This window comes from Hydrogenophaga sp. ZJX-1, assembly GCF_048590325.1.
Lineage (GTDB): Bacteria > Pseudomonadota > Gammaproteobacteria > Burkholderiales > Burkholderiaceae_C > Hydrogenophaga.
Genome location: NZ_JBMBRA010000003.1, coordinates 622,732 through 668,817 on the forward strand (window position 1 = coordinate 622,732; position 46,086 = coordinate 668,817).

Annotated in this window: 43 protein-coding genes and 2 rRNA genes (2 of these 45 cut by a window edge); 8 read left to right on the plus strand and 37 right to left on the minus strand. The window is 65.9% G+C overall.

Features of this window, described 5'->3' with window-relative positions; genetic code table 11:
- The 6 genes in view from ACN5W5_RS11785 to ACN5W5_RS11810 are tightly spaced (at most 27 nt apart) and all read right to left on the minus strand, a layout consistent with a single transcriptional unit that may run on beyond the window.
- Positions 1–768 carry the 5' portion of a biotin carboxylase N-terminal domain-containing protein gene (locus ACN5W5_RS11785; RefSeq protein ID WP_420048689.1) on the minus strand. Its footprint begins 1,239 nt before the window's first position, so only the first 768 of its 2,007 coding nucleotides appear in the window; its start codon is at positions 766–768; the stop codon falls past the left edge of the window.
- 8 nt (positions 769–776) lie between these two features.
- Entirely contained in the window at positions 777–1,502 is a 726-nt protein-coding gene (locus tag ACN5W5_RS11790) for a DUF4126 domain-containing protein (RefSeq protein ID WP_420048690.1), read from the minus strand.
- Between the two features lie 27 nt (positions 1,503–1,529).
- On the minus strand, positions 1,530–2,315 hold the full coding sequence (locus tag ACN5W5_RS11795) for an enoyl-CoA hydratase/isomerase family protein (RefSeq protein ID WP_420048691.1): 786 nt from the start codon (positions 2,313–2,315) through the stop codon (positions 1,530–1,532).
- Complete coding sequence (locus ACN5W5_RS11800) at positions 2,312–2,824, minus strand: DinB family protein (RefSeq protein ID WP_420048692.1); 513 nt, start codon at positions 2,822–2,824, stop codon at positions 2,312–2,314. The genes ACN5W5_RS11795 and ACN5W5_RS11800 overlap by 4 nt, the downstream gene beginning before the upstream one ends.
- Before the next feature lie 8 nt (positions 2,825–2,832).
- Positions 2,833–4,455 carry a carboxyl transferase domain-containing protein gene (locus ACN5W5_RS11805; RefSeq protein WP_420048693.1) on the minus strand — a complete coding sequence of 541 codons (1,623 nt, stop codon included), beginning with the start codon at positions 4,453–4,455 and terminating at the stop codon, positions 2,833–2,835.
- A 25-nt stretch (positions 4,456–4,480) separates the two neighbouring features.
- Positions 4,481–6,208, minus strand: coding sequence for an AMP-binding protein (locus ACN5W5_RS11810; RefSeq protein ID WP_420048694.1), 1,728 nt, complete (start codon positions 6,206–6,208; stop codon positions 4,481–4,483).
- A 127-nt stretch (positions 6,209–6,335) separates the two neighbouring features.
- On the opposite strand from ACN5W5_RS11810, the gene ACN5W5_RS11815 reads away from it, so the two are divergent.
- Positions 6,336–7,406 (plus strand): AraC family transcriptional regulator, encoded by a 1,071-nt coding sequence (locus ACN5W5_RS11815; RefSeq protein ID WP_420048695.1) that lies wholly within the window; start codon positions 6,336–6,338, stop codon positions 7,404–7,406.
- A gap of 48 nt (positions 7,407–7,454) precedes the next feature.
- A complete protein-coding gene (locus tag ACN5W5_RS11820; RefSeq protein ID WP_420048696.1) occupies positions 7,455–8,735 on the plus strand; it encodes a DUF2254 domain-containing protein in 1,281 nt (426 codons plus the stop codon).
- 151 nt (positions 8,736–8,886) lie between these two features.
- Here the strand turns inward: ACN5W5_RS11820 and ACN5W5_RS11825 are convergent, their stop codons facing one another.
- The 6 genes from ACN5W5_RS11825 to ACN5W5_RS11850 all read right to left on the minus strand — a co-directional run bounded on the left by ACN5W5_RS11825 (position 8,887) and on the right by ACN5W5_RS11850 (position 12,152).
- The gene (locus ACN5W5_RS11825; RefSeq protein WP_420048697.1) at positions 8,887–9,771 is read right to left on the minus strand and encodes a hypothetical protein; all 885 of its coding nucleotides are present in this window, start codon (positions 9,769–9,771) and stop codon (positions 8,887–8,889) included.
- A gap of 9 nt (positions 9,772–9,780) precedes the next feature.
- On the minus strand, positions 9,781–10,452 hold the full coding sequence (locus tag ACN5W5_RS11830) for an HAD family hydrolase (protein ID WP_420048698.1): 672 nt from the start codon (positions 10,450–10,452) through the stop codon (positions 9,781–9,783).
- Positions 10,453–10,461: 9 nt separating this feature from the next.
- Complete coding sequence (locus ACN5W5_RS11835) at positions 10,462–10,908, minus strand: type II toxin-antitoxin system VapC family toxin (protein ID WP_420048699.1); 447 nt, start codon at positions 10,906–10,908, stop codon at positions 10,462–10,464.
- Positions 10,905–11,219, minus strand: a complete 315-nt coding sequence (locus ACN5W5_RS11840; protein ID WP_420048700.1) for a FitA-like ribbon-helix-helix domain-containing protein — start codon at positions 11,217–11,219, stop codon at positions 10,905–10,907. Before ACN5W5_RS11840 ends, ACN5W5_RS11835 begins: the two co-directional genes overlap by 4 nt.
- A gap of 94 nt (positions 11,220–11,313) precedes the next feature.
- The gene (locus tag ACN5W5_RS11845; protein WP_420048701.1) at positions 11,314–11,709 is read right to left on the minus strand and encodes a YchJ family protein; all 396 of its coding nucleotides are present in this window, start codon (positions 11,707–11,709) and stop codon (positions 11,314–11,316) included.
- 5 nt (positions 11,710–11,714) lie between these two features.
- Positions 11,715–12,152: a rhodanese-like domain-containing protein gene (locus ACN5W5_RS11850; RefSeq protein ID WP_420048702.1), complete on the minus strand. Its 438-nt coding sequence runs from the start codon at positions 12,150–12,152 to the stop codon at positions 11,715–11,717.
- Positions 12,153–12,291: 139 nt separating this feature from the next.
- Here ACN5W5_RS11850 and ACN5W5_RS11855 point away from each other — a divergent pair, with 139 nt between their 5' ends.
- Complete coding sequence (locus tag ACN5W5_RS11855; protein ID WP_420048703.1) at positions 12,292–12,999, plus strand: glutathione S-transferase N-terminal domain-containing protein; 708 nt, start codon at positions 12,292–12,294, stop codon at positions 12,997–12,999.
- 130 nt (positions 13,000–13,129) lie between these two features.
- On the opposite strand, the gene ACN5W5_RS11860 is transcribed toward ACN5W5_RS11855, so the two are convergent.
- The 13 genes from ACN5W5_RS11860 to ACN5W5_RS11920 all read right to left on the minus strand — a co-directional run bounded on the left by ACN5W5_RS11860 (position 13,130) and on the right by ACN5W5_RS11920 (position 26,542).
- Positions 13,130–14,590 carry a TrkH family potassium uptake protein gene (locus tag ACN5W5_RS11860; RefSeq protein ID WP_420048704.1) on the minus strand — a complete coding sequence of 487 codons (1,461 nt, stop codon included), beginning with the start codon at positions 14,588–14,590 and terminating at the stop codon, positions 13,130–13,132.
- A gap of 9 nt (positions 14,591–14,599) precedes the next feature.
- Positions 14,600–16,072, minus strand: coding sequence for a TrkH family potassium uptake protein (locus ACN5W5_RS11865; RefSeq protein ID WP_420048705.1), 1,473 nt, complete (start codon positions 16,070–16,072; stop codon positions 14,600–14,602).
- 16 nt (positions 16,073–16,088) lie between these two features.
- Complete coding sequence (gene trkA / locus ACN5W5_RS11870; protein WP_420048706.1) at positions 16,089–17,480, minus strand: Trk system potassium transporter TrkA; 1,392 nt, start codon at positions 17,478–17,480, stop codon at positions 16,089–16,091.
- Between the two features lie 229 nt (positions 17,481–17,709).
- Positions 17,710–18,837 (minus strand): acyl-CoA dehydrogenase family protein, encoded by a 1,128-nt coding sequence (locus ACN5W5_RS11875; RefSeq protein WP_420048707.1) that lies wholly within the window; start codon positions 18,835–18,837, stop codon positions 17,710–17,712.
- A gap of 30 nt (positions 18,838–18,867) precedes the next feature.
- Entirely contained in the window at positions 18,868–19,536 is a 669-nt protein-coding gene (locus ACN5W5_RS11880; RefSeq protein ID WP_420048708.1) for an SDR family oxidoreductase, read from the minus strand.
- Complete coding sequence (locus ACN5W5_RS11885) at positions 19,533–19,925, minus strand: VOC family protein (protein ID WP_420048709.1); 393 nt, start codon at positions 19,923–19,925, stop codon at positions 19,533–19,535. The genes ACN5W5_RS11880 and ACN5W5_RS11885 overlap by 4 nt, the downstream gene beginning before the upstream one ends.
- Positions 19,926–19,947: 22 nt before the next feature.
- On the minus strand, positions 19,948–21,135 hold the full coding sequence (locus tag ACN5W5_RS11890) for an acetyl-CoA C-acyltransferase (protein WP_420048710.1): 1,188 nt from the start codon (positions 21,133–21,135) through the stop codon (positions 19,948–19,950).
- A 19-nt stretch (positions 21,136–21,154) separates the two neighbouring features.
- On the minus strand, positions 21,155–22,990 hold the full coding sequence (aceK, locus tag ACN5W5_RS11895) for a bifunctional isocitrate dehydrogenase kinase/phosphatase (protein WP_420048711.1): 1,836 nt from the start codon (positions 22,988–22,990) through the stop codon (positions 21,155–21,157).
- Between the two features lie 31 nt (positions 22,991–23,021).
- A complete protein-coding gene (can, locus tag ACN5W5_RS11900; RefSeq protein ID WP_420048712.1) occupies positions 23,022–23,690 on the minus strand; it encodes a carbonate dehydratase in 669 nt (222 codons plus the stop codon).
- Positions 23,691–23,764: 74 nt separating this feature from the next.
- Positions 23,765–24,946, minus strand: a complete 1,182-nt coding sequence (locus ACN5W5_RS11905) for an isovaleryl-CoA dehydrogenase (protein ID WP_420048713.1) — start codon at positions 24,944–24,946, stop codon at positions 23,765–23,767.
- Positions 24,947–25,024: 78 nt separating this feature from the next.
- A complete protein-coding gene (locus ACN5W5_RS11910) occupies positions 25,025–25,471 on the minus strand; it encodes a PaaI family thioesterase (protein WP_420048714.1) in 447 nt (148 codons plus the stop codon).
- A gap of 104 nt (positions 25,472–25,575) precedes the next feature.
- On the minus strand, positions 25,576–25,782 hold the full coding sequence (locus ACN5W5_RS11915; RefSeq protein WP_420048715.1) for a hypothetical protein: 207 nt from the start codon (positions 25,780–25,782) through the stop codon (positions 25,576–25,578).
- Positions 25,783–26,125: 343 nt separating this feature from the next.
- A complete protein-coding gene (locus ACN5W5_RS11920) occupies positions 26,126–26,542 on the minus strand; it encodes a MerR family transcriptional regulator (RefSeq protein WP_420048716.1) in 417 nt (138 codons plus the stop codon).
- 124 nt (positions 26,543–26,666) lie between these two features.
- On the opposite strand from ACN5W5_RS11920, the gene ACN5W5_RS11925 reads away from it, so the two are divergent.
- A complete protein-coding gene (locus ACN5W5_RS11925) occupies positions 26,667–27,737 on the plus strand; it encodes an MBL fold metallo-hydrolase (RefSeq protein WP_420048717.1) in 1,071 nt (356 codons plus the stop codon).
- Positions 27,738–27,740: 3 nt separating this feature from the next.
- Here ACN5W5_RS11925 and ACN5W5_RS11930 read toward each other — a convergent pair whose 3' ends face one another.
- The 9 genes from ACN5W5_RS11930 to ACN5W5_RS11970 form a co-directional block, all read right to left on the minus strand.
- The gene (locus ACN5W5_RS11930; protein ID WP_420048718.1) at positions 27,741–28,640 is read right to left on the minus strand and encodes a M48 family metallopeptidase; all 900 of its coding nucleotides are present in this window, start codon (positions 28,638–28,640) and stop codon (positions 27,741–27,743) included.
- 120 nt (positions 28,641–28,760) lie between these two features.
- Positions 28,761–29,504, minus strand: coding sequence for a lysophospholipid acyltransferase family protein (locus ACN5W5_RS11935; RefSeq protein WP_420048719.1), 744 nt, complete (start codon positions 29,502–29,504; stop codon positions 28,761–28,763).
- A 12-nt stretch (positions 29,505–29,516) separates the two neighbouring features.
- Entirely contained in the window at positions 29,517–30,107 is a 591-nt protein-coding gene (gmhB, locus tag ACN5W5_RS11940) for a D-glycero-beta-D-manno-heptose 1,7-bisphosphate 7-phosphatase (RefSeq protein ID WP_420048720.1), read from the minus strand.
- A 28-nt stretch (positions 30,108–30,135) separates the two neighbouring features.
- Complete coding sequence (glyS, locus tag ACN5W5_RS11945; protein WP_420048721.1) at positions 30,136–32,256, minus strand: glycine--tRNA ligase subunit beta; 2,121 nt, start codon at positions 32,254–32,256, stop codon at positions 30,136–30,138.
- 16 nt (positions 32,257–32,272) lie between these two features.
- Positions 32,273–33,217, minus strand: a complete 945-nt coding sequence (glyQ, locus tag ACN5W5_RS11950; RefSeq protein ID WP_420048722.1) for a glycine--tRNA ligase subunit alpha — start codon at positions 33,215–33,217, stop codon at positions 32,273–32,275.
- A gap of 124 nt (positions 33,218–33,341) precedes the next feature.
- Complete coding sequence (lnt, locus tag ACN5W5_RS11955; protein ID WP_420048723.1) at positions 33,342–35,135, minus strand: apolipoprotein N-acyltransferase; 1,794 nt, start codon at positions 35,133–35,135, stop codon at positions 33,342–33,344.
- 39 nt (positions 35,136–35,174) lie between these two features.
- The gene (locus ACN5W5_RS11960; RefSeq protein WP_226464832.1) at positions 35,175–36,041 is read right to left on the minus strand and encodes an HlyC/CorC family transporter; all 867 of its coding nucleotides are present in this window, start codon (positions 36,039–36,041) and stop codon (positions 35,175–35,177) included.
- Between the two features lie 122 nt (positions 36,042–36,163).
- Positions 36,164–36,901 (minus strand): GNAT family N-acetyltransferase, encoded by a 738-nt coding sequence (locus ACN5W5_RS11965; protein ID WP_420048724.1) that lies wholly within the window; start codon positions 36,899–36,901, stop codon positions 36,164–36,166.
- Positions 36,902–37,042: 141 nt separating this feature from the next.
- The gene (locus ACN5W5_RS11970; RefSeq protein WP_177132400.1) at positions 37,043–37,516 is read right to left on the minus strand and encodes an Lrp/AsnC family transcriptional regulator; all 474 of its coding nucleotides are present in this window, start codon (positions 37,514–37,516) and stop codon (positions 37,043–37,045) included.
- A gap of 121 nt (positions 37,517–37,637) precedes the next feature.
- On the opposite strand from ACN5W5_RS11970, the gene hppD reads away from it, so the two are divergent.
- Positions 37,638–38,774 (plus strand): 4-hydroxyphenylpyruvate dioxygenase, encoded by a 1,137-nt coding sequence (gene hppD / locus ACN5W5_RS11975; protein ID WP_420048725.1) that lies wholly within the window; start codon positions 37,638–37,640, stop codon positions 38,772–38,774.
- A 78-nt stretch (positions 38,775–38,852) separates the two neighbouring features.
- Here the strand turns inward: hppD and ACN5W5_RS11980 are convergent, their stop codons facing one another.
- The gene (locus ACN5W5_RS11980; RefSeq protein ID WP_420048726.1) at positions 38,853–39,821 is read right to left on the minus strand and encodes an esterase/lipase family protein; all 969 of its coding nucleotides are present in this window, start codon (positions 39,819–39,821) and stop codon (positions 38,853–38,855) included.
- A 97-nt stretch (positions 39,822–39,918) separates the two neighbouring features.
- Here ACN5W5_RS11980 and ACN5W5_RS11985 point away from each other — a divergent pair, with 97 nt between their 5' ends.
- The 3 genes from ACN5W5_RS11985 to ACN5W5_RS11995 all read left to right on the plus strand — a co-directional run bounded on the left by ACN5W5_RS11985 (position 39,919) and on the right by ACN5W5_RS11995 (position 43,418).
- Complete coding sequence (locus ACN5W5_RS11985; RefSeq protein WP_420048727.1) at positions 39,919–40,653, plus strand: FFLEELY motif protein; 735 nt, start codon at positions 39,919–39,921, stop codon at positions 40,651–40,653.
- 109 nt (positions 40,654–40,762) lie between these two features.
- Positions 40,763–42,457, plus strand: coding sequence for an AMP-binding protein (locus ACN5W5_RS11990; RefSeq protein WP_420048744.1), 1,695 nt, complete (start codon positions 40,763–40,765; stop codon positions 42,455–42,457).
- 28 nt (positions 42,458–42,485) lie between these two features.
- A complete protein-coding gene (locus tag ACN5W5_RS11995; protein WP_420048745.1) occupies positions 42,486–43,418 on the plus strand; it encodes an MBL fold metallo-hydrolase in 933 nt (310 codons plus the stop codon).
- Positions 43,419–43,503: 85 nt separating this feature from the next.
- Here the strand turns inward: ACN5W5_RS11995 and rrf are convergent.
- Positions 43,504–43,616: ribosomal RNA gene (gene rrf / locus ACN5W5_RS12000) — 5S ribosomal RNA — on the minus strand.
- Between the two features lie 159 nt (positions 43,617–43,775).
- Positions 43,776–46,086: ribosomal RNA gene (locus tag ACN5W5_RS12005) — 23S ribosomal RNA — on the minus strand; it runs 568 nt beyond the window's last position.

Consider the following 46,086-nt stretch of genomic DNA (forward strand, 5'->3'; position numbering starts at 1 on the left):
GCCCATCTGCTGGCGCAGCTCGGGCGTCATGCCCGGTGCGGGCGCCTCTTCCAGCACCTTCTGGTGGCGGCGCTGCACCGAACAGTCGCGCTCGAACAGATACACGCAGTTGCCGTGCGTGTCGCCAAACACCTGGATCTCGATGTGGCGCGGACGCTGGGCGTATTTCTCGACCAGCACCGCGTCGCTGCCGAAACTGTTGATGGCCTCACGTTTGCACGAAGCGAGCGCTGCCGCGAAGTCTTCGGCCTTCTCCACCGCACGCATGCCCTTGCCACCGCCGCCGGCGCTGGCCTTGATCAGCACCGGATAACCGATGCGGTCGGCCTCGTGCTTGAGCATGGCCGGGTCCTGGTCGGCACCGTGGTAGCCCGGCACCAGCGGCACGCCAGCGCTCTCCATCAGGCGCTTGGATTCGGCCTTCAGGCCCATGGCCTGGATGGCGCTCGCGGGCGGGCCGATGAACACCAGACCGGCTTCGGCGCAGGCGTTGGCGAAGGCTTCGTTTTCGCTCAGGAAACCGTAGCCGGGGTGGATGGCCTGGGCACCGGTGGCCTTGGCGGCATCGAGGATGCGCTGCCACTGCAGATAACTGTCTTTCGGCGCGCTGCCACCGATGTGCACCGCCTCGTCACAGGCGGCCACGTGCTTGGCACTGGCGTCGGCGTCGGAATACACGGCCACGGTACGCACGCCCATGCGGCGGGCGGTGGCGGCGACGCGGCAGGCGATCTCGCCTCTATTCGCAATCAAGATCTTGGTGAACATTCGAGGCCTCAGGCGGTAGCAGAAGAAAACAGGGACTGCGCGCGGCGGAACACCGCGCGCAGGAACTTGAACAGCATCCAGGTGACGATCCACATCAGCACCACGGCGATGACCAGCAGCACGCCGAACACCAGCGGATGGTTCGTGGCCAGCCAGACCGCGCCGACCACCAGGCCGTCTTCGACCAGGCTCATGGCGATGTTGGAAAACGGCTCGGGCGAGCTGTTGATGGCCGCTCGCGTGGTGGTCTTGGCGGCCTGGCTGCTGGCCGCGAGCGTGCCGCCGAGCAGCGCGCCCACCAGGGCCATGGTGCTGCCATCGGCACCCAGCGCCCCCGCCGCCAGCGCCGCACCGGCGGGGATGCGGATCACGCTGTTGACCATGTCCCACAACGAGTCGAGCCCCGGGATCTTGTCGGCAAAAAATTCCACGAACAACAGTGCGCCGCTGGTGATGAGCATGGCCGGGTGTTGCAGCACCTGCAGGTCTTCGGGCAACGGCATCCAGCCCAGAGCGCCCGACGCACCCACCAGGAACACCACCGCGTAAAGCCGGAAGCCGCTGACCCAGCCGAGCGCCGCGGCCAGCGCCAGCAGGCTGGGCATGTCGAGCTGGCTGGCGGCGGCGCTCACGCCCTCGACCACCTGGCCACCGACTTCATTGACCGCGCCCGTGCCCGCACCCAGACCCAGGCCGTGCAGCCAGTTGGCGAGGGTGGTCCAGAGTGCGTCCATGGTGTTCTCCTTCCGGGAAGAAACCGTCTAGCCCGCCAGCCACGCGGGCTTGCGCTTCTGCAGAAAGGACTGCACGCCCTCGCGTCCTTGTTCGCTCGCGCGGATGTCGGCAATGCCCTGCACCGTGGCGGCGATCAAGCCGGCGTCGATTTCGCGCTCGGCCACGTCCTGTACCAGCCGTTTGCAGGCGCGCACGGCAGCCGGGCTGGCGCTCACCAGCGCCTGGGCCAGTTCATTCACCTTCGCGTCCAGCGCCTCGGCGCCCACCAGCTCGTGCACGAAGCCGACGCGGTGCGCCTCCTGCGCGCTGAAGCGCTCGGCCGTGAGAAAGTAGCGGTGAGAGGCGCGCGCGCCCATGGCGCGGATCACGTAAGGGCTGATGGTGGCCGGGATCAGGCCCAGCTTCACCTCGCTCAGGCAGTAGGTCGCCGTGTCCACACTCACCGCCATGTCGCACGCGGCCACCAGCCCCATGCCGCCGGCGAACACATCGCCCTGCACGGCCGCGATGGTGGGTTTGGGGCACTCGTAGATCGCCTTCAACATGGCCGCGAGCTGGCCCGCATCGGCCACGTTCTCGTCGCGCGTGTAGTCGGCCATGCGGCGCATCCAGTTGAGGTCGGCCCCGGCGCAGAAGGCCGGTCCCACGGCCGCCAGCACGACGGCGCGCACGTCGTCGCGCGCGCCCATGGCTTCGAACGCGGCCTTGAGTTCCTGGATCACATCGTCGTTGAAGGCGTTGCGCACCTCGGGGCGGCTGAGCGTGATGCGCGCGATGCGGTCTTGGACCGCAATGGTCAGTGCTGTACTCATGGCGTCTGGGCTTCCAGTTGCAGGTGGTACACCCAGTCCAGCTCGGGGCCGGGCTGGCCCAGGGCGGTGAGCGCGGCGGTGATCTGGCCGCGGTGGTGGGTGGCGTGGTTGAACACGTGCGCCAGCGTGGCCGCGAACGGCAGCGACTGCGGAACGCCCTTCATGGTCTGGTAGTCCAGCTGGCCGTCAAAACGCTCGGCGGGCCAGCTGGCGATCAGGTGCTCCCAGTTGGCGGCACCGCCTTTGAGCGCCTGCCCGAGGCGTTCGCGGTCGGGTTCGATTTCGGCATCCAGCGCCAGCAGCGGTGAAGCCCCCTTAGAGAAACGCGCGTACCAGAGCAGGTGCTCACCCACCAGCAGGTGGTTCAGCGTGCCGTGGATGCTCTTGAAGAACAGACCCACGTCGCGCTTGTATTCGTCATCGTTCAGACGGGAAACCGCGTCGAGCAGTCGGTGCGTGGCCCAGACGTGGTAACGCGCCTGTCGGGTGAAGTGGGCGATCGGGTCCATACCGGCGCTCACATGCGGAACAGGCCGAATTTGGTCTCGGGGATCGGCGCGTTGAGCGACGCGCTCAGCCCCAGCGCCAGCACACGGCGCGTGTCGGCCGGGTCGATCACGCCGTCGTCCCACAGGCGGGCGGTGGCGTAGTAGGGGTGGCCCTGCACCTCGTACTGTTCCTTGATGGGGGCCTTGAACGCGGCTTCCTCTTCTGCGCTCCAGCTGCCACCCTTGGACTCGATGCCGTCGCGCCGGACGGTCGCCAGAACGCTCGCCGCCTGCTCGCCGCCCATCACGCTGATGCGCGCGTTCGGCCACATCCAGAGAAAGCGCGGGCTGTAGGCGCGGCCACACATGCCGTAGTTGCCGGCGCCGAAGCTGCCGCCGATGATCACGGTGAACTTCGGCACCGCGGCGGTGGCGACGGCCGTCACCATCTTGGCACCGTTGCGGGCGATGCCTTCGTTCTCGTACTTGCGGCCGACCATGAAGCCGGTGATGTTCTGCAGGAAGACCAGCGGCGTCTTGCGCTGGCAGCACAGCTCAATGAAGTGAGCGCCCTTGAGCGCCGATTCGCTGAACAGGATGCCGTTGTTGGCGATGATGCCGACCGGCATGCCTTCGATGCGCGCGAAGCCGCAGACCAGCGTGGTGCCGAAGCGCGACTTGAACTCGTCGAAGTCCGAGCCGTCGACGATGCGGGCGATGATCTCGCGCACGTCAAACGGCTTGCGCGTGTCGGTCGGGATCACGCCGTACAGCTCTTCGGCCGAGTACAGCGGCGCCACCGGGTCGATGGTGGTGATGGGCGGCAGCTTGCGCGCGTTGAGGTTCTTCACCGCCTGGCGCGCCAGGGCCAGCGCGTGCAGGTCGTTCTGCGCCAGGTGGTCGGCCACGCCCGAGAGACGGGTGTGCACATCGCCACCGCCCAGGTCTTCGGCGGTGACCACCTCGCCGGTGGCGGCCTTCACCAGCGGCGGGCCGCCCAGGAAGATGGTGCCCTGGTTCTTGACGATGATGGTCTCGTCGCTCATGGCCGGCACGTAGGCCCCGCCCGCCGTGCACGAGCCCATGACGACCGCGATCTGCGCGATGCCCTGCGCGCTCATGTTGGCCTGGTTGAAGAAGATGCGGCCGAAGTGGTCGCGGTCAGGGAACACCTCGTCCTGGTTCGGCAGGTTGGCGCCGCCCGAGTCCACCAGGTAGATGCAGGGCAGGTTGTTCTGCTGCGCCACTTCCTGCGCGCGCAGGTGCTTCTTGACGGTGAGCGGGTAGTAGGTGCCGCCCTTCACCGTCGCGTCGTTGCAGACGATCATGCAGTCCACACCGCTCACGCGGCCGATGCCGGCGATGACGCCAGCGCAGGGCGCGCTGTCGCTGCCGTCGCGGTCCGGGTACATGCCCATTGCCGCCAGCGGGCTCAGTTCCAGGAAGGGCGTGCCCGGATCCAGCAGCATCTGCACGCGGTCGCGCGGCAGCAGCTTGCCGCGCGCGGTGTGTTTGGCGCGGGCCGCATCGCCGCCGCCGAGCGTGGCTCTTTCCACCTGCGCCTTGAGGTCGTCCACCACCACCTTCATGGCGGCGGCATTGGCCTGGAAGTCGGCGGAGCGGGCGTTGAGTTTCGTGTCGAGTGCGGGCATGGGGTTCTCTCGGTCAGGCTGTGGTTCAAGCTGTCTTTTGTTCGGCCAGCCCCAGCTGGTCCTTCATGGCATCGCGTATCTTGAACTTCTGGATCTTGCCGGTCACGGTCATGGGGAAGGCGTCCACAAAGCGGATGTAGCGCGGCACCTTGTAGTGGGCGATCTGGCCTTTGCAGAAGGCGCGCACCGTGTCTTCGTCCAGCGTCTGGCCGGGCTTGACGATGACCCAGGCGCACAGCTCCTCGCCGTATTTCGCGTCGGGCACGCCGACCACCTGCACGTCCTGCACCTGCGGCATGCGGTAGAGGAATTCTTCGATCTCGCGCGGGTAGATGTTTTCGCCACCGCGGATCACCATGTCCTTGATGCGGCCGACGATGTTGACGTAGCCCTCGGCGTCCATGGTGGCGAGGTCGCCGGTGTGCATCCAGCCCTCGGCGTCAATGGCCTCGGCCGTCTTGGCCGGGTCGTCCCAGTAGCCGTGCATGACCGAATAGCCGCGCGTGCACAGTTCGCCCGACTGGCCGGTCGGCATCACCTCGCCGCTGTCCGGGTTCACGATCTTCACTTCCAGGTGCGGCTGCACCGTGCCCACGGTGGACACGCGCTTGTCCAGCGGCGTGTCGGTGCTGCTCTGGCAGCTCACCGGGCTGGTTTCGGTCATGCCGTAGGCGATGGTGATTTCAGACAGGTGCATGTCGTCCACCACGCGCTGCATCACGGCGGTGGGGCACGGCGAGCCGGCCATGATGCCGGTGCGCAGCGTGGACAGGTCGAATTCCTTGAAGCGCGGGTGGTCCAGCTCGGCGATGAACATGGTGGGCACGCCGTGCAGGCCGGTGCAGCGTTCGTCCTGCACCGTCTGCAGCACGGTCAGCGGGTCGAAGCCGTCGTTGGGGTAGACGATGGTGGCGCCGTGCGTGAAGCAGGCCAGGTTGCCCAGCACCATGCCGAAGCAGTGGTACAGCGGCACGGGGATGCACAGGCGGTCGGCCGGGGTCAACTTCATGCACTCGCCGATGAAGAAGCCGTTGTTCAGGATGTTGCGGTGCGTCAGCGTGGCGCCCTTGGGGAAGCCGGTGGTGCCGCTGGTGAACTGGATGTTGATCGGGTCGCTCGCCTTGAGCGTGGCCGCCACCTGCGCCACGCGCGGGTCGGCCGCGTCGCCCTGGGCGAGCAGCGACGAGAAGCGCATCAGGCCGGCCTCTTCGGTGCCCTGCCCCGGCTCGTCAATCCAGACCACGGTTTTCAGGTGCGGCAACTGCTGGGCTTCCAGCGCACCCGGCTGGCCATGCGCCCACTCGGGCGCCAGCTCGCGCAGCATGCCCAGGTAGTCGCTGGTCTTGAAGCGCGCCATGGTGACCAGCAGCTTGCAGCCGACCTTGTTGAGCGCGTACTCCACCTCCGACGTGCGGTAGGCCGGGTTGATGTTCACCAGCACCAGGCCCACCTGTGCCGTGGCCAGCTGCATCAGCACCCACTCGGCGTTGTTGTGCGACCAGATGCCCACCCGGTCGCCCGGATTCAGGCCCTGCGCCAGCAGCGCGCTGGCCAGGCGGTGCGCGTCGGCCTGCAGCGCGCGGTAGGTGTAGCGCCGCCCCTGGTGCACGCTCACCAGCGCTTCGCGCTCGGGCTGGCGCGCCACCATGGCGTCAAAAAACGCGCCGATGGTCTGCTCGATCAACGGCACGTCGGTCGCGCCACGCGCCAGGCTCAGCGTCAGGGGTTCGGCCGTGTTTCGGGGGTCGCTCATGGGCTTGTCTCCTCGGGTTCCGGGGTCCGGATCGGACCGGACTGCAGGGCCTAGCTTAGGAGCCTTGCGCCGCCCACGCTTGCCAGAATGGTTGCAAATCACGCCACCCCTCAGGCACACTGGCGTCATGCCCAGTCCCCGCACCACCCTTGCCGGCCCATCCGACCGCGCCGCCACGCCCATGGCGTTCGTGCAGGCCATCGTGATCGCCTACCAGCAGCGCGGGCTGGACCCGGCGCAGGTTCTGGCGCAGGCACAGATTCCGCCAGCACGTGTGGCCGATCCCGCGGCACGCATCACCGCCGCCCAGATGGAAACGCTCTCGGGCGCCGCCATGCAGGAACTGGACGACGAAGCCCTGGGCTGGTTTCGCCGCGCCCTGCCGTGGGGCAGCTACGGCATGCTCGCGCGCGCCTCGCTTTCGGCGCCCACGCTGGGCGTGGCACTCAAACGCTGGTGCCGCCACCACGGCCTGCTCACACCCGACATCACGCTCGCCGTGACCACCAGCGGCGACGTGGCCAGCATCGCGCTCACCGAACACCACCCGCCGGGCGGCGACGGCAGCTTGCGCGAATTCTGTGGCGTCTCGGTGCTGCGCAACAGCCACGGCCTGGCTTGCTGGCTGGTGGACTCGCGCATCCCGCTGCTGGGCGCGAGCTTCCCGTTCGCCGCGCCAGCGCACGCCGAGGTCTACCGGGTGCTGTTCGATGGCCCGACGGTGTTTGACGCCGACCAGACCGCGATCCACTTCGACGCGCGCTACCTCGCCCTGCCCGTCAAGCGCGACGAAGCCGCCATGAACCAGATGCTGCAACGCGCCCTGCCGATCCAGGTGCGCCCCTACCGGCGCGACCGCCTGCTGGTGCAGCGCGTGCGCCAGGTGCTCATGACGCAGCCGCTGGACGCCCACAACGCCAACGACCTCGCGGCCCTGCTCAACACCTCGGCGCGCACGCTGCACCGGCAACTGAAAGACGAAGGCGCGACGCTGCAAGCCCTGAAAGACGAGGTGCGCCGGGACCGCGCGCTCGACCTGCTGCAGCGCACGACCCGGCCGATCAAACAGGTGGCCGAGGCGGCCGGGTTCCAGAACCAGAAGAGTTTCATGCGCGCGTTCAAGGGCTGGACCGGCGTGACGCCGGGGGAGTGGCGGGAGCGACAGCCTGCCGTGTCTGCGCGACCCACCGCCCGGTAGGTTAGGCTACCCCGATGCGCCAGACCACCCTGTTCAATGGCTGCCCCCATGCCTGACATCGACCGCCTGCGCTTCCTGTGGCACCGCGTGCGCCAGCAACTGTGGTGGCGACCTGCCGTCTGGAGCGTGGCGGCCGTACTGGTCGCGCTGGGCTCGGCCCTGGCCGACGCCTGGGTGCCGGCCGACTGGCTACCCCCGCTGAAGGAAGGCCTGGTGTCCGACCTGCTGCGCATCATGGCCACCAGCATGCTGGCTGTGAGCACCTTTTCCTTGTCGGTGCTCGCCAGCGCCTATGCATCGGCAGCCAGTGCGGCCACGCCACGCGCCACGCGGCTGGTGGTGGCCGACCCGCAATCACAGAAGTCGGTGGCGGTGTTCCTGGCAGCGTTCATCTTCTCCATCGTGGGCGTCGTGGCCATGGGAACGGGCCGCTATGGGCCGGCCGGTCGCATGGTGCTGTTCGTGTGCGCCCTGGGCGTGCTGGCCTGGGTGGTGGTGGCCTTCATGCGCTACATCGACGTGCTGTCCCGCATCGGGCGCGTGTCGCACACCATTGCCACGGTGGAGCGAGCCACCCAGTCCGCCCTGCAGCAGGCGGTGCGGCGGCCGCTGGGAGGTGCGCTGATGGCCGCATCGGCCAGCGCGGGGGCGCGGCCGGTCACGGCCTCGAACACAGGTCACGTGCAGTTCGTCGACATCGAGGCCCTGCAACAACTGGCGCACCGCCTGGACGGGCAGGTGCATGTGGCGGCGCAGGTCGGCGACCTGGTGCATCCCCGCGCGCCACTGGCCTGGCTGCGCTTGCCGCAAGCCGCCGCAGCGGACCAGGACAGTCTGGCCGAGCTGCGCCGGGCCTTCGTGATCGGACCCGAACGCAGCATCGAGCAGGACCCGGCCTACGGGCTGATTGTGCTGGCCGAGATTGCCGAGCGGGCGCTGTCGCCCGCGGTCAACGATCCGGGCACAGCCATCGCCGTCATCGGCAGCCAGGTGCGGCTGATGATCGCTGGGCTGGCTGAAACGCCTGACCCGGCCGCGCCACGCTTCGACCGTGTCAGCACCCCGGCGGGCCAACCCGAAGCGCTGGTGGCGCTGGCCCTGGAGCCCATCGCGCGCTGCGCCACCGGCCAGCCCGAGGTGATGATGCAGGTGCTGCGCCACCTTGACGCGCTGTGCAGAAACGCCCCGCCCAGCGTCGGCGTGGCGGCGCGGGACCTGGTGCCGCGGCTGCTGGCACGCGCTGAACGCGGTGGAGCCGACCCTGAAGACCTGGAGCGCTGGCACGACGAAGCACGCAACCTGGGCCTGCGGGGCGGCGGCGCGCGATGAAGCTGCCCCTGATCAGCAGCAAGAGAAGGCCCGCACCGGCCTTTTCCATCATCCCGCCGGCATCCTGCTTCTACCACCCAAGCTCAACCGCCTGATCGCAGGCGGCCAGACCCAGGCGTCGCCGACCAGCACAGAAAAAAGGACAGCCCGGTCAGCGCCCCGCCGGCAAGATGTCTGACGCACCAGCCCCCGAAGGCGCCGGAATGCCCCGGCCTTCCACGTTCGGCGATGTCACCGGGAAAGCGTTGCTCGATGGTGGCGTCGGCGCCGCAGCGGGAGCCGGTGCAGGCTTCGGGGTCGAAGAAGCCGGCGCAGAAGCTGGCACCGCCTTCCCCAGCCCCAGCTGGTTCACCAGGCTCTGCACCGCGGCGTCCACCTGCACCTTGAGCGACTCGCGCGCCGCAGCGGCGTTGTCGTCGTTCAGGCGCGGCCCGCGCAGCAGCGCAGGCGCGGGCACGCGCTGGGCCGTGGACACAGTGGCTTCGCCGAGCACGGTGCCGAAGGTGCTGGGCACCAGCAGGTCGACACGCAGCGAGGCGTGGGCGACCGACTCGGTGCCGAGCTGCAGGATGCTGCGCTGCGCGATGCCCAGACCAAAGAAGCCTTCGCGGGTGGCCCAGATGCTGTCGGCCGACGGCGCGCCCGAGATGAGCAGCACGTGGTCGGTCGGCGTCTTGAGTTCCTTCAGCTCCTTGAGCGCTTCTTCGCGGCGGGTGGCGGTGATGGTCACGCGCTGCACGCTGGAGAAACGCCCCGAGGCCCTGAGCAGTTCGACGGTGCGGTTTTCGAGCTGTTCCTTGTAGCCCCAGTCGGGCACGAAGGCCTCGCCGAACTCGTTGTTGAACAGGGTGGTGCCGCGCCAGGTGAGGCGCAGCGTGGTGCCGATGGTGCTGATGACGGTGATGGACTTGCCCTGCAGGCGCGACTGCACGCTGGTCGTTTCGACGGTGGAGCAGGCGGTGAGGCCGAGGCCGGCCAGTGGCCAGAGTGGCAGGGCGGCGCTGTGGGCGAGCAGGTGGCGGCGGGTGAGTTGCATGCTGCGTTTTTACCGCAGTGCGGGCAAGGCCTGCGCCAGCTCCTCCATGTGGCGAAACACCCGCGCCACGGGCAGGCCGTCGAACGCGCGGCCGTGCCCCTGCGGGCAGTAGCCCCAGACGGTGGCGCCCGCGGCCAGGCCGGCCTGGGCGCCGGTGGCGGTGTCTTCGATCACGAGGCAGCGCGCCGGGTCGGCACCGAGGTGGGCCGCTGCGGCCAGGTACACATCGGGGTGCGGCTTGGAGCGCGGCAGGTCGTGGCCGCTGAAGATGCGGTCGCCGAAGTACGGTGCCATGCCGGCCATGCCGATCTGCATCACGACCTTGGGCCGGTCGGCGCCGGAGGCGCAGGCGATGCGGCCGGCGGTGTGCGCGTGCGCGGCCATGACGGCCTCGAGCGCGCCCTGCACGGTCCGCAGTTCGGCGCGCAGGCGCTCGTCGCGCCTTGCGTAGAAGGCGCGCATCCAGTCGTCGGTGAGCGGCTGACCGGTTTCGGCTTCGATGCGCGCGCGTTCGTCGCGCACGGCCTTGCCGATGAAGATCTGCATGCACTCGGCCTGGCTCAGCGCCCAGCCGGCTTCGTTCAGCACCTCACGCAACACGCCGTTGGTGATGGGTTCGCTGTCGACCAGCACGCCGTCGCAATCGAACAGCACGGCTTCAAACAGGGTTGTCTTGTTCATGGGGGTTTCTCAATCCAGCGCGCCGAGGTGCGCGGTGGCGGCGGCGCCGAGCTGGGCGTCAAAGGTGGCCAGCGGACAGCGCAGTTGCTCGGCCAGCCAGAGGTAGCTCGCGTCGTGGGCGCTGAGCTGGTAGCGCTGGGCCAGCGCAAAGGTCTGTTCCACGTCGAAGTCGGTCAGCTCGACCGCCACGCTGTGCCATTGCGCCAGCCCGGCGGCGGCGGCCTCGGCCGCGCCACCGCGCGCCTTCTTGACGGCGACGCTGCAGATTTCAGCCTGCAGCAGGTGGGGCGCATAGAGCCGGTGACCCGACAGGCGCTGCAAGGCCTGGTCCATCCACGGCTCCTGAAACAGCACCCCGGCCAGCGCGCTGCAGTCCACCACCATGGGCGGCCGGGGCAGGTACTGGGCCGGGGGCTCGGCCACGAGCAGCACGGGCGCGGGGGTCGCCTGGCTCATCGGGCGTCCCGGTCTTGCCGGATCAGGTCGATGCTCGATGGCCCGGTGGGCAGGCCTTGGGGGAAGCGGGCGCGCAGCTCGGCGGCCACCTGCTCGACGGGTTTCCAGGCCTGTCGGCTGGAGGTGCTGGGGAGCGAGCGCGCCGTGCCGCTGGCCAGCAAGCCCGGCCCGACAGCGTCTGCGCCCTCAGCCACGGCGCGCTCCAGAATGGCCATGAGCTCACCCTGGAGCGAGCGGTGGTTGCGCGCGGCCCGCTGGCGCAACGCCTCGGCCCAGGCCTCGGGCACGTCTTTGATGGACAGGTTTGACATGTTTTGACTCCAGAATGGATCTGGATCCATTTTGAAGCCAAAAATGCGGTTTGTCGACGGATTGACCAACGGGGCGCTGCGCCGGTGCGAAGGGTCAGCGGATGTCACCGTCCACATAAAACCAGCGCCCGCCTTCGCGCACGAAACGGCTGGTCTCGTGCAGGCGTTGCCCGCGGCCGGCCACGCGCGAGCGGGCCACGAACTCGACCTCGGCGTGGTCGGCGTCGATCACGCGGTGGCGTTTGACCGCCAACCCCAACCACTTCACGCCGGGTTCCAGCGCCAGGTCGGCGGGCCGGGTGCTGGCGTGCCAGCTGCTCTGCAGGTAGTCCAAGCGCCCCAGCACGAAAGCGCAGTAGCGCGAGCGCATGAGGCTTTCGGCGTCGGGCGCCGGGGTGTCGTGGTCGAGGTAACGCCCGCAGCAGGCGTCGAATGCACGGGCTTTGCCCCGCGCGTCGACCCGTCCACAGGGGCATGCGGTCACGGGCACGCCAATCAAGCGGCCTTGCGCGCCGCGTGCCGGGCCTTGTGCGCCTCCAGGGTTTCGGTGGGCGCGTCGGCCCTCGTCCACGCAGCAAAGCCGCCGTCGATGTGGGCCACGTTGTCCATGCCCATGTCTTGCAGGGCCTTGGTGGCCAGCGCGCTGCGCCAGCCGGCGCCGCAGAACAGAACAAACTCCTTGCTTTCGTCGCCGAACACCGGCTTGTAATACGGCGACTCGGGGTCGACCCAGAATTCCAGCATGCCGCGCGGCGCGTGCAGGGCACCGGGCACGGTGTCTTCGCGTTCGAGTTCACGCACGTCGCGGATATCGACCACCTGCAGCGTGGCATCGCCCGCTTCGAGGCGCTTGCGCACCTGCTCGACGCTGTAGGTGGTGATCTGCGCCGTGGCTTCGTCCACGAGCGCGCGGAATCCTTTGGTGATGGGCATGGGTCGGTGTCTCCTTGTGCCGGAATTATCGGTGCCACCGGACTACGACAAACGCCATGGGTTCGCTGGCACAAGGGCATAGCGCGGCGGTGTCCAATGAATGCCTCGCGGCAGCCCGCCGCCCTGCCCTGGAGCGCCCATGACCGACCTGTCCGCCTTCCCCATCACGAAGAAATGGCCAGCGCGCCACCCCGAGCGCCTGCAGCTGTATTCGCTGCCCACGCCGAACGGCGTGAAGGTCTCGATCATGCTGGAGGAAACCGGCCTGCCCTACGAAGTGCACCGCGTCGCCTTCGACCGCAACGACCAGCTCTCACCCGAGTTCCTCTCGCTCAACCCGAACAACAAGATCCCCGCCATCCTCGACCCCAACGGACCCGGTGGCCGGCCGCTGGCGCTCTTTGAATCGGGTGCGATCCTGATCTACCTGGCGGAAAAGACGGGCCAGTTCCTGCCGCAGGACGCGGCTGCGCGCTACGAAACGCTGCAGTGGCTGATGTTCCAGATGGGCGGCGTGGGGCCGATGTTTGGCCAGCTCGGCTTCTTCCACAAGTTCGCCGGCAAGGACTACGAAGACAAGCGCCCCCGCGACCGCTACGCCGCCGAATCGCGCCGCCTGCTGGGCGTGCTGAACCAGCGCCTGGCGGGCCGCGAATGGATCATGGGCGCCGACTACAGCATCGCCGACATCGCCACCTGGCCCTGGGTCCGCAACCTGGTCGGCTTCTACGGCGCGGGCGATCTGGTGGGCTTCAACGACTTCCCCGAAGTCGCCCGCGTGCTGGCCCGGTTCGTCGAGCGCCCAGCCGTGCAACGCGGCCTGAACATCCCGGCAACCCCGGTCTGAGAAGCAGCCGCGAAACACACGACAGTCGCGCCCGAAGTGCCTTCACCCAGGGCACCGCCGGGCCGGCTTTGCCGGACGGCCAGTGCCGCCCCCTGGAGGGGGAGACGCCGCAGGCGGCGCAGGGGTGAGCTCATTTCCTCCAGAAGGAGCCCGTGAACAGCACCAGCACGGTCAGCAGTTCCAGCCGGCCGAGCAGCATGGCGAAGGTCAGCACCCAGATCTGGAAACCGCTCAGCACGCCGAAGTTGCTCGCCGGCCCCACCTGCCCCAGGCCCGGACCGATGTTGTTGACCGTGGCGACCACGGCGGAGAACGCGGTCACGATGTCCAGCCCGGTGAACAGCAGCACCATGGTCAGGCCCATGGTGACCGCGCCGTAGATCAGCATGAAGCCAAAGGTGGCGTTCATGACCGACATGGGCAGGACGGCGCCGCCCATCGTGACCGGGTTGACCACGCGCGGGTGGATGCTGCGCACCAGCTCGCGCCGCGCCTGCTTGATCAGCAACACCATGCGCACCATCTTGATCCCGCCGCCGGTGGAACCGGCACAGGACACAAAACAGCCCAGGAACAGCAGCAGCACCGGCGCGAACACCGGCCACTGCGCGTAGTCGGTGGTGGCGTAGCCGGTGGTGGTGGCCAGCGACACCACATGGAAGGCGCTGGAGCGCAGGGCCACGGCCGCGTCGTCGTACACGCTGTGTCCCAGCAGCAAGCTGGCGACCAGCCCGATCGAAACCAGCAGCACGCTGATGTAGGTGCGGATCTCGCGATCGCGGATGATGGGCCGCAGCGACCGGCTGCGGATCACGATGAAATAGCGCACGAAGCTGATGCCGGCCAGGGCCATGAACACCGTGGCCACGGCCTCGATCGTTGGCGAGCTGAAATGGCCCAGGCTGGCGTCGTGCGAAGAAAAGCCACCCAGGCCCATGGTGGTGCACATGTGCATGAAGGCGTCGGCCCAGCTCATGCCGGCCCAGCGGTAGGCCAGCATGCAGGCCAGCGAGAAAGCGACATACACCCCCCAGAGCCCGCGCGCCGTCTCGGAAATGCGCGGCGTGAACTTCGCGTCCTTCATGGGCCCCGGCGTTTCGGCCTTGTAGACCTGGTAGCCGCCCAGTCCCAGCATGGGCAGCACCGCCACCACCAGCAGCATGATGCCCAGGCCGCCCACCAGTTGCAGGAAGCAGCGCCACACATTGACGGACACCGGCAGGTAGTCCAGCCCGGAGAGCGCCGTGGCCCCGGTCGCGGTGAGCGCGCTCATGGCCTCGAAATAGGCCTTGGTCCAGCCGATGCCGGGCACCGTGAACAGCAGCGGCAAAGCGGCATAGGCCGGCAGCACGATCCACACCAGATTGACCAGCAGGAAGCCGTCGCGCGCCTGCAGTTCGCGGCGGTAGCGGTTCGTGGCGGCCCACAGCGCCAGACCGCTGAGCGCAGCCAGCGCAAACGCCCCTTCCCAGACGTAGCGGTACTGCTCGTGGTCTTCGCTCCAGGCCCAGGCCAGCGGCACCAGAAAGCTGAAGGCGAACGCAAACAGGATGCGCGAAAACACGTTCAGGACTGGCAGCAGCGTGTACATGGGTGCGTCCTATTTGCGCCAGAAGCCGGGTGTGAACAGCACCAGGAACGACAACATTTCCAACCGTCCCAGCAGCATGGCCGCCGTGCACACCCAGGTCTGGAAATCGGTCAGGCCTGCAAAATTCCCCGCCGGCCCCACCTCGTTGAGCCCGGGTCCCATGTTGTTGACACTGGCCACGACGGCCGTGAACGCGGTGTCGAACGGCATGTCGGTCAACAGCAGCAACATGGTCAGGCCGATGATCGTGCCGCCGTACACCAGCATGAACCCGAGCACCGAAAAGATGGTGCCGCTGTCGATCAGGTGGCCACCGAGCGTGACCGGGTTGACCGCCCGCGGATGCACGATGCGCGACATCTCGCGCTTCGCCTGCTTGAACAGGATCACCAGCCGCGCCATCTTGATGCCCGCACCGGTGGACCCGGCGCTGGTGGCAATGCCCGACAGCATGATCATGAACAGCGGCGCAAACACCGGCCAGGTGGTGTAGTCCACGGTGGAATACCCGGTGGTCGAGCCAATCGACACCACGTTGAACAGCGCCACGCGCAAGGTGTCCAGCGGGTCGCTCGCGGTGCCCTTGAAAAGCAGCAAGCCGGCGATGAAGACACCCGACCCCACCAGCAGGGCCATGGAACCGCGCCACTCGGCATCGCGCCAGATGCGCGCCGGGTTGCGCTTGGTCAGGGCCACGAAGTAGAGCGCGAAGTTGCAGCTGGCCAGCAGCATGAACACGATGGCCACCCACTCCATGGCGGGCGACTGGAAGAAGCCGAAACTGCTGTCGTGAGATGACAGGCCGCCCAGGCTCAGGGTCGAGAACATGTGGATCCAGGCATCCAGCGCCGGCATGCCGGCCAGCCAGTAACCCAGCACGCACGCCAGCGACAACAGGCTGTACACGCTCCACAGGCCCTTGGCGGTTTCGGTGATGCGCGGCGTGAGCTTGGCGTCCTTCATGGGACCGGTGGCTTCGGCGCGAAAGAGCTGGCTGCCCCCCACGCCCAGCATCGGCAGGATGGCGACCGCCAGCACCAGGATACCCATGCCGCCCAGCCACTGCAGGAAGCAGCGCCAGAGGTTGATGGAGGCGGGCAGCGCGTCCAGACCCACCAGCACCGTCGCCCCGGTTGTCGTCAGCCCCGACATGGACTCGAAGTAGGCGTCCGTGAACGACATGGGCGAGGCGGTGCCCGAGAAATAGAGCAGCAAGGGCAGGCTGGCGAACAGCGGCAGCAGGGTCCACACCATCCCGACCAGCAGGATGCCATCGCGCGCCTGCAGGTCCAGATGGCGCCCCACGCGCCAGACCGCGCTGCGCATGAGCAAACCCACAGCAAACGCGACCAGCATGGCCAACGGGTACGCCGCTTCGGCGCCATCGTGCGTCCAGGCGGACACGCCCAACGGCACCAGCATGGTCAGGGCGAACACCATCACGATGGCGCCGAGCACGGGAAAGATGCGCAGAAACGGCATGGCGACCCTGCGGAACTCAGCCAAAGAAGGTGGCGGTCACCTGGAACAGCTTCTCGACCTCGCGCACCAGGCGCTTGTTCGGGATGAAGATGATGATGTGGTCATCGGCTTCGATCACCGTGTCGTGGTGCGGCATCAGCACCGCGGAACTGCGGCCCTCGCCGCGCACGATGGCACCGATGCGCGTGCCCTGGGGCAGCTTGATCTCTTCGACCTTGCGGCCGACCAGCTTGGAGGTTTTCACGTCGCCGCGGGCGATGCCCTCCAGCGCCTCGGCCGCACCGCGGCGCAGGCTGTGCACCGCCGCCACGTCACCACGCCGCAGGTGGGTCAGCAGCTCGCCGATCACGGTCTGCGCGGGCGAAATGGCGATGTCGATGGTGCTGCCCTGCATCATGTCGGCGTAGGCGCGGCGGTTGATCAGCGACATCACGCGCCCGGCGCCGAGCCGCTTGGCGAGCATGGCCGACATGATGTTGTCCTCGTCGTCGCTGGTGAGCGCGAGGAACAGGTCCATCTGGCCGACGTTTTCTTCCAGCAGCAGGTCTTCGTCGGCGCCGTCGCCGTGCAGGATCAGCATGTTCGACGGCAGCTGGCTGGCCAGGTACTCGCAGCGCGTCTTGTCGCGCTCGATGATCTTCACCTCGCACTGCCCCACCAGGCTGCGCGCCAGCCGCAGGCCCACCTTGCCACCGCCGGCGATCATCAGCCGTTGCACCGGCTTGTCGATGTTGTGGATGGCGCCCAGCACATAGCGGATCTTGTCGGTGTCGGCCAGCACGAACACCTCGTCGCCCGCGAGGATGCGGGTGCTCTTGGTGGCCTCCATTTCGGTGTCGAGCCGGTAGAGCGCCACCACCCGCATCTGGGCGTGCGGAAAGCGCTCGCGGAATTCGCCGATGGTGTGGCCCACCAGGGCGCCCCCGTGGGCCGCCCGCATGGCGATCAGGCTGGCGCGGCCGTCGGCAAACTTCAGCACCTGCAGCGCTTCGGGGTAGCTGATGAGTTGGTGGATGTAGCGCGTGACGGACTCTTCGGGGCAGATCACGTGGTCCACCGAAAAGCCGTTCTTGCCCAGCAGCTCATCGCCTTCGACGAACTCGGGTGAACGCAGGCGCGCGATGGTGCTGGGCACGTTGAACACGTCGTGCGCCACCTTGCAGGTGACGAGGTTGGCCTCGTCGGCCGCGGCGCAGGCGATCACCATGTCGGCGTCCCGGGCTCCCGCCTCCTGCAGCACGGAGGGCTGGATGCCATTGCCCACCACACCCCGCAGGTCCAGTTTTTCTTCGAGCAGCCGCAGCCGCGCCGGGTCCTGGTCGATGACGGTGATGTCGTTCTGCTCGGAAACCAGGCTTTCCGCGACGCTCTCGCCTACGCGGCCAGCGCCCAAAATGATGATCTTCATAACTGGATGTTACCCCTGAGCCAGGGCTCCCCCCTGCGCCGCTTCGCGGCTTCCCCCAGAGGGGGACGATGCCTGTGGCCCGGCAAAGCCGGTTCCACGGCATCTCGCGTAGAAGACATTTCGCGCCGGAAGGGGAGTTGGTCCAAGGGCACCGCGGAACCGGCTTTGCCGGGCCGCCAGTGCCGCCCCCTGGAGGGGGTCGCGCGCAGCGCGGCGGGGGTGAGCCTGTCTACAGCGCTCGCTGGATGATGATCTTTTGCACGTCGCTCGTGCCTTCGTAGATCTGGCACACGCGCACGTCGCGGTAGATGCGCTCGACCGGGAAGTCGCTCACGTAGCCGTAACCGCCGTGCACCTGGATCGCCTGCGAGCAGACCTGCTCGGCCATCTCGCTGGCGAACAGCTTGGCCATGGCGGCTTCTTTCAGACAGGGCTGGCCAGCGTCGCGCAGCGCGGCGGCGTGGTGGGTGAGCGCTCGCGCGGCCTCGATCTGCGTCGCCATCTCGGCCAGCTTGAAGCCCACCGCCTGGTGGTTGAAGATGGGCTGGCCGAAGCTCTCGCGCTGCTTGGCGTAGGTCACCGCGCATTCGAACGCGCTGCGCGCCATGCCGATGCTTTGCGACGCGATGCCGATGCGCCCGCCTTCGAGGGCGCTCAAGGCGATCCTGTAGCCCTCGCCCTCGTTGCCGATCAGGTTTTCGGCCGGGATGCGGCAGTTGTCGAAGTTGATCTGCGCGGTGTCGCTGCTGTGCTGCCCCAGCTTGTCTTCCAGACGCGCGACCACATAACCCGGCGCCGCGGTGGGCACGATGAAGGCGCTCATGCCTTTTTTTCCCGCGCCCTTGTCCGTCACCGCGATGACGATGGCCACGTCGCCGTTTTTGCCGCTGGTGATGAACTGCTTGACGCCGTTGATCACGTACTCGTCGCCCTGCTTCACGGCCGTGGTGCGCAGCGCGGAGGCGTCGGAACCCACGTGTGGCTCGGTCAGGCAGAAGGCGCCGAGCATCTGGCCGGCGGCCAGCGGGCGCAACCACTGCGCCTGCTGCTGCGCATTGCCATAACGCATGAGGATGGCGTTGACCGGGCAGTTGGTCACGCTGATCACGGTGCTGGTGCCGCCGTCGCCGGCGGCGATCTCTTCGAGCACGATGGCCAGGGTCTGGTAGTCCAGCCCCGCGCCGCCCAGCGCCTCGGGCACGCAGATGCCGTAGGCGCCCAGCTCGGCCAGGCCCTTGTGCACGTCCTTCGGGAAATGGTGTTCCTTGTCCCACTTCGCGGCGTTGGGCCAGAGCTGTTCCTGGGCAAAGGCGCGCACGGCGTCGCGGATCATCACCTGGTCTTCGGTCAGCAGCATGTTGTGTGTCTCGTTGATGTTATGAAAGTCTTACCAGTGCCCGGCGCGCCGGCCGTCGTGGTGGATCAGGCGGCCGTTGTCTTCGGGTGTCACGCTGGCGAGCACGGCGCGCAAGCCGCGCACGCTGGCCTCGGCCGTCAGCGGCGCACCGCCGCCGCCCATGTCGGTCTGCACCCAGCCCGGATCCAGCAGCACCAGCCGGGCCTTCGGGTAGTCGAAGCGCGCGCTGCTCACCGCCATGTTCAGCGCCGCCTTGCTCACGCGGTACAGCCAGCTGTTGCTGCCCGGCACGCTGCCGATCTGGCTCATGGCGCTGGACAGCGCACCGAACACGCCGCCGGCTTCCTCCACCAGGGGCAGCACCTGCGGGATCACCTGCATGGCGCCCATCACATTGGTGTGCATCACGCGGTCAAAGGCCGGTTGGGTGGGCGGTGAGGTGGCACTGGCGCGATCGATCACGCCAGCCACATAGAGCGCCACATCCAGCTTCTCGCCATCGAGTTGCCAGGACAGCGCGCTCACGCTGGTGGGCTGCCCCACATCCAGCCGCAGCGGCTCGGCACCGAGCGCGCGCAGGCGCTCCAGCCCGGCGTCGTCGCGCGCGGTGGCGATCACGCGCTCGCCCGCCTCGCGGTACTGGCGCACGAATTCGAGGCCGATGCCGCGCGACGCGCCGATGATCAGGACCGTGCTCATGCCTCAGGCTGGTGGCAGGCCACACAGAGTTTGTTGCCGTCCGGATCGCGGAAGTAGGCGCCGTAGTAGTGGGCGTGGTACTCGGGGCGCAAGCCGGGCGCCCCCTCGTCTGCGCCCCCCAGGGACGTGGCCAGCCGGTGCACATCGTCCACCTGAATGCGACTGCGGGCGGCAAACGCCACCATCTGGCCGTTGCCCGCCGCCTGCTCGCCCTCGAACGGCCGCGCAATGACGAACAGCGGTCGCTGCCCGCCTTCGGCATGCCAACCGGCCCAGGGGCGCTCCGGCTCGCAGAAGCGCTCCTGCAGACCCAGCGCGGCCATCACCGGCCTGTAGAAAGCCAGGGCACGGTCAAAGTCGGACACGCCCATGAAAACGTGGGAAAACATGCTCGCGAACCGCCGGCCGGCTTCAGACCAGTTCAATCGCCATGGCGGTGGCTTCGCCGCCACCGATGCACAAGGTGGCCACGCCCTTCTTGCCGCCACGCGCCTGCAGCGCGTGCAGCAGCGTGACGAGAATGCGCGCCCCGCTCGCGCCGATGGGGTGGCCCAGCGCGCAGGCACCGCCGTTGACGTTGACCTTTTCGTGCGGGATCGACAGCTCGGTCATCAGCGCCATGGGCACGACGGCGAAGGCTTCGTTGATTTCCCACAGGTCCACGTCGGCCACGGTCCAGCCGGTCTTGGCCAGCAGCTTCTGCGTGGCACCCACGGGCGCGGTGGCGAACCAGTTGGGTTCCTGCGCGTGCGTGGCGTGACCGACGATGCGGGCCAGCGGTTTCAGGCCCTGTTTCAAGGCGGTGGACTCTCGCATCAGCACCAGCGCGGCCGCGCCGTCGTTGATCGACGAGCTGGAGGCGGCGGTGATGGTGCCGTCTTTCTTGAACGCGGGTTTGAGCGAGGTGACCTTGTCGAGCTTGACCTTGCCAGGGCCCTCATCCACCGACACCACGCGTTCGCCGCTGCGGTCTTTCACCGTCACGGGCGCGATCTCCTTGGCAAAGGCGCCGCTCTCGGTGGCGGCCTTGGCGCGCGTCACCGACGCAATGGCAAACGCATCCTGCTGCTCACGGGTGAAGCTGTATTTGGCGGCACAGTCTTCGCCAAAGGTGCCCATGCTGCGGCCGGCTTCGTAGGCGTCTTCCAGGCCGTCGAGCATCATGTGGTCGTAGATCTTGTCGTGGCCCATGCGGTAGCCGCCGCGGCCCTTGAGCATCAGGTAGGGCGCGTTGGTCATGCTCTCCATGCCGCCCGACACCATCACGGTGGCGCTGCCGGCCAGCAGCATGTCGTGCGCGAGCATGGTGGCCTTCATGCCCGAGCCGCACATCTTGGACAGCGTCACCGCGCCGGCCGACAGCGGCAGCCCGCCCTTGAGCGCGGCCTGGCGCGCCGGGGCCTGGCCCTGGCCGGCCATCAGGCAGTTGCCGAACAGCACCTCGTCGACCAGCGACTTGTCCACGCCACTGCGTTCGACCGCGGCCTGGATGGCGACGCCGCCGAGGTCGTGTGCGGACTGGGAAGCGAAGTCGCTCTGGAACGAACCCATGGGGGTGCGCGCGGCGCCGACGATGACGATGGGATCTGTTGGGTTCATGGAAATCTCCTGTGAAAGGTCAAGCTAAAAGTTCTTTGTCCGCCTGGACATGGAAGCGCCGGTCGCGCTCGTAGGGAAAAACGTCAAACACATGGCCCGCGGCGATGCGCTCTTTGTGCGCCTGCCAGAAGGCCGCATCGAGCAGGTCCGCGTGGTGCTTCATGAACTCCTCTCGCACCATCGGGTTGCCGAGCAGGAAGGGGCCGAAGGTCTCGGGGAACACGTCGTTCTTCGCGACCGAATACCAGACCTCGCCCGACATCTCGTCTTCTTCGTTGCGCGGCGCCGGCACACGGCGGAAGTTGCAATCGGTGATGTACTCGATCTCGTCGTAGTCGTAAAACACCACCTTGCCGTGGCGCGTGATGCCGAAGTTCTTCCACAGCATGTCACCCGGGAAGATGTTGGCCGCCACGAGGTCCTTGATGGCGTTGCCGTACTCCACCACGGCACGGGTGAGCTGCTGGCGCGCGCGCTTGAGCGACAGGTCGTCCGCCCCCTCGCCCCGCAGTGCGTCAAACGCCTCCTGCAGATAGATGTTGAGCGGAATCATGCGCCGCTCGATGTAGCAATGCTTGAGGATGACCTCGATGTCCCCGTCCCCGTTGCGGTCGCTGATCTCCAGCTGACTGGGCGCGAATTTCTGGATCTCGGCGATCAGTTCGTCGGTGAAGCGCTCGCGCGGGAAACCCACTTCGGAAAACTCGAGCGTGTCGGCCATGCGCCCCACGCGGTCGTGCTGCTTGACCAGCAGGTACTTGCCACGGATCTGCTCGCGCGTGGTGTCCTTCTGCGGCGGGTAGTAGTCCTTGATGACCTTGAACACAAACGGAAAACTCGGCAGGTCGAACACCAGCATCACCATGCCCTTGATGCCGGGCGCGATGCGGAACTTGTCGGTGGAATGCCGCATGTGGAACAGGAAGTCGCGGTAGAACAGCGTCTTGCCCTGCTTGGCCAGACCGAGCGCGTTGTAGAACTCGGCGCGCGGCTTGCGCGGCATCATGCTGCGCAAGAACTGCACATAGGCGCTGGGGATTTCCATGTCCACCATGAAGTACGCCCGTGCGAAGCTGAAGAGGATCAGCAGGTCGTCTTCGCCGAACAGCGCCGCATCCACCACCAGCAGTCCGTCTTCGTTGTGCAGGATGGGCAGCGCGAACGGCACTTCCTGGAAACCGTTGATGATCTTGCCGACCACGTAGGCGCCCTTGTTGCGGAAGAACAGACCCGAGAGCACCTGGAACTGGAAGTTGGCGCGCAGCTTCACGTGGTCGAAGTGCGGCTTCATGGCTTCGAGCACCAGATGGGCGTCGCGCGCGAGGTCTTCGAAGGGCACGCGCAGGTCGAAGTCCGCGATCATGCGCAGCACCTCGGCCTCCATGTTGGCGGCGGTCGGGTAGTGGCAGCGGTAGGTGGGCAGGGCCCGCGGCTCCTCGTTCTCGATGTACTCGGTGGACACCGCCGGGCGCACGAAGATGAAGTCGTTCTGGAAATAGGCGCGCTGCAGGATCTTGGTGCAGACCGAGTTGAAGAAGGTCTCGGCCAGCTCGGGCTGGTGGTGGTTCACCAGCAGGCCGATGTAGTGCAGCTTGACCTGCTCCCACACGTCCATGGGTTGCTGCTCGGCCTTGAACTCCTTGTGCAACCGCATCACGCATTCGTTGACGCGCAGGTCGTAGAACTCGATGCGCTCGCGCTGCGCGCGTTGCTGGCCGCGCCAGTCGCGCGTTTCAAAACGGTGTTTGGCGCGCGCCGACTCGGTGCGGAACAGCCGGTAGTGGCGGTTGAATCCGTCCATCATCGCCTTGGCGATGGCGTAGGCCACGGTGGAGTCGAGTCGCTGGGGAAACATGCAGGGCCTTTGGGCGGCTGTCTCAGCCTTTCTAGGCAGCCGTGTTCCGCCGTTTGGCGGCCACACCCGCCAGGGCCGCCTGGTAGATCGACTCCAGCCCGCCGGCGCCGTCCACCGTCATCAGCATGTCGCGCAACAGGCCGTCGCTCAGGGCGTAGACCCAGGCGTGCAGCGTGAGCGACTGGCCTCGCGCCCAGGCGTCCTGCACCACGGTGGTCTGGGCCACGTTCATCACCTGCTCGATGGCGTTGAGTTCGCACAGCACCTCGACCCGGAAGTCTTCGGGCGTGGCGGCGATGAGCGAGGCGTGGCGGTCGCGCACGTCCTTGATGTGGCGCAGCCAGTTGTCGGCCAGCCCGACACGGGTGTCGTTCAGCGCGGCCTTCACGCCGCCGCAGCCGTAGTGGCCCACCACCATCAGGTGTTTCACCTGCAACTGGTCGACCGCGAACTGGATGGTGGACAGGCAGTTCAGGTCGGTCGGCACCACCACGTTGGCCACGTTGCGGTGCACGAACACCTCGCCGGGCGCCAGGCCGGTGATCTGGTTGGCCGGCACGCGGCTGTCGGAACAGCCGATCCACATGTACTGCGGACTCTGCTGGGCCAGCAGGTCGGTGAAGAAGGTGGACTTCTCGCGGACCATGGCCGCAGCCCATTCGCGGTTGTGGTCAAACAGGTCTTGCAACGATGAACTCATGGGGCAATCAGAAGTGGTTGAACAGCCCGGCCATTGTCGGGCAAGGCCGGTTCACCCCGATGTCAATCGGTGTTTCAGCAGGTCTCGGCAAACAGCTCGCGGCCGATCAGCATGCGGCGGATTTCGCTCGTGCCGGCGCCGATCTCGTACAGCTTGGCGTCGCGCCAGAGGCGGCCCAGCGGGTATTCGTTGATGTAGCCGTTGCCGCCGTAGATCTGCACGCCCTCACCCGCCATCCAGGTCGCCTTTTCGGCGGTCCAGAGGATCACCGAGGCGCAGTCCTTGCGCACCTGGCGCACGTGATCGGTGCCCAGCAGGTCGAGGTTTTTGGCCACGGTGTAGGCGAAGCTGCGCGCGGCCTGCAGCACGGTGTACATGTCGGCGACCTTGCCCTGGATCAGCTGGAACTCGCCAATGCTCTGGCCGAACTGCTTGCGGTCGTGGATGTAGGGGATCACGTTGTCCATGACGGCCTGCATGATGCCCAGGGGACCGCCGGTGAGCACGGCGCGCTCGTAGTCCAGACCCGACATCAGCACCTTGGCGCCCATGTTCAGGCCACCCAGGATGTTCTCCGCCGGCACCTCGACGTTCTGGAACACCAGCTCGCCGGTGTGGCTGCCACGCATGCCCAGCTTGTCGAGCTTCTGCGCGATGCTGAAACCGGGCATGCCTTTTTCGATCAGGAAGGCGGTGACACCGCGCGCGCCCATCTCGGGCTCGCTCTTGGCGTACACAACAAGCGTGTCGGCGTCGGGACCGTTGGTGATCCACATCTTGTTGCCGTTGAGCAGGTAGTAACCGCCCTTGTCCTCGGCCTTGAGCTTCATGCTGATCACGTCGGAGCCCGCGCCGGGTTCGCTCATGGCCAGCGCGCCCACGTGTTCGCCGCTGATCAGCTTGGGCAGGTACTTGGCCTTCTGCTCGGGGGTGCCGTTGCGGTTGATCTGGTTCACGCATAGGTTGCTGTGCGCACCGTAGCTCAGGCCGACCGAGGCGCTGGCGCGGCTGATCTCTTCCATGGCCACCATGTGCGCCAGGTAGCCCATGTTGGCGCCGCCGTACTGTTCGGGCACGGTGATGCCCAGCACGCCCAGCTCACCCATCTTGCGCCAGCAGTCCATGGGGAACTGGTCGCTCTTGTCGATCTCTGCGGCGCGCGGCGCGATCTCGGCTTGCGCGAATTCGCGCACCGCGTCGCGCAGGGCGTCGATATCTTCACCGAGCTGGAAATTGAGGCCGGGCAGGTTGTTCATGGGGGATCTCCTGAGGATGGGGTTTGGGGTATTCAGGCCCTCTCCTCCGGGAAAGAGCCGGGGTGAGGGCAAGAAGGTTCAATACGTCTTGGGCACCGGCACCAGCGTCTGCTGCATCACGGCGCAGTCAGACCGTTTGCCGTCGGCCGCCACGTGCACCACCTCGGCGGCGGTGACGATGATGCGTTTGCCAGCCTTGGTCACACGGCCCGTGGCCTGCAGCTCGCCGCCCTGGAAGGCCGCGAGGAAGTTGATCTTGTATTCGACGGTGGTGACCTCCATGCCTTCGGGCGCCACGGTCAGCGCCGCATAACCGCCTGCGATGTCGGCCAGCGCGCCCATGGCGCCGCCATGAAAACCGCCCTGCTGCTGCGTCACGCGGTCGGAATACGGCAACGCCAGCGTCACGGTGCCCGGCGCCACGGCCAGCAGCCGAACGCCCAGCGCCTGCATCATCCCCTGGCGGTCCAGGCTGGTCTGCACACGCTGGCGCGGGGCGTCGTTGGGGTTCACGGGCTCGGTCATGGGCGAATTCAATTGACGTTTACGTAAACGTCAATTATGACCCATGCACACCGGGTTCGCCAAGCCCGGGGCAACCCTGACCGGACCATGAGCCAGACGCACGCTCAGGCGACCAGGCGCGACGGCAGCAGGCGGATCGCCTGTTCGCAGGGCGCAGCGGATTCGCCCCGAGCGATCGCCAGCGCCGCGCGGTCGAACGCCGCCGACAACAGCACGGCGAGCTCGCGCAGCGGCACCGCGGACTTGTCATCGCCCGGCAGCACCTCTTGCCAGCCTTCCTGCAAAGCGCCCAATCCGGCGACATCGCTCAACGCCATCACCTGCTTGCCCCGAGCGCGGCGGGCGCTTCCAGCAGCCGCAGGCGGGCGCGGCCTGGGCGCCGGCCATCAGGCAGGGCCTCGACCGGATCGCTGTGCCCGCTGGCCTGCCGGGCGATCTCGTCCGCCACCTCCTGCGCCAGTTGTCGTGCCACCGCCTCGAACAGCTCGGCCTTGTCGGTGAAGTGGTGCTAGAGCGCACCACGCGTCACCTGCGCCGCCGCCACGACCTCGGGCGTGCCGGTGCCGGCGGAGCCGCGATCCTCGAACACCCCCGCGCGGCCTGCATCAGCGCGGCCCGGGGTAGCAAGCCTCGGCCCCTTGCAGCAGGAGCCGATCAGACCTTGTCAGCCTTGGTCGTTTTGTCCAACTTGGCCAGCAGCGCCCGCGCTTCCTTCTCGTGCACCTTGACCTCGTCGAGGTTGGCCACCAGATCGGCCATCTGCTCTTCGAGCTGGCGCTTGTGTTCGGCCAGCACATCGAGGAACTTGCGCAGCTGTGGCCCGGTGTCGCGTGGGCTGTCGTACATCTGGATGATGTCCTTGGCCTCGGTGAGCGAGAGCCCCAGACGCTTGGCGCGCAGCGTGAGCTTCAGGCGCGTGCGGTCGCGCGCGCTGTAGACCCGGTTGCGCCCACCCGGCCCTTCGCGCTGCGGTTGCAGCAGGCCCATGTCTTCATAGAAGCGGATGGCGCGCGTGGTGAGGTCGAACTCGCGCGCCAGATCGCTGATGGTGTAGGTCGGGTTGCTCGCCATGGGGGCTGGTGGGTCTTGTCGGGTGGCGGACAGTGCATCGGAACTCCGCTCCGTAGAATGCCCTGCATCTCTTGACGTTTACGTTAACGTCATTCGTCGGCATCTTAACGGAATCCACCCGCGCATGAATCCCCCCACCCGAGAGCAGCTCGAAGCCCGCCTGCACTACCCGCTGGGCAACGCGCTGCCCGAAACCGGCCACACGCTCACGGTGGCGCCGGGGGTGAAGTGGATCCGCATGGCGCTGCCGTTTGCGCTGGACCACATCAACCTCTGGCTGCTGCGCGATGCGCTGGACGGCGTGGAGGGCTGGACGGTGGTGGACTGCTGCATCTCGCGCGATGAAGCCAAGGCGCAGTGGGAGCAGATCTTTGCCAACGAACTCGACGGCCTACCCATCCTGCGCGTGATCGTCACCCACATGCACCCGGACCACATCGGGCTGGCCTACTGGTTGTGCGAGCGGTGGGCCTGCATGCTGTGGATCAGCGCCACCGACTACAACTCGGCGCGCATCGGCTCACAAAGCACCACCGGTTTCGGTGGCGCCAGTGCGGCCGACTTCTTTGCGTCCCACGGCATGACCGACCCCGACAGCCTGGAGAAGATCCGCGGCCGCGCGAGCTACTACCCCGGCATGGTGCCGGCGGTTCCACCGCGCTACCGCCGCCTCATGGACGGCCAGACCGTGTCCATCGGCGGACGCGGCTGGCGCTGCATCAGCGGTTACGGCCACGCGCCCGAGCACATCGCGCTCTATTGCGACGAACTGCAGGTGCTGATCAGCGGCGACATGGTGTTGCCGCGCATCAGCACCAACGTGAGCGTGTACGACATCGAACCCGAAGCCGATGCGCTGACGCTGTTTCTGGATTCGCTCGACAAATACCTGCCGCTGCCCGAAGCCACGCTGGTGTTGCCCTCGCACGGCAGACCCTTCACCGGTCTGCACGAGCGCATCCAGCAGCTGAAAGACCACCACGCCGAGCGCCTGGCCGAACTGCTCGACGCCTGCCGTGAGCGCCCCATCAGCGGCGCGGACGCGATTCCCCTGCTGTTCCAGCGCGCACTGGACCTGCACCAGACCACCTTCGCCATGGGCGAGGCGGTGGCGCATCTGCACCGGCTGTGGTTTGGCGGCCAGGTGCGGCGGGAACGCGATGCCGAGGGCATCCACCGCTTCAAGGCCGTTTGAGACTCACTCGCCGAGCGGCACCGCAGCCCGCTTGAGCGCGCGCCGCCGCGCCATGTGGTCCGGCATCACACTCGCCACCACGTCCCAGAACTGCGGGCTGTGGTCCATGTGGCGCAGGTGGCTGAGCTCGTGCACCACGACGTAGTCCACCATCTCCAGCTTCAGGTGGATCAACCGCCAGTTCAGCCGGATGGTGCCGTCGGCACTGGCGCTGCCCCAGCGCGTGCCGGCGCTGGACAGGCGCAATTTCTCGTAGCGCACGCCCAGCAGCGGCGCGAAATGGTCCAGCCGTTCGGCGAACACGCGCTTGGCCTGGCGCATCAGCCAGGCCTGGGCAGCGTCACGGATCTGGGCTCCGGTGGCGTTGTGGGCCAGCCCCAGCCGGAGGGCGCCCACGGCATCGGGCGCGTCGAAGGCGGCCGGTTCCAGCTCGGCGCCGACCTGCGCGAACCCGTGCGCCGGGTCCAGCACCAGGCGCACGCGCTGGCCCAGAAAGTCCAGCTCGGCGCCATTGGCCCAGACGGTTCGCGCCTGTGCCAGTTCCCCGGCGCGTTGACGGGCGTTCTGCAGTTTTTCCAGCACCCAGCCGGCCTTGTCGTGCAGCAGGGCCTCGACCTCGCCCACCGGCGTCCAGCGCGGCGCGCTGACGCTCAGGCCATCGGGCCCGACCGACAGGCCGATGGTGCGGCGCTTGCCGCGCTTGAACTCGTAGGCCACATCGCAACTGCCCAGCTTGAGCAGGCGGTTGGCGCGTGGGTGGTGCCAAGTGCCGGGCTGGAACACCTCGCTCAACGGCTCGGCGGGTGGAGCCGCGGGCGCAGGCTCAGGCGCAGGCGGCCGGGACAGCACCGCGGGCTCAGGTCCGGTCAGGAAATCAAGCGCCAGTTGCACGAAGCGCTGCATGGACTCAGAAGCCTTCGGAGCGAAAGGTCTGCACCCAGGATGCGGTGGAACCGGCTTTGCCGGGCCACTCGCATCGCCCCCTTGAGGGGGTGACGTGCTGAAAGCGCGGCGCAGGGGTGATCATTTGTAAGCCGTGGGATCGAGGCGCCGCATCTCGGTCTCGATCCAGTCCTCCACCTCACGCATCAGCTCGTCCGGCTGACGGCCCGCGCTGGGGATCGGCTTGCCGATCGAAAACTCCACCACGCCGGGCTTCTTGATGAAGGCCTTGCGCGGCCAGCATTTGGCCGAGGTCACGGCGACCGGAATCACCGGCGCACCGGTGCGGATCGCGAGGCGGGTGCCCCCGCTCTTGTACGTGCCCTTCTCGCCGCGGGGAATCCGTGTGCCCTCGGGAAACATGATGACCCAGGTGCCCTGGTCCAGCAACCGCTGCCCTTGCTGCACCACCTTGGCAAAGGCGCGCGCACCGTCGGCGCGGTCGATGTGGATCATGTCCATGCGCGCCATGGCCCAGCCAAAAAACGGCACCTTCAGCAGCTCTTTCTTGAAGACAAAGGCCAACGGGTGCGGCATCAGCGCGGCCATGCTGAAGGTTTCCCAGAGCGACTGGTGCTTGACCAGCAGCACCGCGGGCGCCGTGCTGCCCACCGGCAGGTTTTCGAAACCGATCACCCGGTTGCGGATGCCCAGGATCACCGTGCCACCGTCCACCGCCAGCTTGAGCCAGCGCGCGCACATCCAGTAGATCCGGTCGGGCTTCATGAACGGCGCGGCGATCACCACCGCCAGCGCCCACGGAATCACGGTCACCACCATGAACAGGAGATGCAGAACGGCACGCAGGAAGTTGACGACGATCATGGAGAGGGAGGTTCAGGTTGAAGCCACTTCCTGCGCCAGCAGCCATTCGGCAAAGGCGGGCAGGTCATCGTGCAGCCGGGTGCCCGACGGCAGATGGGGGAGCAGCAGGGCCAGATCGGCCTCTGCGCCCGGCCCGGCACGCCCGCGCAGGTGCTCGGATTTGCCGGTGAGCAGCAGATGCGGGGAGCAGCCAGCGGCGCTGCCGGCCTGCACATGGCGCAGCGCATTGCCCGCCACGGGAACGTCCATCAGCGGCACACCGAAACGCACGCCAATCTGCTCAAAAAGACCCGGCGCAGGCTTGCGGCAATGGCAAGCATCCTCGGGCGCATGCGGGCAGAAAAACACCGCCTCCACGCGGGCCCCGGCGGCGGCCAGCTGGCGGTGCATCTTGGCGTGGATCGCGTTCAATGAGGCCATGTCAAACAGGCCCCGGCCGATGCCGCTCTGGTTGGTCGCCAGCACCACGCGCCAGCCGCCCTGGTTGAGCCGCGCCACGGCTTCGAGCGCACCGGGCAGGGCCTCCCATTCGTCGGGCGAGGCGACGTAGTCATCGCGGCTGCGGTTGAGCGTGCCGTCGCGGTCGAGGATCAGCAGTTTCATGACCGGCTCCGTGATGAGGGTGTAGGGCTCACGCGGCCAGACGGGACAGGTCGGCCACGCGGTTCATGGCTTCGTGCAGATGCTTCAGCAGGCCCAGGCGGTTGGCCTTGAGCGCCGGGTCTTCGGCATTGACCATCACGCCGTCGAAAAAGGCATCGACCGGCGCGCGCAGCGCGGCCAGCGTCATCAGCGAAGCGGTGTAGTCGCCATTGGAAAACTCGGCGTCGGCCGCCGGTACGGTCTTCTGCATGGCCGTGAACAGATCCTTTTCGGCCGCTTCGACCAGGCGGGATTCCTGTACCGCGGCGCCCTCGCCTTCGGACTTCTTGAGGATGTTGCCGATGCGCTTGTTGGCGGCCGCCAGCGCCGCTGCGGCGGGCAGCGCCGCGAAGGCGCGCACGGCCTGCAGGCGCTGGGTCACGTCGGCCAGGCGCTGCGGGCGCAGGGCCAGAACGGCGTCGACTTCCTGCGCACTGGCGCCCTGCTCGCGCAGGCCGCCGGCCAGGCGGTCGTAGATGAAGTCGGTCAGTGCGCCTGTGGCGTCGGTGATCTTTTCGCCAAATGCGGGCGCGGCGGCAGCCAGCAGTGCGGTCAACTCCAGCGGCAAGTCCTTCTCCACCAACATCCGGATCACGCCCAGCGCATGCCGACGCAGCGCAAACGGGTCCTTGTCGCCGGTCGGCAGGTTGCCGATACCGAACATGCCCACCAGCGTTTCCAGCTTGTCGGCCAGTGCCACAACCACACCGGTCATCGTGCGTGGCAGTTCGTCGCCAGCAAAGCGCGGCTTGTAGTGGTCTTCGATCGCAAAGGCGATGTCTTCGCTCAGGCCATCGTGGCGCGCGTAATAGCCGCCCATGATGCCCTGCAACTCGGGGAACTCGCCCACCATGTCGGTCACGAGGTCGGTCTTGGCCAGGCGCGCGGCCAACAGCGATCGCGCCGCCAGCTCGGGGCCGCCCAGCTGCAGGCCTATGGTCTCGGCAATGGCGCAGACGCGCTCCATGCGTTCGCCCTGTGTGCCCAGCTTGTTGTGGTAGACCACCTTGGACAGGGCCGGCACGCGGCTTTCCAGCGTCTTCTTGCGGTCCTGGTCGAAGAAAAACTTGGCGTCGGCCAGTCGCGGGCGCACCACGCGCTCGTTGCCGCCGATCACGGCGCTGGCGTCGTCCGGGCTGATGTTGCTGACGACAAGAAACTTGTTGGTCAGCTTGCCGTGGGTGTCGACCAGCGGGAAGTACTTCTGGTTGGCCTTCATCGTGAGGATCAGGCACTCCTGCGGCACTTCGAGGAACTGCTCGTCGAAGCCGCAGGTCAGCACGTTGGGCCGCTCGACCAGCGCGGTCACCTCGTCCAGCAGGGCCTCGTCCATCAGCACCTCGTAGCCCGGGCCCAGGCGCTCGGCCGCTTGGGCCAGCTGCTGAACGATGGCGAAGCGGCGGTCGTTGAAACTGGCGATCACCGAGCCGTCGGTCAGCAGGGTCTGCGCGTAGCTGTCGGCATCGGCCAGCAGCACGGGCGACTTGGCTGCTTCGAAGCGGTGGCCCTGGGTGCTGTTGCCCGACGCAAGCCCCAGCGCCTTCACCGGCACCACACTGCTGCCGTGCAGCGCCACCAGACCGTGCGCCGGGCGCACGAAATGCACGCTGCTCCAGCCGGGCAGTTCGCAATCGGTTTCGAGCTGGTAGCTCATCACCTTGGGGATCGGCAGCTTGGCAATCGCTTCGTCCAGCGCCTTCTGCAGGCCCACGGCCAGGTCCACGCCGGGCACCACGCTGTCGTAGAACAGCGCTTCGGCCTTGCCGTCGGGTGCGCGCTTCAAGCCGGCCACGGCCGAGGCGTCGGCGCCCAGCGCCCCCAGGCGCTTGAGCAGCGCGGGCGTGGGCTGGCCGCTGGCGTCCAGGCCCACGCTCACCGGCATGAGCTTTTGCGACACGGCCTTGTCGGCGGCGCGCTCGGCCACGGCGGTCACATGCGCCGCCAGGCGACGCGGCGAGGCGAAAGGCGTCACGACCGATTCGGCCACCGTCAGACCCTGGGCCCTGAGTTGTTCAAACAGCACGCCGGCGAAGGCATCGCCCAGCTTCTTGAGCGCCTTGGGCGGCAACTCTTCCACAAACAGTTCGACGAGGAGGTTCTTGGTTGTCATTCTTGTGCTCTCCGGCTCACGCGGCCTTCTTCTGTTCGGCTTTGGCCAGCTCGGCCAGCACTTCGTCGCTCCAGGTCTTGGGCGCCATGGGGAAGCCCAGGCGGGCGCGGCTGTCGAGGTAGGCACGGGCGACCTTGCGCGCGAGGTCGCGGATGCGGCCGATGTAGGCGGCACGCTCGGTCACGGAAATGGCGCCGCGCGCGTCCAGGAGGTTGAAACTGTGCGCGCACTTCAGGACCTGCTCGTAGGCGGGCAGCGCGAGTTGCTGCTCCATCAGATGTTTGGCCTGCTTCTCATGGGCGCTGAAGGCGGTGAAGAGGAAGTCGGCGTCCGAGTGCTCGAAGTTGTAGGCCGACTGTTCCTTTTCGTTCTGCAGGTAGACGTCGCCATAGCTCAGACTGGAGCCATCGGCACGGTTCGTCCACACCAGGTCGTAGACGTTGTCCACGCCCTGCAGGTACATGGCCAGGCGCTCCAGGCCGTAGGTGATCTCGCCGGTGATGGGTTTGCAGTCGATGCCGCCCACCTGCTGGAAGTAGGTGAACTGCGTGACTTCCATGCCGTTGAGCCAGACCTCCCAGCCCAGGCCCCAGGCGCCGAGCGTGGGGTTTTCCCAGTCGTCTTCGACGAAGCGGATGTCGTTCTTCTTCAGGTCGAAGCCCAGCGCTTCGAGCGAGCCCAGGTAGAGCTCCAGGATGTTGCTGGGTGCGGGCTTCAAGACCACCTGGTACTGGTAGTAGTGCTGCAGGCGGTTGGGGTTCTCGCCGTAGCGACCGTCTTTCGGGCGGCGGCTGGGCTGCACGTAGGCGGCCTTCCAGGGCTCGGGGCCGAGCGCGCGCAGGAAGGTGGCGGTGTGGCTGGTGCCGGCGCCGACCTCCATGTCGTAGGGCTGCAGCAGCGCGCAGCCCTGGGCGTCCCAATAGGACTGCAGTTTCAGAATGATTTGCTGGAAGGTCAACATGCGGGAAGGGGCCGGTGCGAAGTCCGGACCAGAAGTGTTCTGGGAGCGAGAGGCAGCCGCCCGGACGGGCGCACTGCGCAGAAGGTGGATTTTACGGGGCGCCAGCCTTTGGCCGTGGGGGCGTTCAGGCGCCGCGCGCGCGGCGGCGCCGGGGTCGGCGGCTGGCCAGCAGCGCGACCACGGTCAGGCACGCCACCCAGACCGGCCAAAGACCCCAGCGCCCGGCCCAGCGGGCAAAGGGCGTGCTGCCGCTGCGCCCTTCGACGACGGCCTCCAGCCGGCCCCGGGTCAGGCGCGGCAACTGGTGCGTGACTTCACCGCGGTGGTTGATGACCGCGGTCGCACCGGTGTTGGTGGCGCGAAGCATGGGGCGGCCCAGCTCCAGGGCACGCAGGCGCGAGATCTGCAGGTGCTGGTCGATCGCCACCGAGTCGCCAAACCAGGCGATGTTGCTCAGGTTCACCAGCACGGTGGGGGCCGTTTCAGGATTCTTGAACGACGCGGCCAGCTCTTCGCCAAACAGGTCTTCGTAACAGATGTTCGGCGCGATGCGCTGCCCGGCCCAGGACCAGGCGGGCTGCACCAGCGCGCCCCGGTTGAAGTCACCCAGCGGGATGCGCATCAGATCGGTGAACCAGCGAAACAGGGGTGGAATGAATTCGCCGAAAGGCACCAAATGGTGTTTGTCGTAGCGGAAAAACCCGGCGGGCTGCACTGCCGCGGCGGTGACCGGCTCAATGCCCCAGGCCGAATTGGTGTACCCCTGCTCGTAGCTGCCCAGCGGCAGGCCCAGCAGCACGCCCAGCGAGGCACCCGGTCGCGACAGCCCTTGCAGCAGCGGTTGCCAGAACACATCACCCAGTTGGTCGGGCAACATCGGCAACGCGGTCTCGGGCGCCACCACGAGCTGCGGCCCATGCAGCGTGTCGACGCGCGCCGCCGCGGCGATCTGCTCCGGGTACCAGCGCAAGGCCTGGGCGACACCGGTGCCGGGCTCGAATTTTTCATCCTGGGCGATGTTGCCCTGCAGCAGCCACACCCGGAGTTCGCCGTGGGCGGTGGTGTCGCGCTGCCCATGATCGCGCCACGCCTCACCCCACAGCACGCTTGCGAACAGCGCACCCAGCAACAGCGCGCCAGCGACCGCCCGAACCGCCATCAGCGCGCTGCCTCGCTGGTGGTACCTGCGCACGTGATCGGGGGCACCGGGTCGGCGCGTCGGGGGAACCATGGCGCTGAACACCCAGGTCCCCATCGCCGACAACCCCGCGGCAAGCGCATAGGCCAGCAGCGCGGCGATCGCGCCCATGCCGTACACCCCCACCCACGGCGCCCAGGCCGCCATCAGGTCAACCTGGGCGTAGCCGCCAGCGCCCCAGGGGAAGCCGGTCAGCCAGCGACCGCGCGCGAGCTCGGCCAGGGTCCAGAGCGCCGCGAACATCCCGGCCTGCCGGATGCGCGAGCGCGGTGCCAGCGCGCACATCAGGCCCGCAGCCAGCGCGTAATAGAGCGCCAGCAGACCCGCCAGCAGCACCACGGCCAGCGCCGCCAGCCAGGCCGGCAAGCCGCCGTAGGTGTGCATGGAAACAAACAGCCACCAGAAGGTCGAGGTCAGCCAGGCCGTGGCAAACACCCAGGCGCGCCAGACGCCCTGGCGCGCCTGGTGCACACGCAGCAGGGCCAGCACCAGCAACGCCAGCGATCCGATCTGCAGCCAGCCACTGGGCTCGCCGGGCAACAGGCCCGGCGGGCTCCAGCCGCGCACGGGCCAGGCCAGGGCAGCCGCCTGCAGCCAGCCGGCCAACACACAGATCACCAGCCAGAACAGGCCGCTGCCACGGGCAGGGCGTCCCGGTGGCTGACCACTGAGGGGGGAGAAACTCGACGGCGTGTGCAGGTTACCGAACAGGCTGCGCATGGCGGTCCGGTGACATGTGGGCGCGACCTCTGGTCGGGCTCAATCGACCAAAGGTGTCGGCATCACCTTGAACCATTTGACCGCGCCGCCTTTGGTGTGCAACACCACAAAGCGCAGGCCATCGATCTCATGCTGCTCGCCGCGCTTGGGCACGTGGCCCATGGTGTGCGCGATGAGACCGCCGATGGTGTCGAAATCGTCCACCGCCAGCTTGAGGCCGAAGGACTCGTTGATGCGCTCGATGGAGGTGTCGCCGCTGACGCGCCAGGTGCTGTCGGCCAGCGCGAAGATGTCGCCGTCGTCTTCGACCACGTCGAACTCGTCTTCGATCTCGCCCACGATTTCTTCCAGAACGTCCTCAATGGTGATGAGGCCCGCCACACGGCCGAACTCGTCGATCACGATGGCCAGGTGGTTGCGGTTGCCACGGAATTCGCGCAGCAGGTCGTTCAGACCCTTGCTCTCGGGCACGAAGGTGGCGGGGCGCAGCAGGGCACGGATGTTGAGTTCGGGCGCGCGCTGCAGCTTGAGCAGGTCTTTGGCGAGCAGGATGCCGATGATGTTTTCGGTCTCGCCCTCGTACACGGGGAAACGCGAGTGCGCGGTGTCGATGACCAGGTGCAGCAACTCGTCGTAGGGTGCATCGATGTTGAGCACGTCCATGCGCGGGGCCGCCACCATCACGTCGCCGGCCGACATGTCGGCGATGCGGATCACGCCTTCGAGCATGACGCGCGATTCGGCGTTGATGATGTCGTTGTCCTCGGCCTCGGCCAGGGTTTCGATCAACTCGTCCTTGGAATCCGGCCCGGGGTGGATGAACTCCGCGAGCTTTTGCAGGAAACCACGTTTGTCTTCATGCCGCAGGCTGCGCTGCGGCCCGGGACTGGGGGGGATGTCGGCCACTGAAGGAAGGGGTTGGTGGAAGGAGTTCGAAGGATACCGCAAGCCCATGACGGCATCCAGATAGACACCGTCCCGGAGCGCCCGCCCGGCCTGCACGGGACAGCCGGGTCAGCTTGGCCCGGTCAGCCGCGCACGCGTTCGCGCGATTCGCGCACGCCCTGGCGGATTTCCATCAGCAGGGCCAGCCCATCCCAGAACTGCCGCGCCTGTACCTTGAGGTGGTAGTTGGTCAGGGCCATCTGCTCGTTGACCAGTTCGGTCACGCGCGAGTCGAAATCGGCCGGTGGCAGGTGCAGGTGGGCTTCACTTTCGGAGCCGTCGCGCACGATCGCGGCGCCGGCCTTGCGGGCAATGCGCAGCATGGCGGTGTTTTCAGACAGCGCGTGAATGAACAGCTGGCTCACACCCTCATTGCGCGCGTGCATGACGGCCCGTTCGAAGAGACGGCTGCCGTAGCCGCGGCCTCGGGCCTGGCGGGACACGGAGACACCGAACTCGGCGCAGCTGGTGCACTGCGGATCCACCGAATACGCCAGGTGCGCCATGGCGATGAGTTCGAGCTTGCGGTTGAAGATGCCGAACAGTTCGTCGCGCGCAAAGTTCAGGCTCGCCACGTAGCGCTGGATCTGCTCGTCATTGGCCGAATAGCCGAAGCGCAGGTATCGGTCGTGCGGCTCCAGCGCCAGCAGGTGGGCGGTGATGCGCTCCAGATGCCCGGGCCCCATGGACCGGATGGGTACGGCCATCGAGGTGGAAGAGCCGGTCTTGCGCAGCTCACCCGGCGCCACATCGTCAAGCGGGCGCGGCGCCACCGCACCGCGGAACGCGGACGACTTGAACCAGGAGAGGGGATCGACCATGGCCTGAAATATAAGGGTTATCCCTATATCGACAAGGTTGAGGGTCTCTAAAGCGGGAAAAACCCGACGGGCGGGCGGCATTTCGACCGCTCGTCAGCTGATTTTGTTGCGATGCAGCAAAACACCCCAAAAAGCGGCGCATCACACGGGCAAAGCGGTGGTGCTTTTCACCCGGTCCATCACAAAGCTGGTCTTGCAGTCTTGCACGCTGGGGTGCTTGAGCAAGGTGTCCATCATGAAGCGCGAGTAGGCCGCCATGTCGGCCACCACCAGCCGCAGCTGGAAGTCCATTTCGCCCGTGAGTGCGGCGCATTCCACCACCTCGGGCCAGCCCTGCACGCTGGCCCGGAACTGGTCCATGGGGTTGCGCTTGGCGCTCTCCGCGTGCTTCTCCAGCCGCACGTTGACGTAGGCCGTCAGACCCAGTCCCACGGCCTCGGGCTTGACCAGCGCCACATAGCGGTCAATCACGCCCACCTCTTCCAGCCGCTTCACCCGCCTGAGCACGGCGCTGGGCGACAGCCCCACCACCTCGGCGATCTGGTCGTAGGTGGCCCGGCCATCGGCCTGCAGGCTGCGCAAAATGTGTCGATCGAGCTTGTCCAGTGCTTGCATACGGTTCATTTTGCAGGAATGCTGCAAAAAGGACAAACGGAACGCCCCAAAACGCTGGAATCGTGACACGCTGCGCCGATACAGTGGCGCTTCGCTTTCCACACACCACAAGGAGACCACCATGAACGCCAGCCTGCCCACCGCCGTCACCTCTGCCGCTGCCACTTGGGAGAACCCCATGGGCACCGACGGCTTCGAGTTCATCGAATACGCCGCGCCCGATCCGGCCGCCATGGGCGCGCTGTTCGAGCGCATGGGTTTCAAGCCGATCGCCAAACACCGCCACAAGGCCGTGACGCTGTACCGCCAGGGCGAGATCAACTTCATCATCAACGCCGAGCCCGACAGCTTCGCCCAGCGCTTCGCCCGCCTGCACGGCCCCAGCGTGTGCGCCATCGCCTTCCGCGTGCGCGATGCCAAGGCCGCCTACGAGCGTGCCCTTTCGCTGGGGGCCTGGGGCTACGCGAACACCGCGGCACCGGGCGAACTCAACATTCCGGCCATCAAGGGCATTGGCGACTCCATCATCTATTTCATCGACCGCTGGCGCGGCAAGAACGGCGCGCAGCCGGGCGATATCGGCAACATCGGCTTCTTCGATGTGGATTTCGAGCCGCTGCCAGGCGCCGAGCTGAACCCAGTGGGCCACGGCCTGACCTACATCGACCACCTGACGCACAACGTGCACCGCGGCCGCATGGACGAGTGGGCCGGGTTCTACGAGCGCCTGTTCAACTTCCGAGAAGTGCGCTATTTCGACATCGAGGGCCAGGCCACGGGCGTGAAGAGCAAGGCCATGACCAGCCCCTGCGGCAAGATCCGCATCCCGATCAATGAAGAAGGGAACGAGAAGGCCGGCCAGATCCAAGAATACCTGGACCGTTACCACGGCGAGGGCATCCAGCACATCGCCATGGGCTCGACCCACCTGTACGACACGGTCGACGCGCTGGAGCTCGCCGGGGTGAAGCTGCTCAACACCAGCGACACCTATTACGAACTGCTCGACAAACGCATTCCCGGCCACGGCGAAAACGTCGCAGAACTCCGGCAGCGCAACATCCTCGTGGACGGCAAACCCGGCGAACTGCTGCTGCAGATCTTCAGCGAGAACCAGCTCGGTCCGATCTTTTTCGAATTCATCCAGCGCAAAGGCAACGAGGGCTTTGGCGAGGGCAACTTCAAGGCGTTGTTCGAGACCATGGAGCTCGACCAGATGCGGCGTGGGGTGCTGGCGACCGGAACCAAGGTCGAATAACCGCCGGCCAGGCGTGGAGGTCCCTCGTCCGCCAGCGGACGCGTCGGATCTTCGTGCCAGCGCTCGGGCGGCTGCGAGTTAGGCCCTGGGCAACAAGGCCAGCGTCTCGCGCATCACCTGGGGGTGAAACGCCATGGCGACGTGCGACACGCCAGGCACATGGCGGTTGTCGGCGCCCGGCAGTGTCGCCGTGGCGGCGGGGAACACGATGTTGTCCGCGTTGGAATACCAGCAGACAAAGCGGCCGTACCGTTTGTTCGGCGCTTTCGCGGCCTCACGCGCCTGGAGTGAGCGCAACCAGTCCCCTCCGATCCGCATCTGGCGACCGTTGTCCACGCGGCTGAACCGGGCCAGCCAGGTCCCGTGGTGCGGCGAGCCGATGGTCACGATCCGGCTCACCCGCTGGTCCGCACCGGGCACCGCGTCCAGCCAGGCGCGCGCCGCCAGGCCACCCATGCTGTGACACACCAGCATCGGCGGCTGGCCGGTGAGCGCGTGCGCGCGCCGCACGGCGTCGTCGATCAAAGGACCATACGTGTCTATCGAACCGAACACCGGTTCCAGATTCACCGAGGTGTAGGGCTCGCCGCGCTGCCGCAGTTCGTGCATCCAGGGCAGCCAGAAGCCGCGGTTGCACACGAAGCCGTGCACGAACACCACCGCTGTGCGACCCGGTGCCGGCGGCACGTCTTCATCCGGCAGACAGCGCCAGCGAAAAGGCTGCCGCCAGGAAAACACCCGAGGGGCCACCCGCACCTCTTGCCACCAGGCGCGCAGCAAGGTTCCGGCATGGGCACGGGGTGTCGGGTCCGTGCGGTTGACCACCCCGACCACCACGAACTCCAGTGCCAGCACCACGGCATAGCCCCCCAACAGCACCAGCACACCGAGCAACGCAGCGGGGCCTGACCAGCTCCAGGCCCACAGACTCCAGCCAGCGGCCAGCGCCAACGACCCGAGCATGAGTCCTTGCTGCAGGCGTGCGAGTCCGGATGCGTGGTGGACCGCGACCCGCCCGTTGGAATCGGCAACTTGTCTATCGAACATCGTTGAACTATCGCACGCCATGGCCGGATGTTGCCTGCACGCTGGTAGAGCGCACGCCCTAGCGGAACGGTCTGTTGCAGCGGTAGACTGGTTTTTAATGAACGCCGTGACCAGTGCCGCAGAACAGATCCGCATGCATCTGCAGCGTGTGGCCCATCTGCGTGAGCAGGCCCTGGACGCTGGCTTGGCCAGTGCCGTGCACCAGGTCAAGCAGCTGCAGGCGAGGCGCTTTCGCGCCACCTACGCCGACTTTCTTGTGCAGCCTCGCTACGCGGAAGCCACCCGCTTCTTCCTCGATGAGCTCTACGGTGAGCACGACTTCACCGAGCGTGATGCGCAGTTCGGACGCATCGCAGGGGCCATCGAACGCATGTTCCCGGACGCCGTGGCGGAGCTCGCGGTGGATCTGGCTGAGACCCACGCGCTCACCGAAACGCTGGACCACCAACTGGCCACGCACTGGTTGGCGCAAGACAGTTCTTGCAGCGAAGCCGAGCGCTATGTGCGCAGCTGGCGCCTCACCGGTGAACGCCCGCTGCGCGACCGGCAACTCTCGGTGGTGAAACACATGGGCCGCGAACTGCAGCGACTGACCCGGATGCGGTCCCTGTCCATCGCGCTCAAACTCATGCGAAAGCCCGCGCAGGCGGCCGGCCTGTCGTCTTTGCAACAGTTTCTGGAGAGCGGGTTTTCGGCTTTTGCCTCCCTGGGCGACGCCCAGGCGTTCCTGGCGACCATCAACGAGCGCGAACACGCATGGATCGATACCCTGTTTGAAGCTGCGCCAGACAGCTGCCAACGGGCGCTCGCCGACGAGTTGGCGCGGGCCTGAGTTGTTTCAGCGCCCTCTGTGCTTTGGGTGACACGGTCCTAGGGCTGGCCCTGTGTGCCAACGGGATTCTGCCCGCCAGAATGCACCCAGAACAACACCCGTCATGAACATGAACCGTCCCTGGCTGTCCCACTACCCTGCCGGCGTTGCACACGACGTTCAACCCGAGCAATACCGCTCACTGGCCACCCTGCTGGAAGAGTCGCTTCGAAAGAACGCGCGACAACCCGTGTCCGTGTGCATGGAGCGCTGGATGAGCTACGGCGAGCTCGATCAGCACAGTGCGGCGCTGGGGGCGTGGCTGCAGGCCAAGGGACTCGCGCCGGGTGCGCGTGTGGCGATCATGTTGCCCAATGTGCCGCAGTTTCTGGTGGCCATGGCTGCCGTGGTGCGCGCGGGCTACACGGTGGTCAATGTCAATCCCCTGTACACAGCACGCGAGCTGGAACACCAGCTCAAGGACTCCGGCGCCGAGGCCATCATCATTCTGGAGAACTTTGCCCACACACTCGAAGAAGTCATCGACGTCACGCAATTGCGCCACGTGGTGGTCGCCAGCCTGGGCGACCTGCTCGGCTTCTGGTACGGCCGCTGGATCAGTTTCGCTGTCCGACATCTGGCGAAGCTGGTCCCCGCTTACAAACTGCCAGTGACCGGCGTACTGGGACCGCGCACCATCACCAGCTTCCGCCAGGCGCTGGCTGAAGGCGCCAGCCAGACACTCAAACCCAGTCTGGCCCAGGCCGATGACATCGCCTTCCTTCAATACACCGGCGGGACCACCGGGCTCTCCAAAGGCGCGGTACTCACCCACCGCAACATCATCGCTGCTGTCTTGCAAGCCGAGGCCTGGTTCCAGCCCGCGCTTGCGCGCGTTGGCGATATCCGCGTGGTCAACGCCATCGCGGCACTCCCGCTGTACCACATCTTCGCGCTCACGCTCAGTCTGCTGACCATCCGCTGGGGAGCACACATGACCCTGGTTCCCAACCCCAGGGACGTACCCAAACTGGTTGAAACACTGAAACGCCGCCCGTTTCACCTGCTGCCGGCGGTCAACACCCTGTTCAACGCCCTGCTGCAGAACCCGCAGTTCCGCCAGCTCGATTTTTCCAGCCTGGCGCTGGCGCAGGCGGGCGGCATGGCCGCTTCAGAATCAACCGCCAAGCAATGGCTCAAGGTCACCGGCTGCCCGATGATTGAGGGTTGGGGCATGAGCGAAACCTGTGCCATTGGCACCAACAACCCGGTGATCAACCGCGACTTCACAGGCACGATCGGGCTACCCTTGCCCGGCATCGCCATCGCCATCAAGGACGACGAGGGCAACAGCCTTCCGCTGGGCACCCCCGGCGAAATCTGCATCCAAGGACCCAACGTCATGACGGGCTACTACAACCAGCCCGAAGAGACGACTCAGGCGTTCACGGCAGATGGGTACATGCGCACCGGCGATGTCGGCATCATGGACGAACGGGGTTACACCAGGATCGTGGACCGCAAGAAAGACATGATCTTGGTTTCCGGCTTCAACGTCTTTCCCAACGAACTGGAGAACGTCATCGCCATGTGCCCCGGCGTGCTGGAATGTGCAGCCATTGGCGTGGAAGACGCGAAGCAAGGCGAAGCCATCAAGGTGTTCGTGGTGCGCAGCGATCCGATATTGCGTGAGGAAGACGTGGCCCGGTACTGCCACGACAACCTCACCGGCTACAAACGGCCCAAGTACATCGAATTCCGCGACGAACTCCCCAAGACCAACGTCGGCAAGATCCTGCGGCGCGCGCTGCGTGCGCCGGTCTGACGGACCTCTCAGGCAAAACACACCCATGATGGAAGCGCCTTCTGTCGCGGACACCCTGAAGGCGGTTGGCGCCACCGTTTTCGAACGGGGTTGGCTCTCCGCCAACAACACCCTGATTCGAGGCGAGGGTCCCACGGCACTTGTCGATTCCGGCTATGGCAGTCATGCCAGTCAGACACTGGCTCTGGTGACTGGCGAGCTTGCTGAGACGCCGCTGGATGTTTTGCTCAACACCCACCTCCACAGCGACCATTGCGGGGGCAACGCCGCGTTACAGGTGCGGTATCCCCGGCTCACCACCTTGATTCCACCGGGACAGGCTGATAGCGTCGCCAATTGGGACCCCGTCGCGCTGACCTACACGCCCACCGGCCAACAATGCCCTCCCTTTCGACACCAGGGCTTGCTGCTCCCGGGTCAGGAACTGCAGTTGGGCTCCTGGGCCTGGCAAATACACGGAGCGAAAGGGCATGACCCGCATTCGATCATCCTTTTCCAGCCCGATCATCGAATTCTCATCTCCGCCGATGCCTTGTGGCAAAACGGATTTGGTGTCGTCTTCCCGGAACTGGAAGGAAAGGCCGCGTTTGAGGAAGTGGGAGAAACACTGGACTTGATCGAAAACCTGAAACCGCAGACCGTGATTCCGGGCCATGGCAGCGTGTTCCAGGATGTCGGGCCCGCGCTCACAAGAGCCCGAAGCCGCTTAGCTCAATTCACCCAGGCGCCGGAAAAGCACCATCGACACGCGGTCAAGGTTTTGATCAAGTTCCGATTGCTGGAATGGCGAACAATAGCGCGCAACGATTTGCTCACGTGGGCCAGAAATACGCCATATCTGAGCAACACGATGCCGCCCGACAGCGATCAACAACAAAAGGAATGGCTGGATCGCTTGCTCACGGAATTGGAAAGCAGCAACGCACTGCGGCTGGACGGCAATCTGGTGATCAACACTTGATTGACATCCCGCGTGTTCGCCAACGGGCCCAGAAAAGCCGAAACCCCCAAGTACGGGAAGTACGAGGGGGTTAGGGGGAGTAAGAGCCTGACGATGACCTACTTTCACACGGGAATCCGCACTATCATCGGCGCAAAGTCGTTTCACTGTCCTGTTCGGGATGGGAAGGAGTGGTACCAACTTGCTATGGTCGTCAGGCATAACGGGTTGTCCTTGCTGTGCTGTTGCACAACAGGGACGAATTCATAGAGTTTCGAATCAGCTGATTTTGATTGCTGCCAACGATGTGGAACAACGTGAGTTGTCCACGGGGCATAACAATAACATTTGCACTTGGACGATTATCGTCAAAGTTATAGGGTCAAGCCTCACGAGCAATTAGTATCAGTTAGCTTAACGCATTACTGCGCTTCCACACCTGACCTATCAACGTCCTGGTCTTGAACGACTCTTTAGGGGGCTCAAGGCCCCGGCAGATCTCATCTTGGAACGAGTTTCCCGCTTAGATGCTTTCAGCGGTTATCTCTTCCGCACTTAGCTACCCGGCAATGCCACTGGCGTGACAACCGGTACACCAGAGGTGCGTCCACTCCGGTCCTCTCGTACTAGGAGCAGGCTTCCTCAAATCTGCAGCGCCCACGGAAGATAGGGACCAAACTGTCTCACGACGTTTTAAACCCAGCTCACGTACCTCTTTAAATGGCGAACAGCCATACCCTTGGGACCGGCTACAGCCCCAGGATGAGATGAGCCGACATCGAGGTGCCAAACACCGCCGTCGATATGAACTCTTGGGCGGTATCAGCCTGTTATCCCCAGAGTACCTTTTATCCGTTGAGCGATGGCCCTTCCATACAGAACCACCGGATCACTATGTCCTGCTTTCGCATCTGCTCGACTTGTCAGTCTCGCAGTTAAGCACGCTTATGCCATTGCACTATTAGCACGATGTCCGACCGTACCTAGCGTACCTTCGAACTCCTCCGTTACACTTTGGGAGGAGACCGCCCCAGTCAAACTGCCTACCATGCACTGTCCCCGATCCCGATAAGGGACCTAGGTTAGAACCTCAAACACACCAGGGTGGTATTTCAACGTTGGCTCCACAAGATCTAGCGACCCTGCTTCAAAGCCTCCCACCTATCCTACACAGATCTGTTCAAAATTCAATACAAAGCTACAGTAAAGGTTCATGGGGTCTTTCCGTCTTTCCGCGGGGAGATTGCATCATCACAAACATTTCAACTTCGCTGAGTCTCTGGAGGAGACAGTGTGGCCATCGTTACGCCATTCGTGCAGGTCGGAACTTACCCGACAAGGAATTTCGCTACCTTAGGACCGTTATAGTTACGGCCGCCGTTTACTGGGACTTCGATCAAGAGCTTGCACCCCATCAATTAATCTTCCAGCACCGGGCAGGCGTCACACCCTATACGTCCACTTTCGTGTTTGCAGAGTGCTGTGTTTTTAATAAACAGTCGCAGCCACCAATTTTTTGCAACCCGTTCGTGCTCAGATGTTCTCATCACACTACAAGGGCACACCTTCTTCCGAAGTTACGGTGTCAATTTGCCGAGTTCCTTCTCCAGAGTTCTCTCAAGCGCCTTAGAATACTCATCTCGCGCACCAGTGTCGGTTTGCGGTACGGTCAATTACAAGCTGAAGCTTAGTGGCTTTTCCTGGGACCTCGTTCAGTTACTTCGCGAGCAAGCTCGCTCGATCAACAGCCTCGGTATATGACACGCGGATTTGCCTACGTGTCGCCTACATCTGTCTAAACCGGCACATCCAACCGCCGGATAACCTATTAAGATCCGTCCCCACATCGCACTTGTAATCGGTACAGGAATATTGACCTGTTTCCCATCAGTTACGCATCTCTGCCTCACCTTAGGGGCCGACTCACCCTACGCCGATGAACGTTGCGTAGGAAACCTTGCGCTTACGGCGAGGGGGCTTTTCACCCCCTTTAACGCTACTCATGTCAGCATTCGCACTTCTGATACCTCCAGCATCCTTTACAAGACACCTTCACAGGCTTACAGAACGCTCTCCTACCACTTGCAATAAATTGCAAATCCGCAGCTTCGGTAACTGGCTTAGCCCCGTTACATCTTCCGCGCAGGACGACTCGATCAGTGAGCTATTACGCTTTCTTTAAATGATGGCTGCTTCTAAGCCAACATCCTGACTGTTTTAGCCTTCCCACTTCGTTTCCCACTTAGCCAATTTTAGGGACCTTAGCTGGCGGTCTGGGTTGTTTCCCTCTTGAGTCCGGACGTTAGCACCCGGTGCTCTGTCTCCCAAGCTGTACTCGTCGGTATTCGGAGTTTGCCTTGGTTTGGTAAGTCGCCATGACCCCCTAGCCAAAACAGTGCTCTACCCCCGACGGTAATACTTGAGGCACTACCTAAATAGTTTTCGGAGAGAACCAGCTATTTCCAAGTTTGTTTAGCCTTTCACCCCTATCCACAGCTCATCCGCTAATTTTGCAACATTAGTCGGTTCGGACCTCCAGTACCTGTTACGGCACCTTCATCCTGGCCATGGATAGATCACTTGGTTTCGGGTCTACACCCAGCGACTGAATCGCCCTATTCGGACTCGGTTTCCCTACGCCTTCCCTACTCGGTTAAGCTTGCCACTGAATGTAAGTCGCTGACCCATT

Bases quoted from the DNA above. Each gene is read 5' to 3' on its own strand.
- ACN5W5_RS11790 (WP_420048690.1), bottom strand. From the start codon at position 1,502: ATGGACGCACTCTGGACCACCCTCGCCAACTGGCTGCACGGCCTGGGT.
- ACN5W5_RS11795 (WP_420048691.1), bottom strand. From the start codon at position 2,315: ATGAGTACAGCACTGACCATTGCGGTCCAAGACCGCATCGCGCGCATC.
- ACN5W5_RS11800 (WP_420048692.1), bottom strand. From the start codon at position 2,824: ATGGACCCGATCGCCCACTTCACCCGACAGGCGCGTTACCACGTCTGG.
- ACN5W5_RS11805 (WP_420048693.1), bottom strand. From the start codon at position 4,455: ATGCCCGCACTCGACACGAAACTCAACGCCCGCTCCGCCGACTTCCAG.
- ACN5W5_RS11810 (WP_420048694.1), bottom strand. From the start codon at position 6,208: ATGAGCGACCCCCGAAACACGGCCGAACCCCTGACGCTGAGCCTGGCG.
- ACN5W5_RS11815 (WP_420048695.1), top strand. From the start codon at position 6,336: ATGCCCAGTCCCCGCACCACCCTTGCCGGCCCATCCGACCGCGCCGCC.
- ACN5W5_RS11820 (WP_420048696.1), top strand. From the start codon at position 7,455: ATGCCTGACATCGACCGCCTGCGCTTCCTGTGGCACCGCGTGCGCCAG.
- ACN5W5_RS11825 (WP_420048697.1), bottom strand. From the start codon at position 9,771: ATGCAACTCACCCGCCGCCACCTGCTCGCCCACAGCGCCGCCCTGCCA.
- ACN5W5_RS11830 (WP_420048698.1), bottom strand. From the start codon at position 10,452: ATGAACAAGACAACCCTGTTTGAAGCCGTGCTGTTCGATTGCGACGGC.
- ACN5W5_RS11835 (WP_420048699.1), bottom strand. From the start codon at position 10,908: ATGAGCCAGGCGACCCCCGCGCCCGTGCTGCTCGTGGCCGAGCCCCCG.
- ACN5W5_RS11840 (WP_420048700.1), bottom strand. From the start codon at position 11,219: ATGTCAAACCTGTCCATCAAAGACGTGCCCGAGGCCTGGGCCGAGGCG.
- ACN5W5_RS11850 (WP_420048702.1), bottom strand. From the start codon at position 12,152: ATGCCCATCACCAAAGGATTCCGCGCGCTCGTGGACGAAGCCACGGCG.
- ACN5W5_RS11855 (WP_420048703.1), top strand. From the start codon at position 12,292: ATGACCGACCTGTCCGCCTTCCCCATCACGAAGAAATGGCCAGCGCGC.
- ACN5W5_RS11860 (WP_420048704.1), bottom strand. From the start codon at position 14,590: ATGTACACGCTGCTGCCAGTCCTGAACGTGTTTTCGCGCATCCTGTTT.
- ACN5W5_RS11865 (WP_420048705.1), bottom strand. From the start codon at position 16,072: ATGCCGTTTCTGCGCATCTTTCCCGTGCTCGGCGCCATCGTGATGGTG.
- trkA (WP_420048706.1), bottom strand. From the start codon at position 17,480: ATGAAGATCATCATTTTGGGCGCTGGCCGCGTAGGCGAGAGCGTCGCG.
- ACN5W5_RS11875 (WP_420048707.1), bottom strand. From the start codon at position 18,837: ATGCTGCTGACCGAAGACCAGGTGATGATCCGCGACGCCGTGCGCGCC.
- ACN5W5_RS11880 (WP_420048708.1), bottom strand. From the start codon at position 19,536: ATGAGCACGGTCCTGATCATCGGCGCGTCGCGCGGCATCGGCCTCGAA.
- ACN5W5_RS11885 (WP_420048709.1), bottom strand. From the start codon at position 19,925: ATGTTTTCCCACGTTTTCATGGGCGTGTCCGACTTTGACCGTGCCCTG.
- ACN5W5_RS11890 (WP_420048710.1), bottom strand. From the start codon at position 21,135: ATGAACCCAACAGATCCCATCGTCATCGTCGGCGCCGCGCGCACCCCC.
- aceK (WP_420048711.1), bottom strand. From the start codon at position 22,990: ATGTTTCCCCAGCGACTCGACTCCACCGTGGCCTACGCCATCGCCAAG.
- can (WP_420048712.1), bottom strand. From the start codon at position 23,690: ATGAGTTCATCGTTGCAAGACCTGTTTGACCACAACCGCGAATGGGCT.
- ACN5W5_RS11905 (WP_420048713.1), bottom strand. From the start codon at position 24,946: ATGAACAACCTGCCCGGCCTCAATTTCCAGCTCGGTGAAGATATCGAC.
- ACN5W5_RS11910 (WP_420048714.1), bottom strand. From the start codon at position 25,471: ATGACCGAGCCCGTGAACCCCAACGACGCCCCGCGCCAGCGTGTGCAG.
- ACN5W5_RS11920 (WP_420048716.1), bottom strand. From the start codon at position 26,542: ATGGCGAGCAACCCGACCTACACCATCAGCGATCTGGCGCGCGAGTTC.
- ACN5W5_RS11925 (WP_420048717.1), top strand. From the start codon at position 26,667: ATGAATCCCCCCACCCGAGAGCAGCTCGAAGCCCGCCTGCACTACCCG.
- ACN5W5_RS11930 (WP_420048718.1), bottom strand. From the start codon at position 28,640: ATGCAGCGCTTCGTGCAACTGGCGCTTGATTTCCTGACCGGACCTGAG.
- ACN5W5_RS11935 (WP_420048719.1), bottom strand. From the start codon at position 29,504: ATGATCGTCGTCAACTTCCTGCGTGCCGTTCTGCATCTCCTGTTCATG.
- gmhB (WP_420048720.1), bottom strand. From the start codon at position 30,107: ATGAAACTGCTGATCCTCGACCGCGACGGCACGCTCAACCGCAGCCGC.
- glyS (WP_420048721.1), bottom strand. From the start codon at position 32,256: ATGACAACCAAGAACCTCCTCGTCGAACTGTTTGTGGAAGAGTTGCCG.
- glyQ (WP_420048722.1), bottom strand. From the start codon at position 33,217: ATGTTGACCTTCCAGCAAATCATTCTGAAACTGCAGTCCTATTGGGAC.
- lnt (WP_420048723.1), bottom strand. From the start codon at position 35,135: ATGCGCAGCCTGTTCGGTAACCTGCACACGCCGTCGAGTTTCTCCCCC.
- ACN5W5_RS11965 (WP_420048724.1), bottom strand. From the start codon at position 36,901: ATGGTCGATCCCCTCTCCTGGTTCAAGTCGTCCGCGTTCCGCGGTGCG.
- ACN5W5_RS11970 (WP_177132400.1), bottom strand. From the start codon at position 37,516: ATGCAAGCACTGGACAAGCTCGATCGACACATTTTGCGCAGCCTGCAG.
- hppD (WP_420048725.1), top strand. From the start codon at position 37,638: ATGAACGCCAGCCTGCCCACCGCCGTCACCTCTGCCGCTGCCACTTGG.
- ACN5W5_RS11980 (WP_420048726.1), bottom strand. From the start codon at position 39,821: ATGTTCGATAGACAAGTTGCCGATTCCAACGGGCGGGTCGCGGTCCAC.
- ACN5W5_RS11985 (WP_420048727.1), top strand. From the start codon at position 39,919: ATGAACGCCGTGACCAGTGCCGCAGAACAGATCCGCATGCATCTGCAG.
- ACN5W5_RS11990 (WP_420048744.1), top strand. From the start codon at position 40,763: ATGAACCGTCCCTGGCTGTCCCACTACCCTGCCGGCGTTGCACACGAC.
- ACN5W5_RS11995 (WP_420048745.1), top strand. From the start codon at position 42,486: ATGGAAGCGCCTTCTGTCGCGGACACCCTGAAGGCGGTTGGCGCCACC.